General features: G+C 66.9%; 44 protein-coding genes and 1 pseudogene (2 of these 45 running past the window's edge). 28 read left to right on the top strand and 17 right to left on the bottom strand.

The window, feature by feature from the left end; all coding sequences use genetic code 11:
• Positions 1-130: the 5' portion of a DUF6474 family protein gene (locus C3B44_RS11105; protein WP_412841945.1), read on the bottom strand. It extends 551 nt beyond the left edge of the window; only the first 130 of its 681 coding nucleotides appear in the window; the start codon lies at positions 128-130; the stop codon falls past the left edge of the window.
• Between the two features lie 88 nt (positions 131-218).
• Here C3B44_RS11105 and C3B44_RS11100 point away from each other — a divergent pair, with 88 nt between their 5' ends.
• Positions 219-1,763 (top strand): TM0106 family RecB-like putative nuclease, encoded by a 1,545-nt coding sequence (locus tag C3B44_RS11100; RefSeq protein WP_108432418.1) that lies wholly within the window; start codon positions 219-221, stop codon positions 1,761-1,763.
• Here the strand turns inward: C3B44_RS11100 and C3B44_RS11095 are convergent.
• Both C3B44_RS11095 and C3B44_RS11090 read right to left on the bottom strand, forming a co-directional pair.
• Entirely contained in the window at positions 1,726-2,943 is a 1,218-nt protein-coding gene (locus C3B44_RS11095) for an MFS transporter (RefSeq protein ID WP_108432417.1), read from the bottom strand. The two genes, C3B44_RS11100 and C3B44_RS11095, sit on opposite strands and share 38 nt — an antisense overlap.
• Positions 2,944-3,060: 117 nt before the next feature.
• On the bottom strand, positions 3,061-3,660 hold the full coding sequence (locus tag C3B44_RS11090) for a superoxide dismutase (RefSeq protein WP_108432416.1): 600 nt from the start codon (positions 3,658-3,660) through the stop codon (positions 3,061-3,063).
• A gap of 246 nt (positions 3,661-3,906) precedes the next feature.
• Between C3B44_RS11090 and msrA the strand changes: the two genes are divergently transcribed.
• Together msrA and C3B44_RS11080 are read left to right on the top strand one after the other, a co-directional pair.
• The gene (msrA, locus tag C3B44_RS11085; RefSeq protein WP_108432669.1) at positions 3,907-4,572 is read left to right on the top strand and encodes a peptide-methionine (S)-S-oxide reductase MsrA; all 666 of its coding nucleotides are present in this window, start codon (positions 3,907-3,909) and stop codon (positions 4,570-4,572) included.
• A gap of 50 nt (positions 4,573-4,622) precedes the next feature.
• A complete protein-coding gene (locus C3B44_RS11080; protein ID WP_108432415.1) occupies positions 4,623-6,335 on the top strand; it encodes an alkaline phosphatase D family protein in 1,713 nt (570 codons plus the stop codon).
• Between the two features lie 594 nt (positions 6,336-6,929).
• On the opposite strand, the gene C3B44_RS11075 is transcribed toward C3B44_RS11080, so the two are convergent.
• Together C3B44_RS11075 and C3B44_RS12030 are read right to left on the bottom strand one after the other, a co-directional pair.
• Positions 6,930-7,826, bottom strand: coding sequence for an alpha/beta-hydrolase family protein (locus C3B44_RS11075; RefSeq protein ID WP_235840403.1), 897 nt, complete (start codon positions 7,824-7,826; stop codon positions 6,930-6,932).
• Between the two features lie 172 nt (positions 7,827-7,998).
• Positions 7,999-8,652 (bottom strand): annotated as a pseudogene (locus C3B44_RS12030) (alpha/beta-hydrolase N-terminal domain-containing protein); the annotation flags it as partial.
• A gap of 250 nt (positions 8,653-8,902) precedes the next feature.
• On the opposite strand from C3B44_RS12030, the gene C3B44_RS11065 reads away from it, so the two are divergent.
• The 4 genes from C3B44_RS11065 (at position 8,903) to C3B44_RS11050 (ending at position 13,611) form a co-directional block, all read left to right on the top strand.
• Positions 8,903-9,847 carry an L-lactate dehydrogenase gene (locus C3B44_RS11065; RefSeq protein WP_108432412.1) on the top strand — a complete coding sequence of 315 codons (945 nt, stop codon included), beginning with the start codon at positions 8,903-8,905 and terminating at the stop codon, positions 9,845-9,847.
• 137 nt (positions 9,848-9,984) lie between these two features.
• Positions 9,985-11,922 (top strand): pyruvate kinase, encoded by a 1,938-nt coding sequence (locus C3B44_RS11060; protein WP_108432411.1) that lies wholly within the window; start codon positions 9,985-9,987, stop codon positions 11,920-11,922.
• A gap of 10 nt (positions 11,923-11,932) precedes the next feature.
• Complete coding sequence (locus C3B44_RS11055; protein WP_108432410.1) at positions 11,933-12,673, top strand: glycerophosphodiester phosphodiesterase family protein; 741 nt, start codon at positions 11,933-11,935, stop codon at positions 12,671-12,673.
• Between the two features lie 5 nt (positions 12,674-12,678).
• A complete protein-coding gene (locus C3B44_RS11050) occupies positions 12,679-13,611 on the top strand; it encodes a DUF5926 family protein (RefSeq protein ID WP_108432409.1) in 933 nt (310 codons plus the stop codon).
• A gap of 614 nt (positions 13,612-14,225) precedes the next feature.
• Here the strand turns inward: C3B44_RS11050 and C3B44_RS11045 are convergent.
• The 3 genes from C3B44_RS11045 to C3B44_RS11035 form a co-directional block, all read right to left on the bottom strand.
• On the bottom strand, positions 14,226-15,527 hold the full coding sequence (locus C3B44_RS11045) for an LCP family protein (RefSeq protein ID WP_108432408.1): 1,302 nt from the start codon (positions 15,525-15,527) through the stop codon (positions 14,226-14,228).
• 77 nt (positions 15,528-15,604) lie between these two features.
• A complete protein-coding gene (locus tag C3B44_RS11040) occupies positions 15,605-16,351 on the bottom strand; it encodes a CPBP family intramembrane glutamic endopeptidase (RefSeq protein WP_108432407.1) in 747 nt (248 codons plus the stop codon).
• Positions 16,348-17,499, bottom strand: coding sequence for an amidase (locus tag C3B44_RS11035; RefSeq protein WP_108432406.1), 1,152 nt, complete (start codon positions 17,497-17,499; stop codon positions 16,348-16,350). Before C3B44_RS11035 ends, C3B44_RS11040 begins: the two co-directional genes overlap by 4 nt.
• 44 nt (positions 17,500-17,543) lie before the next feature.
• Between C3B44_RS11035 and pheA the strand changes: the two genes are divergently transcribed.
• The gene (gene pheA, locus C3B44_RS11030) at positions 17,544-18,494 is read left to right on the top strand and encodes a prephenate dehydratase (protein WP_108432405.1); all 951 of its coding nucleotides are present in this window, start codon (positions 17,544-17,546) and stop codon (positions 18,492-18,494) included.
• The gene (locus C3B44_RS11025) at positions 18,491-19,177 is read left to right on the top strand and encodes a histidine phosphatase family protein (protein ID WP_108432404.1); all 687 of its coding nucleotides are present in this window, start codon (positions 18,491-18,493) and stop codon (positions 19,175-19,177) included. The genes pheA and C3B44_RS11025 overlap by 4 nt, the downstream gene beginning before the upstream one ends.
• Here C3B44_RS11025 and C3B44_RS11020 read toward each other — a convergent pair.
• From C3B44_RS11020 to C3B44_RS11010, 3 genes are read right to left on the bottom strand one after another with little or no spacing between them, the layout of a single operon-like run.
• On the bottom strand, positions 19,174-19,521 hold the full coding sequence (locus tag C3B44_RS11020) for a metallopeptidase family protein (protein ID WP_108432403.1): 348 nt from the start codon (positions 19,519-19,521) through the stop codon (positions 19,174-19,176). The two genes, C3B44_RS11025 and C3B44_RS11020, sit on opposite strands and share 4 nt — an antisense overlap.
• Complete coding sequence (locus C3B44_RS11015; RefSeq protein ID WP_108432402.1) at positions 19,521-20,579, bottom strand: septum formation family protein; 1,059 nt, start codon at positions 20,577-20,579, stop codon at positions 19,521-19,523. The genes C3B44_RS11020 and C3B44_RS11015 overlap by 1 nt, the downstream gene beginning before the upstream one ends.
• Before the next feature lie 49 nt (positions 20,580-20,628).
• Positions 20,629-21,393: a GntR family transcriptional regulator gene (locus C3B44_RS11010; protein WP_108432401.1), complete on the bottom strand. Its 765-nt coding sequence runs from the start codon at positions 21,391-21,393 to the stop codon at positions 20,629-20,631.
• 101 nt (positions 21,394-21,494) lie between these two features.
• Between C3B44_RS11010 and serS the strand changes: the two genes are divergently transcribed.
• The 4 genes from serS to glpK are packed head-to-tail and all read left to right on the top strand — an operon-like array spanning position 21,495 to position 26,107.
• The gene (gene serS, locus C3B44_RS11005) at positions 21,495-22,760 is read left to right on the top strand and encodes a serine--tRNA ligase (RefSeq protein WP_108432400.1); all 1,266 of its coding nucleotides are present in this window, start codon (positions 21,495-21,497) and stop codon (positions 22,758-22,760) included.
• Positions 22,761-22,770: 10 nt separating this feature from the next.
• Complete coding sequence (locus tag C3B44_RS11000) at positions 22,771-23,721, top strand: lysophospholipid acyltransferase family protein (RefSeq protein ID WP_412841946.1); 951 nt, start codon at positions 22,771-22,773, stop codon at positions 23,719-23,721.
• Entirely contained in the window at positions 23,718-24,560 is an 843-nt protein-coding gene (locus tag C3B44_RS10995; protein WP_108432399.1) for an HAD family hydrolase, read from the top strand. Before C3B44_RS11000 ends, C3B44_RS10995 begins: the two co-directional genes overlap by 4 nt.
• A gap of 5 nt (positions 24,561-24,565) precedes the next feature.
• The gene (glpK, locus tag C3B44_RS10990) at positions 24,566-26,107 is read left to right on the top strand and encodes a glycerol kinase GlpK (protein WP_235840393.1); all 1,542 of its coding nucleotides are present in this window, start codon (positions 24,566-24,568) and stop codon (positions 26,105-26,107) included.
• Here glpK and C3B44_RS10985 read toward each other — a convergent pair.
• On the bottom strand, positions 26,104-28,206 hold the full coding sequence (locus C3B44_RS10985) for an N-acetylmuramoyl-L-alanine amidase (protein WP_146183455.1): 2,103 nt from the start codon (positions 28,204-28,206) through the stop codon (positions 26,104-26,106). The two genes, glpK and C3B44_RS10985, sit on opposite strands and share 4 nt — an antisense overlap.
• A gap of 226 nt (positions 28,207-28,432) precedes the next feature.
• On the opposite strand from C3B44_RS10985, the gene glf reads away from it, so the two are divergent.
• From glf to C3B44_RS10910, 15 genes are all read left to right on the top strand, one after another.
• Positions 28,433-29,629, top strand: coding sequence for a UDP-galactopyranose mutase (glf, locus tag C3B44_RS10980; protein WP_108432397.1), 1,197 nt, complete (start codon positions 28,433-28,435; stop codon positions 29,627-29,629).
• Between the two features lie 510 nt (positions 29,630-30,139).
• The gene (locus tag C3B44_RS10975; RefSeq protein WP_108432396.1) at positions 30,140-30,430 is read left to right on the top strand and encodes a three-helix bundle dimerization domain-containing protein; all 291 of its coding nucleotides are present in this window, start codon (positions 30,140-30,142) and stop codon (positions 30,428-30,430) included.
• Positions 30,427-30,765: an arsenate reductase/protein-tyrosine-phosphatase family protein gene (locus tag C3B44_RS10970; protein WP_235840394.1), complete on the top strand. Its 339-nt coding sequence runs from the start codon at positions 30,427-30,429 to the stop codon at positions 30,763-30,765. Before C3B44_RS10975 ends, C3B44_RS10970 begins: the two co-directional genes overlap by 4 nt.
• Before the next feature lie 485 nt (positions 30,766-31,250).
• Positions 31,251-31,895: a three-helix bundle dimerization domain-containing protein gene (locus C3B44_RS10965; protein WP_108432394.1), complete on the top strand. Its 645-nt coding sequence runs from the start codon at positions 31,251-31,253 to the stop codon at positions 31,893-31,895.
• A gap of 200 nt (positions 31,896-32,095) precedes the next feature.
• Positions 32,096-34,069, top strand: coding sequence for a glycosyltransferase (locus C3B44_RS10960; protein ID WP_235840395.1), 1,974 nt, complete (start codon positions 32,096-32,098; stop codon positions 34,067-34,069).
• Positions 34,059-34,601 (top strand): phosphatase PAP2 family protein, encoded by a 543-nt coding sequence (locus C3B44_RS10955; protein WP_108432393.1) that lies wholly within the window; start codon positions 34,059-34,061, stop codon positions 34,599-34,601. Before C3B44_RS10960 ends, C3B44_RS10955 begins: the two co-directional genes overlap by 11 nt.
• 38 nt (positions 34,602-34,639) lie before the next feature.
• Positions 34,640-35,641: a decaprenyl-phosphate phosphoribosyltransferase gene (locus C3B44_RS10950; RefSeq protein WP_412841947.1), complete on the top strand. Its 1,002-nt coding sequence runs from the start codon at positions 34,640-34,642 to the stop codon at positions 35,639-35,641.
• 60 nt (positions 35,642-35,701) lie between these two features.
• Positions 35,702-37,699 carry an arabinofuranosyltransferase AftB family protein gene (locus C3B44_RS10945; protein ID WP_235840396.1) on the top strand — a complete coding sequence of 666 codons (1,998 nt, stop codon included), beginning with the start codon at positions 35,702-35,704 and terminating at the stop codon, positions 37,697-37,699.
• A gap of 235 nt (positions 37,700-37,934) precedes the next feature.
• Positions 37,935-38,969 (top strand): alpha/beta hydrolase, encoded by a 1,035-nt coding sequence (locus C3B44_RS10940; RefSeq protein ID WP_108432391.1) that lies wholly within the window; start codon positions 37,935-37,937, stop codon positions 38,967-38,969.
• Positions 38,970-39,680: 711 nt separating this feature from the next.
• Complete coding sequence (locus C3B44_RS10935) at positions 39,681-41,666, top strand: alpha/beta hydrolase-fold protein (RefSeq protein WP_108432390.1); 1,986 nt, start codon at positions 39,681-39,683, stop codon at positions 41,664-41,666.
• Entirely contained in the window at positions 41,666-42,205 is a 540-nt protein-coding gene (locus C3B44_RS10930) for a DUF732 domain-containing protein (protein WP_108432389.1), read from the top strand. Before C3B44_RS10935 ends, C3B44_RS10930 begins: the two co-directional genes overlap by 1 nt.
• Before the next feature lie 108 nt (positions 42,206-42,313).
• Positions 42,314-43,267, top strand: coding sequence for a cutinase family protein (locus C3B44_RS10925; protein WP_108432388.1), 954 nt, complete (start codon positions 42,314-42,316; stop codon positions 43,265-43,267).
• 75 nt (positions 43,268-43,342) lie between these two features.
• On the top strand, positions 43,343-45,184 hold the full coding sequence (locus tag C3B44_RS10920) for a FadD32-like long-chain-fatty-acid--AMP ligase (protein WP_108432387.1): 1,842 nt from the start codon (positions 43,343-43,345) through the stop codon (positions 45,182-45,184).
• Between the two features lie 114 nt (positions 45,185-45,298).
• Positions 45,299-50,116 (top strand): polyketide synthase Pks13, encoded by a 4,818-nt coding sequence (pks13, locus tag C3B44_RS10915; protein WP_108432386.1) that lies wholly within the window; start codon positions 45,299-45,301, stop codon positions 50,114-50,116.
• Complete coding sequence (locus C3B44_RS10910) at positions 50,117-51,661, top strand: acyl-CoA carboxylase subunit beta (protein WP_108432385.1); 1,545 nt, start codon at positions 50,117-50,119, stop codon at positions 51,659-51,661.
• An 815-nt stretch (positions 51,662-52,476) separates the two neighbouring features.
• On the opposite strand, the gene C3B44_RS10905 is transcribed toward C3B44_RS10910, so the two are convergent.
• The 5 genes from C3B44_RS10905 to trmB form a co-directional block, all read right to left on the bottom strand.
• The gene (locus C3B44_RS10905; RefSeq protein WP_108432384.1) at positions 52,477-52,866 is read right to left on the bottom strand and encodes a DUF3054 domain-containing protein; all 390 of its coding nucleotides are present in this window, start codon (positions 52,864-52,866) and stop codon (positions 52,477-52,479) included.
• 5 nt (positions 52,867-52,871) lie between these two features.
• Positions 52,872-53,921, bottom strand: a complete 1,050-nt coding sequence (locus C3B44_RS10900; protein WP_108432383.1) for a lysylphosphatidylglycerol synthase transmembrane domain-containing protein — start codon at positions 53,919-53,921, stop codon at positions 52,872-52,874.
• Positions 53,918-56,197 carry an MMPL family transporter gene (locus C3B44_RS10895; protein ID WP_108432382.1) on the bottom strand — a complete coding sequence of 760 codons (2,280 nt, stop codon included), beginning with the start codon at positions 56,195-56,197 and terminating at the stop codon, positions 53,918-53,920. Before C3B44_RS10895 ends, C3B44_RS10900 begins: the two co-directional genes overlap by 4 nt.
• A 25-nt stretch (positions 56,198-56,222) precedes the next feature.
• Positions 56,223-56,903, bottom strand: coding sequence for an NYN domain-containing protein (locus C3B44_RS10890; RefSeq protein ID WP_108432381.1), 681 nt, complete (start codon positions 56,901-56,903; stop codon positions 56,223-56,225).
• Between the two features lie 84 nt (positions 56,904-56,987).
• Positions 56,988-57,671, bottom strand: the 3' portion of a protein-coding gene (trmB, locus tag C3B44_RS10885; RefSeq protein WP_108432380.1) for a tRNA (guanosine(46)-N7)-methyltransferase TrmB. Its footprint extends 126 nt past the window's final position; 684 of the gene's 810 nt are visible here — the last part of the coding sequence; its start codon lies off the right edge, out of view — the gene reads right to left on this strand; it ends in the stop codon at positions 56,988-56,990.

Genomic DNA, 57,671 nt, shown 5'->3' with positions numbered 1-57,671 from the left:
CCTGCCGGGCCTTCGTCTGCGCGGCCTTGATCTCGGCCTTGGCTTGCGAGCGCCGCTTCCTCAGCTTCTTCAGCACACCCATGGTCGTTGCTACCTCCGCGTTCATCGTGGTCGTCGTGGGGCTAAACATTAATGCGTTAATATCCGGGTACAACTGTACCCGTGTGTCCCGTCGCCGTGGCGGGACAAGCCGTACGTCGTGAACCCAGGAGACGCTCATGGCCGCAGACCGCACCTCCGCGGTCACCCCGTCGGACCTGGTGGGATGCCGTTTCCGTTATCCGCAGCGCCGCGCGCACCCGGAGATCGAGCCGCTGGATTCGGATAAGGCGAGGCGGGCGCGTCTGCACCTAGCGCGCGCGGAGGTCCTCGCGCTCTTGCCGGTGCGCCCCGCGTTGGGCGATGGCCGGCGGCGCGCGTTTTCGCGCATCGACCTCGACGCCGATGCCGAGGACGCCGACCTCGCCACGTTGGAAGCCCTCGCCGCCGAGCCCACGATCCTCACCGGCGCTGTGCTCACCGGGCGGGATAACGGCACCGACTGGCGGGTGCGCATGGACGCCCTCATCCGCACCGGCGAGGGCACCTACCGCCCGGTGTTGGTCTCCAATCACCGGGTCGCGCGTCCGCATGAGACGCGCACGACGCCGATGATCCCCACGCACCGCCTGGGCCTCGGCAAACCCGTCGAGGCCGGCTATCGGCTGCGCCACCATGTCTCGGACAGCCATCGCCTCGCCATGGCGGCCCGCGCGCTGGTGCGCATGGAGCTCGCGGACGCGAAAGGCGCACTCATTGGGCAGGATCGGAGGCGTGCTTTTGTCGTCGATACGCGAGCGTTGCAGCCCGCACTTGACGACACCCTCGCCGCCGGCTGGTCCACCCGGCCCCGGAGGCTGAAGGAGTGCGCGGGGTGCCGGTTTTGGGACCTGTGCCGTCCGCTGCTGGAAGAGGCCGACGATATCAGCCTCGTTCTGCCGGGCGATCGTGCGCGGACGTTCCGGGAGCGCGGGATTGAGACCGTCGGCGCGCTTATCGACGCCCGCCTCGGCGAACCCAGCGCCCTCGCCGCGGCCTGGCGCGCCGGGGTCCCGGTGTTGCGGCGCACGGAGCACGTCATGGGCCCGCGGGCGGACGTGGAGATCGACGTCGATATGGAGGCCTACCTCGACCAGGGGGCGTACTTGTGGGGTGCGTTCGACGGTGAGGACTACCACGGCTTCGTGACGTGGTCGGAGGTCGGCGGTGCCGCGGAGGCCGAGAACTTCGCAAAGTTTTGGGACTGGCTGATGCAGCGCAGGGCCCAGGCTCACCGCGCCCACCAGAGCTTCGCGGCGTATTGCTATAGCGCGCACGGCGAAAACCACTGGCTGCGGGCGTCCGCGCGCAGGTTCGCGGGCAGGTATAAGGGGGTGCCCTCGCTGGCGGAGGTCGAGGAGTTCATCGCGTCAGATGAGTGGGTGGATGTGTTCAGTTGGGTGCGTCGGCAGTTGGTGGGCACGGCGGGTATCGGGTTGAAGGTCGTGGCCCCGCAGGCGGGCTATCACTGGTCGGATGACGATGTCGACGGCGAGGAGTCCGTCAACGCACGGCGCATCGCGGTCGCCGGCGGCGCGGAGGGAGAGCGGGCGCGCGCCGAGCTTCTGCGCTATAATGCCGACGACACCCGCGCCACCGCCCGCGTGCGCCACTGGCTGCGCGAGGGCGCGCAGAACGTGCCCGTGCTCAGTGTCCCGGGGAGCGCTGGACCTGCAGGGCGATAGCCGTGCCGACCACGACGAGGAGGACCACCGCGGCCGTCGTGATGAAGCCGGGCCAGTGGAAGGCGGTGAACACCAGCCCGGCTATGCCGCCGATAACCGAGGAGCCCAGGTAGTAGCACATGAGATACATGCTGGAGGCCTCGGCGCGGTGCTGCGTGGCGATGACCCCGATCCGCCCGGAGGCCGTCGAGTGCATCGCGAAGAACGACGCGGTGAAGATGAGCAGCCCGACGAGCGTGAGTACCAGGTTCGGGATGGCTAAAAGCCACAGTCCGCACCACATGAACACCGCGCCGGCGGACATGATGAGGCCGCGGCCGTACTTGTCGGACAGCGCCCCCGCGCGTGCCGACGACCACGTCCCCGACAAATACATCAGAAACACCAGCCCGACGAGGCCGGGGGAGAGGTCGAAGGCGTCGATCATGCGGAAGCCGATGAAGTTGTAGACCGAGACGAAAACGCCCATGCCGACGAACGCGATGCTAAACAGCGCCGCCAGGTGCGGGTGGCGCCAGTGGCTGAGCACCGCGCGGGCCTCGGAGGAAAAAGAGATCCTTTTGGGGCGGAAGCGGCGCTGCTTAGGCAAAAGGATCGTCATGACGATGGCGCCGACGAAGGTGAGCGCGGTGAGCGCGAAGAGCGCGGGCCGCCAGTCGGTGACCTCCAAGAGGCCGGCGGGTAAGAGGCGACCGGAGAGCCCGCCGACGGTCGTGCCCGCCACGTAGAGGCCCATGGCGCGGCCCAAGTCGTCCTGGTGGAGCTCCTCGGAGAGCCAGGCCATGGCGACGGCGGGCACCCCGGCGGCGATGATGCCCTGGACGAAGCGCAGGGCGATGAGCCACTCCGCGTTCGGGGCGAGCGGCAGGATCAGCCCGAGCAGCGTGGCGCCGAGCGCGCAGGCGATCAACACGGGGGAGCGCCCGAGCTTCTCGGAGAGGATCGACGTCGGCACGATGAACAGCGCCACCGCGCCCGTGGTGGCCGAGACGGTCAGCGCCGCCGTCGTCGGGGAGATGTTGAGCTCGCCGGTCAGCACCGGCAGCATCGCCTGGGTGGCGTACATCGTCGCAAAGACGGCGAGCCCCGCGATGAGCATGGCCGTGGCGGCGCGCTTGTAGGCAGGCTCGCCGCGGCGGAGGCCGGCGGGGCGATCGTCGGGAAGTTCAGTGGCAGACATGGTGTCTTCTATTGTGCGTGAGCGGGTAGACACCGGGGGTGGGACAGGCCTCAGATACACAAAACCACCGCCAGAGGAATGCTCCTCCGGCGGTGGCGTGGGCTATGCCGAAAGCTCTTACTTGGCGTCGGCGTAGCGGGCGGCAACGTCGTCCCAGTTCACGACGTTCCAGAAGGCCTTGACGTAGTCACCCTTGACGTTCTTGTACTGGAGGTAGTAGGCGTGCTCCCACATATCCAGCATGAGCAGCGGGGTGAAGTCGACGGAGACGTTGCCCTGCTGGTCGGTCAGCTGCTGGATGATCAGCTTGCCAGCGATGTGGTCGTAGCCCAGGACGGCCCAGCCGGAACCCTGGATAGAGGTGGCGACACCGCCGAAGTGGGCCTTGAACTTCTCGAAGTCACCGAAGTCGCGGTTGATGGCCTCGGCCAGCTCGCCGGTCGGCTCGCCGCCACCGTTCGGGGACAGGTTCTTCCAGAAGATGGAGTGGTTGGTGTGGCCACCCAAGTTGAAGGCCAGGTTCTTGGACAGGGCGCGCAGCTTGTCCGGGTTAGCCTCGCCGTTGCGCTCCTCCTCGAGGGCCTCGAGGGCCGCGTTGGCGCCCTTGACGTAGGTGTTGTGGTGCTTGGAGTGGTGCAGCTCCATGATCTCGCCGGAGATGTGCGGCTCAAGAGCGTTGTAATCGTAATCGAGCTCAGGCAGTTCGTAGGTAGCCATTATCTTCCGAAGTCCTTTCGTTTGTCTCGGTTGTTCTATTGCTGGCCCGCGGTCTCCCGCTGCCGTGTGAACCCCACTATAAGGATGTGCGGGGTTTTCGCAATGAAAATGTATCGAAATAGAATGTTCAATCTGTTGAACTTATTAATTGCCAGGTCATCGGCAGGAAAGTGAGGGAATCTAATTCGCGTCCCTGTCGTTGTAGGAAGAGGAACACCTTCGGCGAGACCAATAGAGGTGACGCTCATGCGTTGGATGTTTATGCCCACCCCGGAACTGCTGCCTGCCGAGAAGACCCTCGCCGGCAGCGACGAACCGGTCAACCCGCAGCCCGCGCCGCACGCCGAGTTGGGCACCCCGATCACCGGGCCTTGGAAGGAAGGCCAGAAGTCGGTGCTCGTGGGTATCGGCTGCTTCTGGGGCCCGGAGCGCATGTTCTGGGAGATGGACGGGGTTGAGTCCACCTCCGTCGGATACGCCGGCGGCGCCACGAAGAACCCCAGCTACGGCGAGGTGTGCACGGGGCGCACCAACCACGTTGAGGTCGTCGAGGTGGTCTACGACCCCGAGCGCATCAGCCTGCGTGAGATCGTCGCCGTCGGCCTCGAGGACCACGACCCGACCCAGGGCTACCGGCAGGGCAATGACGTCGGCACCCAGTATCGTTCCGCCTTCTACACGGTGGGCGAGGACGCCGACGCAGACCTAGAGTTGATCCGCGAGATGGTCGCCGACTACGGAACCCGCCTCGCCGAACAGGGCTATGGCGAGGTCACCACCGAGATGAAGCGCCTGGTCGATACCGACGCCGGCGAGTACTACCTCGCCGAGGACGAGCACCAGCAGTACCTACACAAGGTGCCCAACGGCTACTGCCCGTCGCACGCCACCGGGGTGGCCTGCGCGCGGTAGGTGTGCGCACTAACAAGAGAAATAGACGCGAAGATGGCAGGCTGGAGGATATGGGCAACCCACGGACTTGGAGGCTGAGCAGACGGCACCTGCTCGTCACCGGTCTCGCCGTGGGTGGTGCTACCGCCCTGCCCGCCTCCCAGGACGCGGTGCGCGCTCGCAGCCTGCAGGCCTACGTCGACGGCAGCGACCACGACCCGCTGGGGCGCACCATGGGCGCCTATCCCACGGAGATCCACCACGCCTTCATGCACGGCGTGGCCTCCGGCGACCCGCTGCCCGGAACCGTCATCCTGTGGACGCGCGTCACCCCCTCGCCGCAGGCCGTGCCGGGCTCCGGCCTCGGCGCCGACACCACCCTGCGCTGGGACGTCGCCAGCGATGAGGATTTCATGAACATCGTGCGCAGCGGCGAGGTCGTCGCCACCAGCGCTACCGACCACACCGTGCACGTCGATCCTCACGAGCTCAAGCCGGCGACCACCTACTACTACCGCTTCGAAGTGATCGACGGTCCCATGGTCGGCCAGGTCTCCCCGGCGGGTAGGGCCCGCACCGCGCCGGCCGACAACGCGGATCTGGAATCCGTGCAGATGGCCGTATGTTCGTGCGCGAACTACGAGTCCGGCTACTTCCGCGCCTACGGCGACATCGCCGAGCGCGCCCAGGCCGGCGAGATCGACCTGGTGGTCCACTTGGGCGACTACATCTACGAGTACGCCTCCGGGGACAACCCCGGAAAAAGTGGGGTGACCCGCGCGTTTGAGCCCACGTGGGAGCTTGAGAGCATCGGCGATTATCGGGCGCGCTACGGACACTACCGTCGAGATCCGGAGCTCCAGGCCGCGCACGCCGCCGCCACCTGGGTGGTCACCTGGGACGACCACGAGTTCGCCGACAACTGGAACGCGCACGACGCCAAGCAGCACACCCTGTTCCAGGGGCCGTGGGAGAAGCGTCGCGACGGCGCCATGCGCGCCTACTTCGACTGGCTGCCCGTGCGCGGCGAGGCGCCGGCCGATGGCGGGCGGCTGTATCGCTCCCTGCGTTTCGGCACGCTCGCTGAGCTGCACATGCTCGATTTGCGCTCCTACCGCTCGGGCCCCGGCCTGCGGCCCGTGGCGGGCGAGGGCCAGCACACCATCATGGGCCAGGAGCAGTTCGCGTGGCTCAGCCGGAAGCTGTCGACGACGGACGCCCGCTGGGCGCTCATCGGCAACTCGGTGATGTTCTCCCCGGTCAAACTCGTGGGCCTGGATCCGAAGGTGCGCCCGGTGATTGCTCCGCTCTTGGGTGGCGACGTCGTCGCGGAGCTGGGGCCGCACATGAACCCGGACCAGTGGGATGGCTACCCGGCGGACCGGGAGCGGCTGCTCGACCAGCTTGCCGACGAGCGCCCCGACGCCTCCACCATCTTCCTCACCGGCGATATCCACTCCGAGTGGGCCGGCGTTATCAACCACCGCGGCCGAGTCCTCGGCGCTGAGCTGGTGACTACGTCGGTCTCCGCGACGAACATGGACGACCGGATGGGCCTAGCCCGCGGCAACCCGGTCTCCCGCCTCGCAGAGCAGCACCTCTTGGGCCGCAACCCACACTTCCGGCACATTAACCTCGACGACCACGGCTACATGCTCGTGAAGGTTACGAAGGACGAGGTCACCGCCCGCTTCTTGCGTGTCGACGACGTCGAGGCCCCCGGCGCCGCCATCCACGAAGGCTACGCGTTGCGCTTTGCCGACGGCCGCCTCGAAGAGCTCTAGCCCGGGGTGAGCGTCGGTCTGCTTGGGCTGTGATGCTGTAGCGCGTTATGCGGCGGGCGGGCTGTTCGTAGGTGTGCCGCCATGTGCGTGCATGGTGTGTTTGCGCTGGTCGAAAGGACATTCTCCGAAACGAGTCCCGCGAGGTCGACACCAGTACTCCTTTAGGGGTGATTGTTTTCGACCAGCGGTAGCGCGGCATGCGAACGTGGGGACCTGATTCTGCCATCGGCGTTCGAACACAAATACTTAAAGGAAGAACCTTGTAGGGGTCCAAATCAGTCCATTTTCTCGCACAAAACCTTGAAGGACGCACCCTTCAAGCATCTTCCTTCAAGCTTTTGCGCAGTAACAACGCTAAACCGCACGGAAGAGCGAACTTCCAAAACGCCAGGCACCCCAGCGGCCATAAAACGGTATCGCATTCGCACTCCTGGTCGAAAGAAGTCGCCCCTAAACGAGTCCCACGCGGTCGAAACCAGCACTGCTTTAGGTGCAACTCCTTTCGACCAGCGCTATCGCACCATAGGCCAGACAAGCCAAAAGGGGGTAAACGGCCAGCTCGGCAGGCCATCCGCAACCACCGTGCATAGTGCGTTAGCGGTCGATGTGGTCGTCGTAAATCCAGGCCTCGGCGGCGTCGAGGAACTCTTCCGTGACCTCGAAGGCGACCACGTCGTCGAGCACGGCCGCCCAGTACGAGAGCATCTCCCGGTGGTAGTTGTGTCCGTGCCCGCCGGGGACGTCCAGCGAGGTCAGCTGGTCGAGGCCGACCTGCCAGCCGGTGATGAAAGGCACCCAGCGCATCCCCTCGAAAACGTCGAGGTGCTGCGCGGCTGGGGCCGGCACCCCGCGGGAGCCCGGCTCGCTGAGCCACTCCGGGCGGCGGTAGAAGATCCGCGGGTGCCAGTAGACGATCGGATCCGAGGCGTGCTGGGCGAATACCACCCGCGGTGTGGCCCAGGGCTCGGGGTAATCCTCTCCGCGGAAGTCGTGGTCGAGGTGCTCGGGCGTGGCGACGAAGCGGACGTGGCGGCCGCCGTCGACAAGAGGCAGGCGGTGGGGGCTTCCCGCATCCCGGTGGACGGTGAGCGCGCGGTGCATGCCGGTGAAACCGGGCACGCCGGAGAAGACGGCGCCGTCGCAGCGGGCGAGGAGGTCGGCGATGTGGTCGAAGGACTCGGCGATGCCGTAGCCACCGAGGGATTCGCCGGAGACGAAGAACTTCGGGCGGGCGTCATCGTCGAGGCGGGCGAGGCGCTCTTCGATGGCCTGGATGAGCAGCATGGAGGATTCGATGGGGCTGTCGCGATCCGAGAGGTAGGACACGGCCGACGGCAGGTAGGAGTACTGCATGGCCACGAGTGCGCAGTCGCCACCGGTGAGGAATTCGACGGCGTCGACGGAGAAGTCGCTGAGCCAGCCGGTGCCGGCGGAGGTCATCATCACGATCGCGGAGCGCTCGAACGCGCCGGTGCGCTCGAGCTCGACGATGGCGAGCTCGGCGGCCTCGTCGAGGGTGCGGCCCTCGACGTAGCCGATGAAGACGCGGATGGGTTCGGAGGCGTCGGAAAGCCCCCGTGACCTCGGCGATATCCCGGGCGCGCGGGCCGCTGGACAACAGTGCCCGGCCCTGGGAGCCGACGAGGTGCCAGCGCTCGTGGGAGCGGGCGCTGCCGGTGCGCTCGAACTCGGTGGGCTGTGCGGCTTCCGGGACGACCGCCTCGTTGAGGCGCCGGGCGCTGCGGGCGGCGCGGTTGAAGAAGCGGCGCACCAACACCCGATCGGAGGCGAGGGTGATCAGGCCGACGAACGCGAGCGTCGCCAGCGGCCAGCTGACCACCGGCGGCAGCCAGCGGCGCAGCTCCCGGTTGAGCCTGTCGACGCTCGACTGCGAGGCCTCCGCCAGAAGCAACAACAGCCCGTAGCCTAAGGTGCCGACGAGCGAGCCCCGCACCGCCGCGCGCCGCCCCCGCCCGGCCGGGGCAGAGACGAGGGCCGCCTGCCGATCCTGGCGGTACAACGAGGTCAGGAAGACCACGGAGGTGATGCCGGCCATCGCTACGTGGGTGATCCGGTTCGTGCGCCGCCGCAGGCGCGCCGGGAGGTGCAGGTCGCCGACGCGGGCGCTGTGGCGGATGCCGAAGGCTAGACCGGTGGCGGCGGCGTGGCCGACCGCCTGACAGCAGGCGACGTTCGCGGCCGTCACCCACCAGGGCCGCGGCAGCAGGGACGGCGAGATCGCCCACCACGTCGCGGCCTCGGCCCCGAGCAGCCCGGCGCCCAAGTTCTTCGGCAGCCGGCGGGTGGGCGCGGACATCACCGTCATGCGTATCCCCGGTAGCAACTCGAGGTAGACCTCGAGCGCGATGAGGCCGGACTTCGCCGTACTACGCAAAGAGCGCACCAGGCAACGGCGCAGTCCTTGGAAGATCATGGCGATATTGTGGCACCGATCAAAACACCACGCATGGCGAGCCAACCTGCGGCACACTAGGTTTCGTACCCCTTACAAGGGATATGTCCGTAACCAGCGCCCCGGTGAAGGGGCGGAAGGATAGTGAAGAGCAATGCAGACCGCCGTCGGAAACAAGGTCGTGCTCATCGGCGCGGGTGACGTGGGAGTCGCCTATGCCTATGCCCTGGTCAACCAGGGAACGGTAGACCACCTCGCCATCATCGACATCGACGCTGACAAACTCGAGGGCAACGTCATGGACCTCAACCACGGCGTCGTCTGGGCGCCGTCACGCACCCGGGTGACCGTGGGCAGCTACGAGGATTGCGCGGACGCCGCCCTCGTCGTCATCTGTGCCGGCTCCGCGCAGCGCCCCGGCGAGACCCGCCTGGATTTGGTGGGCCGCAACATGGCGATCATGAAGTCGATCACCGAACAGGTCATGGCCACGGGTTTCGACGGCCTGTTCCTCGTCGCCTCCAACCCCGTCGACATCCTCACCTACGGCGTGTGGAAGTATTCCGGGTTGGCGTCGCACCGGGTGATCGGCACCGGCACAGTGCTGGATACCGCGCGCTACCGTTACATGCTGGGCGAGCTGTTCCAGGTCGCGCCGACGAGCGTGCACGCCTACATCATCGGCGAACACGGCGACACCGGCCTGCCGGTGATCTCCTCGGGCATGGCCGCCGGGGTGTCGCTGCGTTCGCGCGCGGAGGCCGACGAGACCTTCGCCACCCGCATCAACGAGATCTTCGAAAGGACGCGGGATGCGGCGTATCACATCATCGATAAGAAGGGCTCGACCTCCTACGGCATCGGTATGGGCATGGCGCGCATCACGCGCGCGATCATGAAGAACCAGGAGGTCGTGGTCGCGGTATCCGCGCTGCTGCAGGGCGAATATGGACGCGAGGACATCTACATCGGCACCCCGGCGGTGATCAACCGCACCGGCATCGCCCGCGTCGTCGAGCTCGATCTGCAGGAAAAGGAACAGGAGCAGTTCGATAACTCGGTGCAGACTCTGGACGCGATCCTCCGCGAGTTTTTCTAGCTGTTCTTCATCCGTTTACCCGCTTCCGGCCCTTCGTTTACCGAGAGGGTGCACAATACCGGCCGGAAGGGACTCGGTCGGGCCGGTTGCTGCGATGACCTTGCTCCGACAACCTAAGAAGAAAGGCGGTGTCACGCATGGCGTCTCGCATGGACGAGAACCTGCGCGCGATACTCGAGCAGATCGATACGCTGCTGGAGGACCTCGAGACCGGGGAGCGGGAAAACACCGAGGCGATCGAGCGCGTCCACCCGGATCACCGCGAGGGCGCGCGCAACCTCGTGCACTACGCCACGCTGCGCAGCCGCGACATGCGCCCGCTGCAGGCGAATCTCGCCTCCCTCGGCGCCACCCGTCTGACCACCACCGAGCCCGCGGTCAAGGCCCGGCTGCAAGCCGCCCGCAACGTCGTCTCCGCCTACCTGGGCGAGGAGCTGAAGTTCGGCGGCGATGACGTCTTCGACGCCTTCTCTTTCGCCGACGACCTGCTGGAGGGACACGCGGATTCCCTGCTCGGGCCCAACGCCCCGGATACGCATTCGCGCATCATGGTCACGCTGCCGACCGAGGCGGCCGACGACCCGCAGCTCGTGCTGGGCTTCGCCGAGGCCGGCATGGAGATCGCGCGCATCAACTGCGCCAAGGACACCGAGGCCGAGTGGCTGCGCATGATCGACAACGTCCACGCCGCCGCCGAGCGCGTCGGCCGCGAGATCCGTATCGCCATGGACTTAGCCGGCCCGAAGCTGCGCACCGGCGAGATCGCGCCGGGCCCGGCCATCGATCGGGCGCGCGTGACCCGCACTGACGTCGGTGAGATGATCACCCCTGCCAAGCTGTGGTTCATCCCGCGCGGCGCGGTGGCTGACGGTGCGGACTGGCCGGAGCCGCCGGAGCTGCCGGGTAGGCCCACCCTCTCCGTGCTTGTCGACGACACCTGGGCCGCAAGCCTCGCCGAGGGCGCGAAGGTGCGGTTCGTCGACACCCGCGACGCCAAGCGCGAGTTCGAGGTGGAGGCGATCCACGAGGTCGACGGGGTGCGCTGCGCCCTGGCGCTGGGCCAGCAGAACGCGTATTTGTCGAACTCCACGCTCATCGAATACGACTGGGTGAAAACCCGGGTCGGCGGCATCAAACCCTCGGAGCAGGAGCTGCGCTTCGAGGCCGGCGACGAGATGATCCTCACCACCGAGCAGATCCCCACCGACCCCCGCGCCGCCGGCACGCCGGTGGTGGCGTGCACGCTGGTCGAGGCGGCGGCGGCGATCAACGTCGGCGAGCGCGTGCTTTTCGACGACGGCACCATCGAAGCCGTCTGCCGCGGAACCGACACCGACGACGCCGGCCACCACCGCGCCCACTTGGAGGTCACCCGCACCAAGCCGGGCGGTTCGAAGCTCAAGGCGTCGAAGGGCATCAACCTCCCGGAGACCGACCTGCCGCTGCCGTCTCTGACCGACGAGGACATCGCGGCCTTCGAGTTCGTCGCCCGCCACGGCGACATCGCGAACGTCTCGTTCATCCGCAACGCCGAGGACGTCGCCTTCGTCTTGGACACGCTGGAGAAGATCGCGGACACGCTCGCTAGGGAAGAAGGTCCTGAGTCCGCCGAGCGTGCCCGGGATCTGGGCATCGTGTTGAAGATCGAGACGATCCCGGCCTACGAGCAGCTGGCCGCCGTGCTGCTCGAGGGCATGCGGCATCGCCGCTTGGGGCTGATGATCGCGCGCGGCGATCTGGCCGTCGAGTTCGGCTTTGAGCGCCTCGCCGAGGTGCCGCGGCTGATCATGAACATGGCCGAGGCCGCCCACGTGCCGACGATCATGGCCACCCAGGTCCTGGAGAACCTGGCGAAAAACGGCCTGCCCTCGCGCGCGGAGATCACCGACGCGGCCTACGCCTTACGCGCCGAGGCGGTCATGCTCAACAAGGGCCCGCACATCACGGAGGCGATCGCGATCCTCAATTCGCTGTCGAGCAAGTTGGGGGCGTCGCAACGCAAAAACCGGATGCAGCTGCGGCGCATCAAGTCGTGGCAAGCGCCGGCCGACGATGCAGTCAACGAGGAAGAGTAGCTAGGCAAAGATGAAGATTGTCGCTCACCGGGGGCTGGCACCCGGGTATCAGGAACTGACCCGCGCGGCCTACGAGTACACCCTCGGGCTGCCGATCCACGGCGTCGAGTGCGACGTGCGGCTGTGCCGCTCCGGGGAGTTGGTCCTGCACCACGACCGCCGCATCGGGCGGACCAACGTCGGCGGTGAGCACTTCACCAAGATCTCCGAGCTCACCCTCGACGAGCTGCGCCGCGAAAACTTCGGCACACCAGCTAATCCGCAGACGATCCTCACCCTGCCGGAGCTTCTCGAGATGATCGTCGACGCCGGCGACAAGCACCTCTACCTCGAGATCAAGCACCCCTCCCGCTACGGGCGCATGCAGGAAGAACGCATCCGCCAGGACCTCATCTACGCTGGGTTGCTTCACGACGAGCGCATCCACGTCATCTCCTTCTCCCACACCTCGATGCGGCGGATGGCGGAGCTGATACCCGACATCGACCGCATCTACCTGCGTCGTCACTGGGAGTTGCGCTACAACCCGAAAGACCTCATGCTCTCCTCGCCGACCGGCTTGGGACTCTCGGTGGGCACCGCGAAACTGCGCCCCGATCTCGTCGGCGCGCAGGAGCTGCCGACCTACCTGTGGACCACCAACAGCTCCGCCGACATGAAGTTCGGCCAGAAGGTCGGCGCCGATATCGTGGCCACCGATTATCCAGAGAAGGCCCTGGCCACCTACGGTCAGCTCGCTTCGGTAGATTAGGCCCCATGGCCAAGAAGAACCGTAAGAAGCAGAAGGACGAGAACCTGCCGGAGGGCATGAGCCGTCGGCAGGCGAAGATCGCCGCCCGGCAGGCCGAGCGCGCCGCCCTCGAAAAGGAATCCCGCCCGTTCGCCGGGCTCGCCTGCGAGGCCGAGCTCGTCGCCCTGCAGGAGTTTGTCCCCTCCGCCACGGCGAAGCTCCCCGTCAAGGGTGCCGAGCGCGACGTCTACCTCGGCACCGTGCTGCCCGGCGCCGGCGCTGCCCTGGTGCGCGACGAGGAGTACGGCGGCGAGGCGCTCGTCGGACTGCAGGTGCAGAAGCGCTCCCACAACCCAGGCCGCGACCTCGCCTACGCCCTGAACTGGGCGATCACCGCTGAGCCGGGCGAGACGATCGAATCCACCGTCGCCGACGGCAACCAGCCGGAGCTTCAGTCGCTCATCGACTCTTCCACCACCCTCACCATCGACGTCCACGATGACTTCTCCTGGTGGACCCCGGACAATGCCCCGGTGGCGCCGGAGGTGCAGCAGGCCGTCCAGCGCGCGAACGACTCGATCGCCTTCACGCGCCGGGTCACCGCCGACGTCCCGGGCTCCGCGTGGTGGACCAACCCCGGCGGCGGCAAGGCATACCTGCGCTGGATCCGCGTCGACGAGGACGAAAACGCGCTGCTGGCGGCGCTGGCCCGCGTTGCTGCCCGCGGGGATCTGCACCTCGGGGAGAACACCAAGTTCGCCGGCGTGTTCCGTACCCACGGTCTCGTCGTTCCCGTCTTTGACCTGCACGACACCGACAAGCCCTCCGACGCCTACGACGAAGAACTCGTCCGCGTCAACGACGCCCTCAGCGCCGAAATCACCAACGACGTCCAGCTCACCGCCGACGAGCGCAAGCAGCTGCAGAACATCAAGTCCCGCCAGGTCACGATTCGGTAGGCGTTTGGCTTTTTTGGGGGTTCGGGGTTCGAGGTTCGGGGGTGTGCTGGTTGGAGTATGAGGCGGTAACGCTTGTCGAAAGCAGTCGGTCGAAACGAGGCGTCCTTTTGACCTCGCGGGACTCGTTTATGTGCTACTCCTTTCGGTGAAGCGATATCGCGGCATGCGTTCGGGCTGGCCTGACCTGCCTGGTTGACCTGGATGGCATTGCTGAGCGATGCCGCGATGGCGCTTGAAGGCCATCCGGCATGACCCGCCGATAAGGCGGTAACGCTTGTCGAAAGCAGTCGCACCTAAAGGAGTGCTGGTTTCGACCGCGCGGGACTCCTTTCTGTACTACTCCTTTCGACCGGGCGCGCGAACTCGGTACTGCTGTATGGCCGCAAGGGGGCCAGGGCTCGTCGGTTTGCAAAACCGATCTCGGCCGGACCGATCCGCATACCGCGCTATCGCTGGTCGAAAGCGGTCGGTCGAAACGAGGCACCCTTTCGACCGCGCGGGACTCGTTTCTGGGCGACTCCTTTCGGTGAAGCGATATCGCGGCATGTAGATGTGGCCGCACAGAGCGCTCCAGAGCGCTTCTAAACGCTCCCGTACAGCAGCCAGCCACGCCCCTACCGCATCGAGGCGAACATCTCCTCGGCGGCGGTCTCGTCCCAGATCACGACGTTGCCGACCGACGTGTCCTGGAACCCGGCGATGGGCACGGTTTCGGTGGTCGTGCCAGTGCCCATCGCCAGCGCCAGGCGGGCGAGGTGCCAGACGTGGTCGCCTTCGCCGACGGTGAAGGTGCCGGATCCGTGGTAGACCAGCGGGATCGCGTCGAAGGGGTTGAGCAGGGTCGCCGGGCTGGTGGCCTCACCGAGGAGGGCGGCGAAGAACTCGCGTTGGCGCGCCACGCGGTCGAGGTCGCCTTGGGAGGTGGCGCGGGTGCGCACGTATCCCAGAGCGGTCGGGCCGTCCATGGTTTGGCAGCCGGCCTGCAGGTCGATGTTGGCGAGCGGGTCGGTGATCGGTTCGTCGACGCAGATCTCGACACCACCGACGGCGTCGACCAGATTCGCCAGCCCGCCCATGCCGATCTCAGCGTAGTGATCGATGTTCAGGCCCGTGTTTTGCTCGACCGTGGTGGCCAGCAGCTTCGGCCCGCCGAAGGTGAACGCGGCGTTGATCTTGTTCTCGCCGTAGCCGGGGATGTTGACGAGCGAGTCACGCGGCAGCGAAACCAGCCGCGACTCCCCGGTTCCGAACGGGATGTGCAGGAGCATGATCGTGTCGGTACGCCCGATGTCGACCTCGCCGCCCGTGCCGAGCTCTGCCTGCTGTTCCTCCGTGAGGCCTTGGCGGGAGTCGGAACCGACGAGCAGCCAGTTCGTGCCCGCGGTCGATTCGATAGCGGGTTCGGGGGAGGCGTCGATGCGGGTGAGGCGGGCGTCGGCAAGCAAGACCGCCACCAGCGTCACCACCAGCAGCGTGGCGACGACCAGCCCACCACAACCCAGGCAGCCCGGACCGCGCCGGCGTCGGCGCGGGGCGCGGCGGCGCGGTCCGGAGGCACCCCCGACGCGCGGCTTGGGTGGGCGCGGCGGCTGTTGCGGGGAGCGCGGCGGGCGTCGGCGCGGCGGCTGTTGCGGGGAGCGCGGCGGGCGTCGGCGCGGCGGCGGTGGGTGCTGGATGGGGCGTCCGGGGCGCTGCTCGGCGGCGGGTTCGCGACGCGGCCGCCGGAGCGGGCGCTGGTCACTCGGGCGCTGCCGGGCGCGGACGGGGCGGCCGTAACGGTCGATCAGTGGGTTGCCGTTGCGGTCGAGGACGTAGTCGCCGGCCTCGTCGCGAGGACCACCGGAGCGGTTGACTTGCGGGCGTACCCGGCGGCGTTCGTGCCGGCCCGGGTCCCGGGGCTCCTGGTGATCAGTCATGCGTACGAGCCTAACCCGCGGGCGGCTACGAGGGGAACCGCGCTGCGTGTGTGCGCTGAGAGGTTGCTTCTAAACGCTTAGGTGCCGCCCGGAGTCGGCAGTAGCCACCCCAGGTGGGGTGCGAGGAGGGCGTAGCCGACGAAGGCGATGGCGTCGATAAGAAAGTGGGCGATGATCAGCGGGGTGATCCGCCCGGTGCGGGCGAAAAACCACCCGTAGACCACGCCCATGACGATGTTGCCGAGCCCGGCCGAAATCCCCTGGTAGAGGTGGTAAGAGCCACGCAGCAGGGCGGAGGCCGCCAGCGCCCCGGCCAAGGGGATGCGCAGCTGGCGCAGGCGCGTCATCAGCCAGGCGACCACGACGATCTCCTCGCCGAACGCGTTCGCCGCCGACCAGGTCAACAGCAGCGGGATTTCGGTGAAGGCGTTATCAAAGCCCGTCGGCACCACCACCTTCGAGAGGCCTAGCTGCACCGCGGTGACATAGAGCGCGAGCCCGGGGATGCCGATGATCGCGGCGAGAAGCGCACCCCACCCCAGATCCGAGGCCCGCGGATCGGTCAGGCGCCGGCCGTCATAAGCCAGAAGCAGCAGGGCGAGTGCTCCCCAGGCGAAAAGGACGAGGGCGGAGCTGAGTTGGAGGGCGACGTCGAGAAGCGGCAGCGGTGACTGCGACTGGTTGAGGGTGACCTGTTGCTCGTTGAGGGAGGTGGGGGCGAGCAGGTCGTCGATAAGCCGCAGGATCGCCCGCAGCCCCGAGGTGCCGAAGGTGACCGCCGTGACCACGAGGATCTCGGCCCAGAGGCGGCGGTTATTCGTCACTGCGGCAGTTCTGCGGCCAGAGCCAACAGTTGGGCGTCGGTGAGGGTGAGGCTGGCCAAGTGCACGCTCGCCGGCTGCGGGCGGTTCGGCACCGGCCAGGGCAGCGCGATCGCGCACGAGCCGGACATGTTGAACAACGAGGTCCACGGGGTCCAGCGGGTCTGGGCGGCGAAGTTCTCCTCCGGGGAAAGGGAGCTAAACGTGCCGGTTTCCGGGGGATCGCCGGCCAGTGTGGGGGTGAGCAGGACGTCGACGTCGTAGTGGCGCGCCATCCGGGCCTTGAGCACGCGGGCATAGGTCTGGGACTCCGCGTATCGACGAGCGCTCACCTTCGCCCCGCGCTCGCGCAGCCACGCGGCTATGTAGTCGGCCTCCTCCAGGCTGGTGAGCCCGTAGCTGAATAAGTCGATGAAGCGCTCGAAGGTCTCGGTGGCCTCCGGCCAGGTGGAGACCTCGACGACCTCGTGGCCGGCGGCTGCGAGGTGCTCGGCCGCCTCGCGAGTGGCCTTCTCCCACTCGGGCTGGACGTCGGTCTCCGCGAGGATCGGCTCGGTGAGCAGGCCGACGCGCACGCGGCGATCGAGGCGCGGCGTGATCTCGTGCAGCAGGGCCTGGTCGTCGATGCTGGTGGTCATAAAGCCGTGGACGGCGATCGTGTGCGCCGAAGGCTTGAAGCCGACGAGCCCGCACGCCGCGGCCGGCACGCGGATCGAGCCGCCGCCGTCGGAGGCGTGGGCTGCGCGGACCAGCCCGCGGGCCACCATCGCGGCCGCCCCGCCCGAAGAACCGCCCGGGGTGTGTCCCGGCCAGATGGGGTTATCGACGTGCGGCAGATCCCTCGGCTCCGCATCCACCGTCAGTCCCAGCTCCGAGGTGCTCGACTTGCCGGGGATCACCGCGCCGCGGGCCTCGTAGGCGGCGATGAAAGGATGCGTTTCCGTCGCGATGTGCATCCGCCGAGCCGAACCGAAGGTGGTGGGCATGCCGGCGACGTCGTAGAGATCCTTCGCCGGGATCACCCAGCCGTCAAGATCCCCGGAGCCGGTGGCCGGGCGGGTGAGGTGCAGGTGGCTAAATCCGTGTTCGCTGGGGGTGAGCCCGGCGATCTTCTCGGCGAGCTCGCGGGCGGCGGGGATGATCTCAGTCATGGGAAACACTGTAGGCGCTCGCGCGCTCCGATATTCTGGGGCCCATGTCCGAGCAAGCACCCACCCCACCCACTGTCGCGTACCTAGGGCCCGCGGGAACGTTCACCGAGCAGGCCTTACGCGGTTTCGCCGCCGCCGGGGTCTTCGGCACCGAGGACCCGGAGACGCTCCCGGTGGCCTCGCCGGCGGCGGCTCTCGACGCGGTGCGCGAGAACGCGGCGCGCTGGGCGGTCGTGGCCATCGAAAACTCCGTCGACGGCGCCGTGACCGGCACCTACGACGCGCTCGTCGAGGGAGACAAGGACGTCCAGATCTTCCACGAGTACGAAATCGAGATCGCGTTTGCCATCATGGTGCGCCCCGGCACCCGCCTCGAGGACGTGCGCACGTTCGCCACCCATCCGGTCGCGCACCAGCAGGTCCGCCGGTGGCAGGCGCGCCACCTGCCGGAGGCCGAGTTCATCCCCGCCTCCTCGAACGCGGCGGCCGCGGAGATGGTCGCTGCGGGCACGGTGGATGCCGCGGCCGCCCCGGCCCGGGCCGCCGAGCTCCTCGGGCTGGAGACGCTCGCCGAGAGTGTCGCCGATGAGAAGGGGGCGCGGACGCGGTTTGTGGTCGTCGGCAAGCGAGACGTCCCCACCGCCCGCACCGGCAACGACACCACCCTCGTGGTGTTTACCCTGCCGCATCGCCCGGGCACGCTCGTCGAGGCCCTGCAGGATTTCGCGCTGCGCGGCGTCGATATGTCGCGCATCGCCTCGCGGCCCAACCGCGCCAACTACGGCGAGTACCTGTTCTACGTGGACGTCGTCGGGCATATCAGCGACCCGCCGGTCGCTGAGGCGTTGCGCGCGCTGTGGATGCGCACCGACGCGCTGTATTTCCTGGGCTCGTGGCCTTCGGTGCGCGATGATCGGCGCAAGGCGGTGGATCTCGATAGGCTGCACCAGGCCGACGAGTGGGTCAACGCCGCGAGAAAGGGACATCTTCCGTGACCGCCGAGGGACGCATCATCCTAGTTCGCCATGGGCAGACGTATTCGAACGTCGAGAGGCTGCTCGATACCCGCCCGCCGGGCGCCGAGCTGACGGACCTCGGCCGTGAGCAGGCCCGCGCGGTGGGCCAAGAGCTCGCCGAATACTGCGGAGTCACACGCGGTAGCCTCGGGCGCATCGCCGAGGTGCTCTGCGGGATCTCGCTGCGCACCCGCCAAACCGCCGCGCTTGCCGCTAGCGCCCTCACAGACGCCGCCGGGCTCCCCGCGGATCGCCTCAAGGTCCGCACGGTCACCGGCATCCACGAGATCGCCGCCGGGGAGATGGAGATGCGTAACGACGCCGCCGCCCACCTCGCCTACGCCGAGGCGATGTCCGGCTGGCTGCACGGGGCTCCCGCGGCCCGGATGCGCGGCGAGCGCGGCGAGACCCTCGGCGAGATTCTCGCCCGCTACCGCCCAGTGCTCGACGAGCTCACCAGCGTGCTGGCAGACGGTAAAGACTGCATCATCTTTTCCCACGGGGCGGTGATTCGGACCGTCGCCACGCATGCCACCGGCGTGGATCCGGACTTTGCCCTGGCGAACTACGTGCCGAACTGCCGTTTCGTGGTGCTGGCGCCGCGCGGGCGGGCCTTCGGCGAGTGGGAGCTGGTGCGCTGGGCGGACGCCGCGCTGCCCTAGCCCCAGCCGAGCTCGTGGAGGCGGTCTTCTTCGATGCCGAAGTAGTGGCCGATCTCGTGGAAGAGGGTCACGCGCACCTCGTGGGCGAGCTCCTCATAGGTGGTGGCGAGCTGCTCGAGGGCCTCTTTATATAAGAAGATCGCATCCGGCAAGTACCCGGTGTGATCGAAGGTCCGCTCGGTCAGCGGCACGCCCTCGTAGAGCCCGAGGGTGGAAGGCTCCTCCTCGTGGTAGGGGCGCACGAGGACCACGACGTTGCCCATGCGCTCCACGACGTGGGCGGGCACGGTATCGAGGGCGTCGTTGACCAAGCTGTCGAACTCCTCGTCGCTGACGCGATACATTAGTGGACCTGCGGCTGGTCGCTGTCTCCGGTCTCTGCTTCGGCGGGGCCTTGCTCCATCGAGGCCTCGCCGGAGGGCTCCTCGGCCGGGGCGGCCTCGTCGACCTGGAAGTTCTCCGGGTCGGCGGCCGAGCCGGTCAGAACGGAGAAGCCGCCCTCTTCGTGCGCGTGGACGAGGTAGCAGTTCGTCGAGCGCGACCCGCCGGCCCACGACGCCGGCGGCACCGGGATCCAGTACGGGGTGAGCTCCATCTCGCGCAGCTTATCGCCGCCGCCCACGTAGTCCTCGCCCGCGGCGGTGCAGGCCTCGAGCAGGTGCTCGTCTTGCTTCTCGACGTCCGGCACCTCGTTTTCGAACACCGGGTTCAAATCGACGGTCTCGGTGACCTCGAGCTGGTGCGGCTCCGAGCACTCGACGGCGCTGAGCTGGTCGGCGGAGTCGATGGCCACGCAGTCGCCCGGCTCGAAGGTGCGGGCCTGGTCCTGCTGGGCGACATAACCGCTGGTGGCCAGCACGTTGCCCTCTCCGTCGGTGGACTGCAGCCCGCACAACAGGGTGCGATCGCCTTCGGCCCACTTGTCTTCCGGCGGCAGGATCGAGGCGATGGTGTAGCGGCCGGCGGGGTCGAACTGGCCGTCGAGGTAGCGCAGGGTGGGCGCCTCGCACAGCTCCTCGCGCAGCTGGGCCTGGCGGGTGATGCCGGGGCGCTCGGCGTCGGCACCGAACTCGCTGGTGGGGTAGGTGGCGAGATCCTCGCGGGTGGAGACCTCGAAGCGGTGCTCGCCTTCGCAGTCGGCGCGTTCGAACTGTTCGATCTCGCCGTCGGCGTTGAGCGACCACGTCAGGCACGTGCCGGCATCCGCGGTGGTGAAGGGCGCGGCGGTGGTCGTCGGGCTGGCTTCCTCGGTGGCGGAGGCACCCTCGGCGGTGGCGCCGTTTCCCTGCGACTGGGAGGCTAGTCCGTAGCTGCCGACGGCGACGGCGCCGACCAGTGCCGCCACCAGGGAGGTGCGGATGGCGGCCGCCGAGCGCCAAGAATTCGATCCGGGGGAAGTCATAATGCATCCATTGTGCACTCCCACGCCGGGCAAGTCACGTTAGGAAATGTCAGGAACCGGCCTGCGAGCTCCTCTCGATATGCGAGGACAACTGGTAGCGGTCGGTGCGATACACCGAGGAGCACCACTCGACCGGGGTGCGCTGAGAGCGGGAGTGCCGCACGATGGACAGCAGGGGGGTGCCGGGTTCGACGTCGAGAAGCGGGGACTGGCGCATGCTCGCGGCGACGGCGGTGACCGACTGATCGGCGTCGGTCACGGGGTGGCCGAAGGCCTCGTCCAGGATGGCGTAGACGGAGTTATAGACGTCGCGCTCGAGGAGGTCCGGGGCGATGGCGGCGTTATACCAGCCGTCGTCGATGGCATAGGGGATGTCGTCGCCGAGGCGCAGCCGCCGCAGGTGGATCTGGACGGTGCCGCGCTCCGCGCCGAAGAACTCGTTGACCTCGTCGGGGGCGGCGGTGCGCTCGGAGAGCAGGATCCGGGAGGTGGCGGTGACGTCCTGGGCGCTCATCTCCGCGGAAAAGGACGCCAAGTGCAGGTGCGAGACTAGCGTGTTCGGGGCGACGAACGTGCCCTTGCCGCGCACGCGCCGCAGCTTGCCGGCGGCGACGAGGTCCCCGATCGCGCGGCGCACCGTGATGCGCGAGACGCCGTAGTACTCCTCGATCACCCGCTCGCCGGGCAGCATGTCGCCGGGCTGCAGCGTGGTGGTGGCCATCTGCTCGAGCAGGTCGCGGAGTTGGGCGTGCTTGGGCACGGGGCCGTCGACGATTTCTAGCGCGGGCAGAGCCGAAACATCGTGCGGAGACATGTGACCTATTCTAGTCGCCTGGTTATGACCGGTCTAGGGGAAGCGGTGACGTTTCGCCCGCACAGATGCGCCTGGCGGCAGTCACGCTAGAATTAGCTGGTGTGATTGATCTGAAGCTTCTCCGCGACAACCCCGACCTCGTCCGCACCTCGCAGCAGACCCGCGGCGCTGATCCGAGCCTCGTCGATAAGCTGCTCGAGGCGGACGCCCGCCGCCGCGAGGCGATCCAGAACGCCGACGCCTTACGCAGTGAGCAGAAGGCCTTCGGCAAGAAGATCGGCCAGGCTAGCCCCGAGGAACGCCCTCAGCTTTTGGAAGGCTCCAACGAGCTCAAGGCACGCGTCAAGGAAGCCGAGGAGGCCCAGAAGGCCGCGGAGCAGGACGTCAACGACCTGCAGTTCAGGATCGACAACGTCGTGGAGGGCGCGCCGGCCGGCGGGGAGGACGACTTCGTGGTCCTCGAGGAGATCGGCGAGATCCCGCAGTTCGACTTCACCCCGCAGGACCACCCGGATCTGGGCGAGTCGCTGGGGCTGATCGACATGGCCCGCGGCGCCAAGGTCGGCGGCGCCCGCTTCTACTACCTCACCGGCGACGGCGCCTTCCTGCAGCTCTCGCTCATGCTGCTCGCCGCGCAGAAGGCCCGCGAGGCCGGCTTCAAGCTCATGATCCCGCCGGTGCTCGTGCGCCCGGAGATCATGGCCGGCACGGGCTTCCTCGGAGAGCACGCCGACGAGGTCTACTACCTCCAAAACGATGACCTGTACCTGGTGGGCACCTCTGAGGTCGCCTTGGCCGGCTACCACAAGGATGAGATCATCGACCTGAAAGACGGTCCACTCAAGTATGCGGGCTGGTCGAGCTGCTTCCGTCGAGAAGCGGGATCCTACGGCAAGGACACCCGCGGCATCATCCGCGTCCACCAGTTCGACAAGCTGGAGATGTTCGTCTACTGCGACCCGGCCGAGGCCGCTGAGCAGCACCAGGCGCTGCTCAACATGGAACGCGAGATGCTCGCCGCCATCGACGTGCCCTATCGCATCATCGACATCGCCGGCGGGGACTTAGGCTCCTCGGCCGCCCGCAAGTTCGACACCGAGGCGTGGATTCCCACCCAAAACACCTACCGGGAGCTGACCAGCACCTCGAACTGCACCACCTACCAGGGCCGGCGCCTCAACACCCGTTTCCGGGACGCGGAGAACAAGTCGCAGGTCGTCGCCACCCTCAACGGCACCCTGGCCACCACCCGCTGGCTGGCGGCGATTTTGGAGAACCACCAGCAAGCCGACGGCTCCGTGGTGGTGCCGGAGGCGCTGCGGCCGCTCGTCGGCAAGGATGTCCTCGTCCCGGGCACCGCGAAGTAACCGGCGCGCCATGAGCGAGACGCCCGCCGATTACCACTACGAGATGGTCGGCCAGTTCCGCGTACCGGCCGGCCTGCCCGAGGTGCCTGAGCACCCGCGCGAGCCCCGCGAGTTCCCCTACGGGCGCATCATTCTGCCCGCCATCCGGAAGATCCTGCGGCTGCAAGGCATGCGGATCACCTGCGTCGGCGCCGAGAACCTGCCGACGACCGGCGGCGCGCTGATCGCCTCGAACCACACGAACTACCTCGACATGTGCTGGGTGGGCGTGCCGGCCCAGCTGCGTGGCAAGCGGCTCGTGCGCTACATGACGAAGAAAGAGGTCTTCGACATCCCCGTCGTCGGCGCGATCATGCGGGCGATGAAGCAGGTGCCCGTCGATCGCTTCGCCGGCCGCTCGTCGATCGCCGAGGCCGTGCGCTACCTGCGCGCCGGGCATCTGGTGGGGGTCTTCCCCGAGGCCACGATCTCGCGCTCCTTCGAGCTCAAGGGCTTCAAAACGGGTGCCGTGCGCATCGCCGCCGAGGCGCACACCCCGCTGATCCCCCTGGTCTCCTGGGGCGGGCAGCGCACCTGGACCAAGGGCGGGAAGAAGCACCTCGGCCGCCACCACTTCCCGGTACGGGTGCACGTGGGCGCGCCCGTCGACACCAGCGGCACACCCGAGGAGGCCACCGCCCGGCTCAAGGCGGCGATGCAGGAGCTTCTCGACGACGCCCGCCACGCCTACGAGGCCGAGTACGGGCCTTATGAAGGCGGGGAGAGCTGGCGGCCGGCCGCGCTCGGCGGCGGGGCCCTGACGCTCGCTCAGGCCGACGAGCTCGATGCGCAGTACCGGGCGGAGAAGAAACGCCGCCACGACGAGAAACAGGCGGCGGCGGAGAAGAAGGCCGCCCAGAAAGCCGCGCGGAAGGCCCGCGGCTTGTGGGGCCGTGTGACAAGGAAGCTGAGCAGGTCATGACATCCGACTGGTCACCGCGCCTCATCGTCAGCGACATCGACGGCACGCTCATCGATTCCCGCGACCGCGTCCCCCAGCGGGTGCGCGCGGTGATCGGCCGGGCCGTCGCGGCGGGCGCTGAGGTCGCGCTGGCCACCGGGCGCCCGCACCGCTGGATCCACATGGTGCTCGAGCAGCTGCCGGTCCGCCCGGTGTGCGTGACCTCGAATGGGGCGGTGCTTTACGACGCGGGCCGCGACGAAGTCATCGCCACCCACACCATCTCGCCGGACACGATGGCCCGGGTGCTGGCGGCGGCGCGCCGGGCATTGGAGGACGTCGGCGGGGTCAGCGTCGCCGCCGAGCGCGGGGGCAAAAACTCCCGCGACATCGCGGAAGAGATCTTCGTCGTCGGGCCCGGCTACCTGCACACCTGGTCCGAGCAGGGCTTCGGCGAGGCCGCCGAGGACGAGGTGATCTCCGTGCCCGCGGTGAAAATGATCCTGCGCAACGACTTCTTAAGCGCCCCGGAGATGCACGCGCGCATCGCCCCGCTTATCGACGACGCCGAAGCGCACCTCACCTATTCCATGAACGAGGGCCTCATCGAGGTCGCCGCACCGGGGGTGACCAAAGCCTACGGGGTGCACACGCTGACCCAGCTGCACGGCATCGATCAGCGTGACACCGTCGCGTTCGGCGATATGCCCAACGACATCGAGATGCTGCGCTTCGCCGGCTATGGCGTGGCGATGCGCAACGCGCACCCCGGCGTGATCGCGGCGGCGGACGTGGTCACCAGCAGTAACGACGAAGGGGGAGTCGCCGACGTGTTGGAGCAGTGGTTTCCGGCACAATAACCCGTGTGACTTTTCAGCAGGACAGTGACTCTCTGAGTGAATCCCCCGGCCCGCGCCTGATCGCCGCCGTCGATCAGGGCACGACCTCGACGAGGTGTGTCCTTCTCGATCGTCGGGGGAAGGTGCTGACCTCCGCGCAGTTCGAACACGAGCAGATCCTGCCCGCGGAGGGGCTCGTCGAGCACGACGCCCTGGAGATCTGGGCGAACGTGCGCCGCGCCGTCTCGGCCAGCATGGCGGAGATCGACGCGGCCGCCGAGGACATCGCCGCCCTGGGCTTAAGCAACCAGCGCGAGACCGCCATCGTCTGGGAGAAGGCGACCGGGAGGCCGATCTACAACGCGATCGTGTGGCAGGACACCCGCACCGCCCACATCGGCGGTGAGGACCCGGCCCGGTGGCTGAAGCAGACCGGCCTTTTGGCGAACTCCTATCCGGCGGCGCCGAAGATCGCCTGGATCCTCGATCACGTCGACGGCGCCCGCGAGCGCGCCGAGCGCGGCGAGCTGCTCGCCGGCACCATGGACAGCTGGCTGATCTGGAACTTCACCGGCGGCGCCCACGGAGATCACGGCCGCCCAGCCGCGCACGTCACCGACATCACCAACGCCTCGCGCACCCTGCTCATGGACCTGGAGACCGGCCAGTGGGATACGCAGCTGTGCGAGCAGTTCCGCGTGCCCATGAACATCCTGCCCGAGATCCGCCCGTCCATCGGGGAGATCGCGCACGTGCGTGAACGCGGCGGGCTGTCCAAGGTGCCGATCACCGCCGTTTTAGGAGACCAGCACGCCGCCCTGTTCGGCCAGGGCTGTTTCCACCCGGGAGATGCGAAGAACACCTACGGAACCGGGCTGTTTTTGTTGATGAACACCGGCGACGTCCCGCAGTTTTCCCACCACGGGCTTTTGACCACCGTCGCCTGGCAGATCGCCGGCGAGCGCCCCGTCTACGCTTTGGAGGGCTCGGTGGCGGTCGGCGGCTCGCTCATCCAGTGGTTGCGCGATCAGATGGGCATCATCGACACGGCCGCCCACAGTGAGGTGCTCGCCCGGCAGGTCACCGACTCCGCGGGCGTGGTCATCGTGCCTGCGTTTTCCGGGCTGTTCGCGCCGCGCTGGCGCAGCGACGCCCGCGGCGTCATCGTCGGGCTGACCCGCTTCACCGACCGCCGCCACATCGCCCGCGCCGCCTTGGAGGCGACCTGCCTGCAGACGAAGGAGGTCGTCGACGCCATGGTGCGCGACTCCTCGGTGGAGCTGAACACCTTGCGTGTTGACGGCGGCATGGTCTCCAACGACCTGCTCATGCAGCTGCAGGCCGACATCCTCGGCACCTCCGTCGAACGCCCGGTGACGATCGAAACCACGGCTCTCGGCGCCGGGTTCGCCGCCGGCTTAGGCGCCGGGCTCTTTCGCGACACCGAGGAGATCGCCGGGCTCGTCGACATCGAGGCGAGCTTCAACGCGCAGATGCCCGCGCAGAAGCGCGGGCATCTCATCGAGCAGTGGAACGCCGCCGTCGAACGTTCCTACGGGCTCGCCTAGTTGGTGGTGATGGTCAGGTGGTTGGTCTCCGGGTCGTAGGAGATCGAACCGCCCTCGAACTCGACGGAGGTCTTCTCGGTGCCGTCGGAGGACAGCTGGCTGGAGGTCGGCATGCCCAGCGGGCCGGCGTCGAAGCCCTGGCCTGCCCAGGCGTCGGCGATCGCGCCCCACAGCGCCTGGGTGCCGGTGTCGTCGTCGGAGACGATGATACCGTTATCGAAGAGCGCGAACGACGAGTTCTCGCCGTTGCCCTGCGCGGTGGTCTCCCCACTGCGGGATTCCCCGAGCACCGGGCCGAGCGCGGAGTAGACCGCCTTCCAGGTCCTCTCGATCTCGGAGTCGCCGCTTAAGGAGACGACGCCGTCGATAATCGGCGGCAGGTCGGAGATCTTCAGTCCCTCGAAGATCTCGATGTCGCCTACCGACGAGCTGCTACCCGGGGTCGCGCCCTGCGCGGCCGCGGCGGCGAGCACGACACCGGCGATGGAGCCGGCGATGGCCAAGATGGCGCCGATGTCGCCGTTCAGCGCGTTCGCGATCAGATCCAGCGGGGTGGTCTGCTCGTTGCTGGCCGAGGCGGTCGTGGTCGTGGGCTCGGAGGTGGTCTGATCGCGATCCTGCGCGGTGGTTTCGGTGGTCGACGTGGTCGACGTGTTCTGGCCGCTGCCGGTGGTGCCCTGCTTGATCTCGTCGTAGCGCTGCTTGGCCACCGAGCGGATCGTATCCATCTGCGCGTACAGGTACTGGCCCGGGCACGCGTTGTAGTGGAAGTCGCGGTGGGCGTTGATGTTCGGGAACATGCCGCCCTGGCCGCGGCTGTAGCGTGAGCCGTTGAAGTCGAACTCTGCGTAGTGGCGGTCCTGGCCCGTCGGGTCGAAGCCAGAGATGGCGGCCTTCCAGCCGGCGAGCTTGCCGAGCGAGTTCAGGGCTTCCTGGGAGGGCTGGGCGGTCTCGTAGTTGCCCAAAACGGACACGCCCCAGGTGTTGCCGTTGAAGCCGCCGACGTGCGCGCCCTGTACGGCGCGGTCCAGGCCACCGGCGCGGCCCTCGTAGATCTGGCCGTACTTATCGACGAGCGCGTTGTACCCAATATCGCCCCAGCCCAGGGTCTGGCCGTGGTAGGTCTGGATGCCGCGGACGATGCCCGGGGCCGCCTGGGCACTGTAGTTGTTGGAGCCGGCGGTGTGGTGCACGGTCACCGCGGACACCGGCTCGTTGTAGTAGACGTTGCGCAGGTTTTCGTTGGCGCTCCAGCCCGCGCGGGAGACGACGTTCGGCATGCCGTCGGTGGTGCTGGCCAGATCGATGCCCTCGTTGATGCCGGCCTCGAGGTCCGGGTCGATGAGCACGGTCTCGATCTCGCTGGCCTTAATCGGGCCGTTGTCCTCGACCGTGGTTTCCTGCTCGGCGTCGGCGACCGGCTGGATGTCGCCGTAGTCCGACGGCAGGTCCGGCAGCTGGCCCTGTTCGGTGGCCTCGGTGGGCTCGGTCGCGGGGTAGTCCAGGTTGTCGCCCATGGTGGAGTCGATGCCGGCGCCCGCGACGGGGGCCTCCTCCGGGACGTTGGCGAGGGAGGCCTCGTCGGCGGCGGTGTTCTCCTCGTCGGTGATGCCGAGGTCGACGCCGGCGACCGAGACCTGCACGCGGTTGGTCGGTTCGACGTAGATGAGGTCGGTGCCCATCTTGCCGTCGACCGGCACTTCCTCCATCGGGGCGGCGGCGTACCAGGGGCCCCACTCGCCGTCGTCGTTCTCGGCGCGGACGTAGGTGGCGAAGTCGGCGTTCTCCCGCTCCCAGGTCAGGGCGAACATGGAGAACTCCTCGTCGGAGGTGAACTCCTTGACCGTCTTCGGGCCGGGCACACCGCCCTGGGAGGCGATGGCGGCGTCGTCGACCAGGACGTTGTCGCCGTCGGCGAAGCTCAGGCTGGCCTGGTTCACCTCGACGGAAGAACCGCCCTCGGACTGGGCCTGGTAGATGGTGTTGCCGCCGAAGGCCATGGTGGCAACGAGGGCGACGATGGCCGTCACGGCGATCGTCGGATGTCCTCGCAGTGCTCCCATCGGTCCCTGCGGGGCGATGCGGCGTCGTTGCTCCACGTGAATGCTCCTCATTTGACAGGCGTTAAAAATGATATTTCTGCAACGCTAGGGATAGTAGTACACGTATGAGGTATATGGTAATCCAATTAACGAAAGGTTCATCTGGGGCTAGATAGATTTAAGTTGTGTAAGTGACATAATGTGTCGCCGGTGTGCCGTATCTGCGCCGGTGGGGCCGTGTGTCCCCGGGTCGGGGAGGGCGACGTCGATTAGCCTGGGCTTCATGACTTATGACCTCTTCGTCGTTGGATCTGGACTCTTCGGGCTCACCGTGGCGGAACGCGCCGCAACCCAGCTGGATAAGAAGGTGCTCATCATTGAGCGCCGCGAACACTTAGGCGGCAACGCCTACTCGGAGGCCGAGCCCGAGACCGGCATCGAGATCCACAAGTACGGGGCCCACCTGTTCCACACCTCGAACGAGCGGGTCTGGAAGTACGTCAACCAGTTCACCGACTTCACCGACTATCAGCACCGCGTGTTCGCCATGCACGACGGCACCGCCTACCAGTTCCCGATGGGACTCGGCCTGATCAACCAGTTCTTCGGGCGCTACTACTCCCCGGATGAGGCCCGCGCGCTGATCCAGCAGCAGACCGACGGCCTCGACCCGAAGGACGCCGACAACCTCGAGGAGAAGGCCATCTCCCTGATCGGCCGCCCGCTCTACGAGGCGTTCATCCGCGACTACACCGCCAAGCAGTGGCAGACCGACCCGAAGAATCTGCCCGCCGGCAACATCACCCGCCTGCCCGTGCGCTACACCTTCAACAACCGCTACTTCAACGACACCTTCGAAGGCCTGCCCGTCGACGGCTACGCCGCCTGGCTCAACAACATGGCCGACCACGAGAACATCGAGGTCCGCCTCGATACCGACTGGTTCGACGTCCGCGAAGAGCTGCGTGCTGCCAGCCCCGAGGCCCCGGTTGTCTACACGGGCCCGCTCGATCGCTACTTCGACTACTCCGAAGGCACCCTCGGCTGGCGCACCCTGGACTTCGAGCTCGAGGTCTTAGACACCGGAGACTTCCAGGGCACCCCGGTGATGAACTACAACGACGCCGACGTCGACTACACCCGCATCCACGAGTTCCGCCACTTCCACCCCGAGCGGGCCGACCGCTACCCCAAGGACAAGACGGTCATCATGAAGGAGTACTCGCGCTTCGCGGAAAAGGAAGGCGACGAGCCCTATTACCCGATCAACACCCCGGAAGACCGCGAGATGCTCGAAGCTTATCGACGCCTCGCCGCCGCCGAATCCGAAAACCACCGTGTCCTCTTCGGCGGGCGCCTGGGCACCTATCAGTACCTGGACATGCACATGGCGATAGCCAGCGCACTCATGATGTTCGACAACCACCTCGCCCCGTTCTTCAACGACGGCACGCCGCTGAGCCAGTCGCGCGGGCACTAGGGTTTTTCGCTCTTAGTAGCTTGCTTTTCGGTGCGTTTTGAGTTTGCTGCTGCACAAACCCTTGAACGAAGATGCTTGAGGGGAGCGTCCTTCAAGGGTTTGCGTGTTCGCGCCGCGGAACCGACCGCGACCGGGGTTGAGTCCCGGCATCCGCATGCCGTGCTAGCGCTGGTCGAAATCACCCTCATAGAAAGGGCTCTCGCGAGGTCGAGATCAGCACTCCTTTAGGGGAGGCTGCTTTCGACCAGGCGAGCGCGCGGGCGCTTGAAGCGGATGTGATGGGCTCCATACGGGACTGTTGGGGAAGGTGTGACTGGTGGTGCGACTGACTGTCAGTGCCTGACGTGCCGCACACCGATCCCGTATACCGTGCTAGCGCTGGTCGAAATCAACCCTCATAGAACAGGCCCTTGAAGCCTTTGTGCGTAGACCCCGCGGAACCGGGCGGCGCCATCGCTGATTGTGGCTATGATGGGGGTCACACATGGAATCGATCAGGGGGTATAACTCATGACCGTCCCGGAATCCAATGAAGTGAAGTTCAAAGCCCTGCGCGATGACCTGCATCGCCGCTATGACCACGTGGTCGACTCCGCCGAGGTGGATCGCGTACTCGATGAGCTCATCGACGACCACGCCAGCAAAGCCAACGTCCAGACCTTCGTTCCGATCATCGTCGAACGCGATGCCGCCGAAGCCCTCGAGGATCGAGGCTGCGCGATGAGGAGCGGAGCAACCGCCGTCGCAAGATCCTCTTCGTCTGCGAGCACAACACCGGTCGTTCGCAGATCGCCTCGGTGATCGCGCGCCACCACGCCGAAGACCGGGCGCTGATCCGCTCGGTCGGGCCTGATCCGCAGCCGATCGGCAACGCGGAGATCGTCAACCAGCTCAACGAGCGTGGTTACGATACCTCGCTGGTCTACCCGAAGGAGCTAACCTCGCGCACGATCTACGAATCCGACTACGTCGTGCTTATCGGCGGCGACGAGTTGGATGGCTTCCGCGACAACGCCGCGGAGGAGTGGCACATCGACGACCCCGAGACGATGGATGCTGACGGCGTCAGCAAGGTGATCGACGACATCGACGCCCGCGTGCGCAACCTCCTCGAGCAGGAAGGCGTCCTCGACTAGCGTCCGCGGGACCCTTAAAAACCCGTCTGGAGAACCCCTCCGGGCGGGTTTTCTGATGCCCCAAAAACGACCCTAAGGTTACCGCAAGGTTAACAACCGGGGCGCTTTAGGTGAACGGCATCGTCGCAGTTGAGGGCGTTTTTCGCACCTAATCCGCCTGAAGAAAGTTTATAAGCGCAGGTCAGGGCTTGACCTTCGCTGCCGTGTCCAGTAAGTTAAATTTACGTGAACGGCGAACGGCCGTACTGTTAACCGAATGGGTTAGCGGCCGCGACAGTCGCAGAAAGGAGTGTCTGGACGTGAGCACAGATGATCCGCTGGCGTCGACACGCTCCGTGTCTCGCCACGACAACTGATCCTCACCCTAAAAAGGATCCCGTCCGTGCCCCGGCGCCTCGCCGGGACAGCGCAAAACAACATCAAGCATCACGAGCACGGACCACGACTGACTTTTCAACACACTGCATTAATCAAGGAGTCAAATCATGAGCACCATGGATACTGATCAGGTTCTCGCAACCATCCGCAACGACCTGCACCGTCACTACAGCCACGACCTCGACAACGCGGAGATCGACCGCATCTTCGACGAGATCGTCTCCGAGCACGAGGCCCGTGCCACCCAGACCCGCTTCCTGCCGGTGCTGGTGGAGCGCGACGCCGTCGAGAAGATCGAGAACATCGTCTTCACCGAGCCGCTGCGCACCGCCCAGTCCCGCCGCGACGTCCTCTTCGTCAACCGGGACAACGGCACCATGGCCGAGGTGGCGGCCGCGCTGCTCGAGGTCCGCGTCGGCGATCGCCTGCGCGCCGCTGCCGCCGGCACTCACCCGGAGAACTCCTCCGACGAGAAGCTTTTGGCCGAGGCCCGCAAGCGCGAGCTGGACAAGAACCGCAAGCGTCGTCCGACCTCGCACCGCGTGCTCGATACCCCGGAGATGACCATCTACCTCAACAGCGATGAGACCCGCGACATGGGTGGTCGCCGCCACTTGGTCTGGGACCTCCCGTCGACCGACGGCATGAACGAGGCCCAGATCGCGGAGCTGGTCGATGAGCTCGACAAGCGCATCAACGGTCTCATCGAGCTGCTGGATGTCGCCCCGGCTGAGCCGGCGCTGGCTTCCTAGAAGCACAGCCCGAACTACGCATGACCCCGCCTGCCCGGCAGGCGGGGTTTTGCTCTGTTCTATAGCCCCGCCGGCGCGGGTGCATTCTAGGTGGCGTAATTCTCTCGCGTCGCGACGCGTGGCAGGCGGGCGTTGGTGCCCGTGGCCGTTACTGTTGTGACTAATCGAGTGTCCGCTGAAGAAAGAAGTTTCGAAGCATCGTGAACACACCGAATCCCACTGTCGCGACCGATCGCATCCTCTCCCGTATCCTGCTGCCCCGCCAGGGCGAGCCGCAGGACGTGCGGATGCTCTACCTCGTCGAAAACGAGGACAACAAGGAGCGCCTGCACTGGGATAACCGTTTCTCCGTGCGGGTCCCCGGCGGCGCCGAGGCCTCGTTCGAGACCTACTTCAATGCCTTCCCCGCCTCCTACTGGCGTCGCTGGTCCCAGCTGGATTCGGTCCAGTTGACGATGCGTATCGACGGCACCGCCTCGATCTCGATCTATCGCTCGAAGTCGAACGGCACCCGCGTGGCCATCGACACCCACCTGGTCACCGACGAGCGCGTCACCTTCGACCTGGCGCTGAAGAACTTCGAAGACGGCGGCTGGCTCTGGTTCGACGTCACGGCCGAGACGGACACCACGATCTCCGAGGCCGCGTGGGTCGCCCCGGTCGACGCCGGCGAGCAGCAGCTTCCCGACGGCCGCACCATCCCCGCCTCCGAGCGCCGCGTCAGCGTCGGCATCCCCACGTTCAACCGCCCGGCCGATGCGGTCGCCGCCCTCGAGGCGCTTACCGAGGACCCGGTCATCGACGACATGATCGACGCCGTGCTCATGCCCGATCAGGGCACCCAGCACCCGGCGGATGAGCCGGGGTACGAGGCGGCCGTCGAGAAGGTCGGCGGGCGTTTCCACGAGTTCCGCCAGGGTAACCTCGGCGGCTCGGGAGGCTACTCGCGCATCATGTACGAGGCCTTGGGCGACGGCGCCGCCGGCGCGGCCGAGAGCCCGTTCGTGTTGTACATGGACGACGACATCGCCATCGAACCTGATTCCATCCTGCGCGCCGTGCAGGCGGCTCGTTATGCGGCCAGCCCGATCATCGTCGGCGGCCAAATGCTCAACCTGCAGGAACGTTCGCAGCTGCGGACGATGGGCGAGGCCGTCGGCACGCATGATTTCATGTGGACCGCTGCCGCACACAGCGTCTATGACCACGACTTCGCCCACTACCCGCTCGGTTTCTTGGGCCATGACCGCGACCGCAAGAACCCCGACGCCTATAACTCGCGGGCGCTGCACCGGCGCATCGACGTCGACTACAACGGCTGGTGGATGTGCCTGTTCCCGCGCGTGGTCGCCCAAGAGATCGGGCAGCCGCTGCCGCTGTTCATCAAGTGGGATGACGCCGAATACTCCTTACGCGCCGCCGCCCATGGCTTTGCGACGGTCACGTGGCCCGGTGCCGCCATCTGGCACATGGCCTGGGCCGACAAGGACGACGCGATCGACTGGCAGGCCTACTTCCACCTGCGCAACCGGCTCATCGTCGCCGCGCTGCACCACGACGGCGACGCCGAAGGCATCGTGCGCTCCATGCGGAAGTCCACCTTCAAGCACATCGCGTGCATGGAGTACTCGACGCTCGCGATCCAGATCGAAGCGATGCGCGACTTCCTCGCCGGCCCGGATCAGCTCTTCGAGATCCTCGACACCGCCCTGCCGCGCATCCAGAACGTGCGCAAGAAGTACTCGGATGCGGTGGTGATCGACTCCGCCGCCGAGCTGCCGGCCGCCACCGGCGCGCCGGGCGTGCCGCTCAAAGACGTCGGCGGGCGCCTGGCCAAGATCAAGAAGATCCCCTGGCTCCTCAAGGGCGTTAAGCACCTGCTGAGCAGCGAAGACCCGCGCCACCACGCAGCCCCGCAGCTCAACCTCACCGCCGAGGAGGCGCGCTGGTTTACGCTGTCTCGGGTGGATTCGGCGACCGTGTCCACCGCGGGCGGCACCGGGGTGGCCTTCCGCAAGCGCGACCGGGCGCTGGCCCAGGAGCTGGTCGAGGAGACCCGCCGGGTGCACAAAGAGATCGTCGAGTGCTTCGACGAGATGAAAAACACCTACCGCGCCGCTTTTGCGGACCTGACCTCGCGGGAGAGCTGGAAGCAGGTCTTCGATGCCCAGTAACGCCATAAGCGAGTCGATCTCGCGCCTGGAGGCCGCGGAGGCCGACGTACTCGTCGTCCTCCAGCGCGCCATCGGCGATAACCCGCAGATCTACGCCGGCGCCCGGGGCCTGTCGCATCTCGGCGAGCACGCCCTCGGTTGGTTGCTTCTAGCGGGGGGAGGGTTTGTCGTCGATAAGCGCCGCCGGAGGCAGTGGTTCGCCGTGGGCACCGCGGCCTTCTGCTCGCACGCGGCTTCCGTGGTGATCAAGCGGGTGGTGCGCCGGCGCCGGCCGGACGACGAGCGCATCACCGTGGGCGTGGGCACGCCATCGAAGCTGTCGTTTCCTTCGTCACACGCGACGTCGACGACGGCGACGATGGTGGCGCTGGCGGACATGACCGGCAATAAACTGCCGCTTGTCGGTATCCCGGTGATGATGATCTCGCGTATGGTTCTCGGCGTGCACTACCCGACGGACACTCTCGCCGGTGCCGCGATCGGGGCGACCACCGCCCGGGCATGCATGGAGACGGAAAGGAGCACCCGGTGAACCAGCCGCATCACCCCTCGGACGCCGACCACGCCGAAATCGGCCACCCCCGCACCTATCCGGCGGAGGGCACCCCGGGAATCTTCCACTCGGAGCCGCACACCGAGGCCATCGACAACACGCGCAAGCGCCAGGCCCCGAAGAACCTTCCCGACGCGATGCTCAAGTCGCTGCGGCCGAAGCAGTGGGTCAAAAACGTCCTCGTCGTCGCCGCGCCGCTCGCCGCCGGCTTCGAGGCGTTCACGCTGCGCACGCTTATCGACGTCATCCTCGCCTTCGTCGTCTTCTGCCTCGCGGCGAGCTCCATCTACTTGGTCAACGACGCCAAGGACGTCGACAGCGACCGCGAACATCCCACCAAGCGCTTCCGCCCGATCGCGTCGGGCATGCTGCCGATCAACCTGGCGTATGCGATGGCGGTCATCCTCATCGTCGCCTCGGTGGGCCTGTCGCTGCTCGCCACCGAGGGCACGGGCCTGGCGATCGTCGCGGTCGTCTACATCGGCCTGCAGCTGGGCTACTGCTTCGGCTGGAAGCATATCCCGGTGATCGACATCGCGCTGGTCTCCTCGGGTTTCATGCTGCGCGCCATGGCCGGCGGTGTCGCCGCCGGCATCGTCTTGAGCCAGTGGTTCCTTCTGGTTGCCGCCTTCGGCTCGCTGTTCATGGCCGCCGGCAAGCGCTACGCCGAGCTGCTGCTCTCCGAGCGCACGGGCGCGAAGATCCGCAAGTCCCTGCGCGGCTACACCCAGACCTACCTGCGCTTCGTGTGGACGGTCGCGGCTGCCGCCGTCGTCATGTCCTACGCCCTGTGGGGTTTCGAGCTGTCCAACTCCGTCGCCGACGCCGCCGCGATCTGGTACCAGGTCTCGATGGTCCCGTTCATCATCGCCATCCTGCGCTTCGCCTCCGCGGTCGACCGCGGCGACGGCGGTGCGCCCGACGAACTCGCCCTCCAGGACCGCGTCCTGCTCGTGCTCGCGCTGCTGTGGCTGGCCTGCATCGTCATGGGCGTCTACGTGGTCCCGGCGCTGTCCTAGGCGGCTGTACTAGAAACTTGTCTTTTCTCGGGTCGCGTAAAGACTGGTAGTTTCTTTCTCATGACCACGGCACTACGCGCTGAGGTGGACGACCCCGGGGAGCACGACCACCTGCGAGGCGATGCCGCCAGGCTGCTCACCCCGGTCACTGTTGCCGCCTCGGTAGTGGCTATCGGGCTGATCGCCGCCATCGGCGGCTGGATGCGGCGCTGGATGAGCGACGACGGGCTTATCGTCCTTCGCACCGTCCGCAACCTCCTGGCCGGCAACGGCCCGGTGTTCAACGCCGGCGAGCGCGTCGAGGCGAACACCTCCACGCTCTGGCAATACCTGATCACGCTCGGCTCGCTTATCAGCGATGCCCGCCTAGAGACGATCGCCCTGTGGCTCGCGCTCATACTCACGGTGCTGGCCGGGGTGATTGCCGCGGTGGGCGCTGCCTGGTTCCACGGCCTGCGCTCAGGGCTTGTCTACCTGCCGCTGGGCGGTCTCATCTACTTCGCGCTGCCGCCGGCGCGCGACTTCGCCACCTCCGGACTCGAGTGGGGCTTATCGATCTTCTGGCTTGCCGTATGGTGGGTGCTTCTGGTCTGGTGGGTGACCTACGCGCACGAGGCTTCGCGCTCGGAGGCGGGACGCCACCGCCTGCCGAGCGGACCGCCGCGAGACTGGCCCACCTACATACTCGCCTTCTGGTGTGGGCTGTCCTGGCTGGTCCGCCCCGAGCTGGCCCTCTACGGCGGGGTGACGGGCATCGTGCTGCTTGTGGCGGTGCGCCGCCCACACCAGATCGCCGGCATCCTCGCCGCCGCGCTGCCGGTGCCGCTGGGATACCAGATCTTCCGCATGGGCTACTACGGGCTGCTCACCCCGCACACGGCGGTGGCCAAGTCCGCCTCGGATGCGCAGTGGGAGGCTGGTTTTGAGTACCTGCACGATCTTAACTCTCCTTATCTTCTGGTGATTCCGATAGTCGCCGCGCTCGTCGCGGCGGCGGCGCTGCTTCTGCGCGCCGCGGGGGGGCGCGGGGAGCGCGACGTTGTTGCTGACGGTGTTGCTGAGTCGGCCACCGCGCCGGGCTGGCGTGGTGTGCTGCGCACCCGTGCCGGGATCGCCGCGCTCGTGCCGGCGGTTGCGGTGTTGCATATCGCGTATGTGCTGCGTGTCGGCGGCGACTTCATGCACGCGCGCATGTGGCTGCTGCCGCTGTTCGCCATCCTCATGCCGGTGATGGTGGTCCCGGTCGTGGACTACTACCGCGGCCGGACCACCGACGTGCTGGCTCTGCTCGCGGCGGCCGTCGTGGTGGTGTGGGCCTGGATCGTCATGAGCCGGGGCACCGACCACGTCGACTGGCAGGACTTCGAGGCCGGCGGAAAAGAGATCGTCGACGAGCGCGAGTTCTGGACCTACCACACCGGCCGCGAGCGCGGGAACCCGCCGCTGGTGGCGGCCGACTTCACCGACGTGCCGGAGTTCGGCACCTGGCCGCAGGGCATCGAGGAGATGCTCGACGACAACGCCGCGGTCATGATGCCCTACGCCATCGATGGGAAGAAGGAGACCGGCTGGTACGTCATCGACCGCGCCGCCGGCGATACGGAAAGCGAGCACCTGCCGCCGAGCGCCTATCACCTCAACCTCGGCATGACCAGCGCCAACGCCCCGCTCAACGTCCGGGTGCTGGACACGGTCGGCTTGGCGACGCCGCTGGCCGCCCGCCAACCCCGCGACGAAGACGGCCGGATCGGCCACGACAAGACCCTGCCGTGGGCCTGGCAGGTCGCCGACACCGACGCCGATGTCACCGACATCCCGGGCTGGATCGATGTCGACGACACACTTGCCGCCCGCGCCGCCCTGCGCACCCCCGAGATCTCCGAATTGCTCGCGAGCTACCGCGAGCCGATGAGCGCGCAGCGCTTCTTCAGCAACATCGCTTGGGCGTTCGGTAGCGGCCGGAGCCTGGAGGTTCCCGAGGATGGCTGCGAGCTTCTCGACGACCACACGATCGCCCGCCTCGAGCGCCAAGCCGCCGAGATAGTTTCTCAAGGGTAATTTTTCGGACCAAGCTGCCGGGTGTCGATGGGCGGGTTACGCTAACCCAGGCGGCGCCCCGGGGGGTGTTAGTACGGGCTAGGAAAATCCTCAGCCGTACGTTATGCTTTTGAGGCATTACCGCGCAGGCACGTAACGCACAGTGGCGGTGCCGCGATTACACAGGTTGATGCAAGAAAGTCGACACCGCAGGCCCAGCGGGCGGTGCGGAATCGATCACAAAGCTAGGAGAAGCATGTCTACCATCACCGCTGGCGCGCAACGCGTCGCCCGCATGGCATTGGCGCTGGTTACTGCGGTTACCCTCGCTGTGACCCTGATGCTGGTCCCCAACAACTCTGCGCAGGCACAGGATAACCGTGGCTGGCTGCGCCCGGATGCCACCGGCACCTGCGAGTGGGATCCGAACGTCCAATACTGGGTCCAGCGTTGTGACGTCTGGTCGGCGTCCATGGGCCGCAGCATCCCGGTCCAGATCGTGCCGGCTGCCCGCGGCGGTAACGCCGCGCTGTACCTGCTCGACGGCCTGCGTGCCACCGAGCGCACCAACGCGTGGGTGAACGACACCAACGCCGCGCGCACCTACGAGAACACCAACATCACCCTCGTGATGCCGGTCGGCGGTACCGCGTCCTTCTACGCGGACTGGGCGGGTCCGGCCACCTATGACCTGCAGAACCCGGTCAAGTACCAGTGGGAGACCTTCCTAACCAGTGAGCTGCCGGACTACCTGCAGCGTTACTTCGGCGTCGCCCCGAACAACAACTCCGTCGCCGGCCTGTCCATGGGCGGCACCGCGGCGATCAACCTGGCGTCGCGCCACCCGGACCAGTTCCGTCAGGCCCTGTCCTTCTCCGGCTACCTGACCATGACCCTGCCGGGTGCGCAGACCCTGCTGCGCGTCGCACTTCTCGACGCCGGCGGCTTCAACGTCAACGCCATGTACGGCTCGATGCTCAACCCGCGCCGCTTCGAGAACGACCCGTTCCTCAACATGGGCGGCCTGCGCGGCACGGATGTCTACGTCTCCGCGGCCTCCGGCATCCCGTCCCCGGCGGATCAGAACATCGCGCCGCAGCACGTGGCCTCCGGCGCTGCGCTGGAGATGATCTCTAACCTCTCCACCCGCCTCTACGCCGGCAAGGCTCGCTTCGAGGGCATCAACCTCACCGAGAACTACCCGCCGACCGGCCTGCACAACTGGAACCAGTTCGGCTACCAGCTCGACATCACTAAGGGTCGCGTCCTGGACGTCATGAACGCTTACTAGTGGCTTGGTGCCGGTTTCGGCTCCGCTGGTTGCAGGCCCGCCTCCTGGGAAAACGCCTGGGAGAGCGGGGCGTTTGGCGTTTTTCGGAGTGTTTGGGTTTGAATGCGCATGTTGCGCTACCGCTGGTCGAAAGGAGGGGTATAGAAAGGACTGTTCCTTTCGACCTCGGGAGACTCGTTTCTGGGCGCCTCCTTTCGACCAGCGTTAGCGCTGCATAAGTCTTGGGGTGTACGTGCTCTCGGTGGCCCGCTTCCCGCCACTCGCCCGGGGTTGCGCGTGTAAACGCTTAAAGGGAGATGCTTGAGGGGCGCGCCCTTTAAGCATTTGCGCGCAAAAATGGCCTGATTTGGCGTCCTTCAAGGTTCTTCCTTCAAGCATTTGTGCGAGGCCGAACGAAAACGCCTACCTGAGCAAACCTGAACAAACCCCAACGCCCCCACCCCCTGTCGCGCTGGTGTGTCGCATCGCCTAAAGTCTCAAGGTGAACTTAAACTTGATGGTGCTTGCGGTGGAGCTGAGAATTTCTGCTCCACCGAACGCAGCATCTCGGACAACCGTCACGGGCTACGTCGCCACCCCGGCAGGCACCGGGAAGGCTACCGGCAGAGGGGAACTGCCGGTCTCCTTCCCCGCAGGGGTCATGCGGCGTGTCAGGCGGACCCTCGTCCGCCGGCATTACCCACCCCAGAGAATGTCAAGGAATCCAGATACATGCGCGACACCGCTAACCGTTCCCCGCGGCGCAACCGCCGCCTGCGTCACCCCGCCCTCCTCGCTATCCCGACTGCGGCCGCGGTCGGACTCGCTGTCATCCCGGCCGTCAACGCACAGAACTCCTCTGATCTGTCGTCGAGCTTGAGCTCCCAGTTCGGTGGTGGCCCCGGTTCCGGCTTCAGCGACACCGCCCGCCCAGAGGGCAACCCCGCTCGCACCCCGCGCGAGACGACGTACCCGGTCGTCGAGAATCTGCCGGCAGGTGTCGAGGTCAACCGCGTCGAGTGGCTGAGCAACCGCCACATCGCGATCTTCATGAGCTCCGCCGCCATGCCGGACGAGGAGATCCAGGTCCAGATGCTGCTGGCTCGCGACTGGCACGCGAACCCGGAGAAGACCTTCCCGGAGGTCTGGGCGCTCGACGGCCTGCGCGCGCGTGACGACGAAAACGGCTGGACCCTCGAGACCAACATCATCGAGCAGTACGCCGACCGCAACGTCAACGTCGTCCTGCCGGTGGGCGGCGAGTCCTCCTTCTACGCGGACTGGCTGGAGCCGGACCCGAATAACGGTGTCCACTACATGTGGGAGACGTTCCTCACCCAGGAGCTGATCCCGGTGCTGGATAACGCGTTCCGTTCGAACCAGAAGCGCGCGATCGTCGGCCTGTCGATGGGCGGCACCGCCGCGGTCAACCTGGCTGAGCGCAACCCGCACCTGTTCGACTTCGTCGGTTCTTTCTCCGGCTACCTGGACACCACCAGCTCGGGCATGCCTGAGGCCATTACCGCCGCCATGCTGGATGCCGGCGGCTACAGCTCGACTGCGATGTGGGGCCCGCTGTACTCTCAGGGCTGGATTGATCACGACCCGAAGCTCGGCATCGAGGCTTTGGAGGACATGACCGTCTACGTCTCCTCCGGCAGCGGCGCCGATGACTACGGCCAGGAGAACTCCGTGGCCAACGGCCCGGCGAACCCGGCCGGCGTCGGCCTGGAGATCCTGTCGCGCCTGACCACCCAGACCTTCGTGGATCGGGCGGCGAACACGAACACGGACGTCATCACGCGTTTCCGTCCCTCGGGCGTGCACTCGTGGGAGTACTGGCAGTTCGAGATGCAGGAGGCCTGGCCGATCATCGCCGAGGCCCTGGACATTCCGGAAGAAGACCGCGGCGCCGACTGCCAGCCGGTCGGGGCCATCGCGAGCGTGACCGCGGACGGCCAGATCGGCTCCTGCGTCAACAACGAATACCCCGTCGGCGAAAACGGCGAGGGCCGTGCCCAGGACTTCCGCTCCGGCACCGCCTACTGGTCCCCGCAGACCGACGTCCACGCCCTGTTCGGCGCCATCAACGCGCGCTACGCGGAGTTCGGCGGCCCGAACGGCTGGCTCGGCTTCCCGAAGACCGGCGAGCGCTCGACCCCGGACGGCCGCGGCCGCTACGTGCACTTCGAGAACGGTTCCATCTACTGGACCCCGCAGACCGGCGCGTACGCCATCCAGAAGGACATGTTCGACTACTGGGGCTCTCAGGGCTGGGAGAACTCGCACATCAAGTACCCCGTCGCGGAGGCGAAGGCCATCAATGGTGGTTGGGTCCAGGAGTTCGAAAACGGCTGGCTCACCGAGTCGCCGGACGGCACCCAGCGCTTCATCGTCCACGGCGCGATCGCGGATAAGTACGGCGAGATCGACACCGCTAACTCGGAGCTCGGCTTCCCGACCTCCAACGAGCGCTCTATCCGGGGTGGTGCCTTCCAGGAGTTCGAAAACGGCAACATCTACTGGTCGCCGGCCACCGGCGCGCACGCCATCCTCTACGGCGACATCTTCGACGCCTGGGGCCAGGAAGGCTGGGAGCAGGGACGCTACGGCTTCCCGACGGCCGACACCGAGACCATCCCGGCCGGCGGGCTGCGTCAGGAGTTCCAGAACGGCACCTTGGAGCAGATTAACGGCCTAGTGAGGGAGGCCAACTGATGAAGCGTTTGACCAACCGCGCGCACGCGACGGTGGGCATCGCCGTCATCCTCGCCGGTTCGCTGGGGCTGGCCGCCTGCGGCGAGTCGACCGTGACCAGCGACGACATCGCCGCCGAGAGCTCGTCCGTGGAGCCGCTGGAGCGGGATACGGAGTCGAGCGAAAACGCCGACAAAGACAAAGACAAGGACAAAGAAACCTCCGAGTCCACCACGGCCAAAAGCGACAGCAACAGCGAGCCCCAGGCGCAGGACCAGGCCGCCCGGGAGATCGACGAGATCCCGGAGTCGGAAGCTCCTGCCACGAGCCCGGAGGACGAGGACTATCTGAGCGCCTTGGGCGAGGAGGATATCGACGTCAACGGCCTGGAGGATCAGCTGATCAGCACCGCCTGGACCGTGTGCGCCGACGACCCCGTCGCCAACGCCACCTCGGGTGCGGTGGGCGGCCAGCTCGTCGAGCAGGGCCGCACCGAGCTCTCGTCGGAGGAGGCCACCCGCGTGGTCGAGGAACACGCCCGCGAAATCTACTGCCCATAGACCGCCCGTGGCCAGGAAGCCCGAAGTGAATCATAAGCCCGGTGGCATCGCTACCGGGTAACTTTTCCTCTTTGGATTCTGCTGCCTGCTTTTGATCCGAGGTGAACAATGAGAAAGGCCCTGACCGTCATCGCCGTGGTGCTGGTGATCATCCTCATCGGTGGCGGCGTCGTCCAGTGGCTGCGTACCTCCGACCAGGCGCCTATCGACGACCCGTTCGCCGGCGGGCCCACTGCCGAGCGCGCCCCGGGCACCACTCCGGCCCCGTCCTCGGAGCCGGAGTGGTGCCCGGCCGTCCAGGTGATCTCGGCGCCGGGTACGTGGGAGTCGGCACCGGACGACGACCCGTTCAACCCGCAGGCCAACCCGAATTCCTTCATGCTCTCGATCACGCAGCCTCTGCAGGAGGCGTACCCGATCGAGCAGGTGCGGGTCTGGACGGTGCCCTATACCGCCCAGTTCCGCAACATCCAGGCCGATCACGAGATGAGCTATGACGACTCCCGGGAGGAAGGCACCCGGAAGGTGAAAGACGAGCTGCGTTTCGTCGGCGAGACCTGCCCGTCGACCGAGTTCCTTCTGACTGGCTTCTCCCAGGGCGCGGTGATCTTGGGCGACGTAGTCAGCGAGATCGGCCAGGATAAGGGACCGGTCAGCGCCGATCGCATCCGCGGTGCCGCGCTCATCGCGGACGGCCGTCGGGAAAACGGCGTCGGGCAGAACCCGGGCGTCGAGCTTTCCGGCGTCGGCGGGGAGATCGCGTTGCAGCCGGTCAACGGGCTGATTCAGTTCGTCACCCCGGGCGCGACCATGCGCGGCGCCCGCTCGGGTGGCTTCGGGGCCCTCGACAACAGGGTCCAGCAGATCTGCTCTCCCGATGATGCGATCTGCGACGCCCCGCAGGACATCGGCAACGGCATCGAGCGGGCCCGCGATCTCATCGAGGCCCACGGTGTCCACGCCATGTACGCCCACAACGACGCCGTCATCCCCAGCACCACCGCGGATGCGTGGGTCGTGGACTGGGCACACAATCTTATTAACAATCCTCCCGAGCGTTAGACCCGCGGCGTAACGAACGAGTAGTTTCCGGGTACTAAAGTAAACGGGAAAGAATGAGACGAACGACGGAGAACCATGAACCTAGAGAAGGCTATCGGCCAGTTTTTCACCCCGGACGGTGACCTCGCCCTCGCCCCGCAGCTCACGCTCGCGGGCTTGGCGGAGCTCATGTACCAAGGCGACTTCAACACTGGCGGTGGGGACCGCCACTGCCTGCGCTTCTGGGACTTCTCCGAGTCCCGCGAAGGCACTACCCGCGACTTCACTCGCCAGGAGATCAACACCCGCATCAAGGCGGTCGCGGCGCGCCTGCAGCAGGTCGCGAAGATCAACGACCGGGTGGCCATCCTGGCCGGCAACTCGCCGGAGTACGTCTTCGCGTTCATCGGCGCCCTGTACGCCGGCATGGTGCCGGTCCCGCTGTATGACCCGCGCGAGCCCGGCCACGCCGATCACCTCAAGGCCGTGCTGGCGGATTCGGATGCCCGCATCGTGCTGACCAACCGCGTGTCCGGCCCGAGCGTGCGCGAGCACTTCTCGGAGATCCCCTCGCGCAAGCGTCCCCGCATCCTCGCGGTCGATTCCCTGCCGGATTCTCTGGCGGGCAGCTACGTCAACCCTTCCTCGACGCTCGAGGGCCAGCAGATGGTGGCCATGTCCACCACCATGCCCATCGATACCACCGCGTTTTTGCAGTACACCTCGGGTTCCACCCGCACCCCGGCCGGCGTCGAGTTGACCAACCGCTCGATTCTGACCAACGTGTTGCAGATCTACAAGGCCGCCGAGCTGAAGATGCCGCTGCGCCTGGTCACCTGGCTGCCGCTGCACCACGACATGGGCATTATCCTCGCGGTCTTCGTCACCCTGCTGGGCCTGCCGATGGAGATGATGAGCCCGCGCGACTTCATCCAGCAGCCGAAGCGCTGGGTGGATCAGCTCGCTCGGCGTGGCGACGACGACGTCTCCACCTACGCCGTGGTCCCGAACTTCGCCCTGGAGCTCGCGGTGCGCTACGGCAAGCCGGAGGCGGAGCAGGACTTCTCCAACGTGGACGGCATCATCATCGGCTCGGAGCCGGTGAGCGAGTCGGCCGTCGAGAATTTCGCCGCCGTGTTCACCGAGCAGGACCTGCCGCGTACCGCCCTGCGCCCGTCCTATGGCCTGGCCGAGGCGTCGCTGCTGGTCACCACCCCGCAGACCGACTCGCGGCCGCTGTTTAACTACTTCGACCGCGAGGCGCTCGCCGCCGGCCGCGCGGAGCCGGTCGAGCGGGGATCGGAGGCCGCCGTGGCCTTCGCGTCGAACGGCCAGGTGGTCCGCCCCCAGGCGCTCGCCATCGTCGACCCGGAGACTGGCGAGGAGTTAGCCGACGGCGTCGTCGGCGAGATCTGGACCCACGGCGCGAACATGGCCGCAGGCTACCGCGATCGCCCCGAGGACACCGAGGAGACCTTCAACCGCACACTCAAGGGACGCCTGTCCGAGAACTCGCGCGCCGAGGGCTTCCCGGACGAGGGCTGGTTGGCTACCGGTGATTTGGGCACGATCGTCGACGACGAGACCTACATCACCGGCCGCCTGAAGGACCTCGTGGTCATCGCGGGCCGCAACCACTACCCGCAGGACATCGAGTACACCGTCCAGGCCTCCAGCGAGCACGTCCGCTCCGACTCCGTGGCGGCGTTCGCGGTGGCCGGGGACGACGGCGAGCAGCTCGTCATCCTCGCCGAGCGCACCGAAGGCGCGGGGGAGGACGGCGACGCCGAGGCGATCACCGCGATCCGCTCCGCGGTGGCCTCCCGCCACGGCGTGACCCCGGGCGATATCCGCATCCTCGCGCCGCATGAGATTGCGCGCTCGTCGTCCGGAAAGATCGCGCGCCGAGTCAACCAGAAGGCCTACGAGCAGCAGTAGCCCGGGCGTTGCCGCCCGTGAGATTCCCACCTCGCGTTAACAAGGTGGAACAATAGCGGGATACATAGTGGTAAACCGTGTGAACCCGTGTAAAGCAAGGAAGTGGAACCGATAATGACCGTACGCCCCGGTGCTGAATCCGCCGCTGAAGACTCGTCGCCTATGACGGAGGAGAAGCTCAGTGAGTGGTTGCGCCGCTGGGTGGCGGAACGCGTGGAGCTGGAGATCGATGAGATCAGCGTCGATACGCCGATGGAGCGCTTCGGCCTCTCGTCGCGCGACGCGGTGATCCTCTCCGGCGAGCTGGAGAACCTACTCGGCGAGCAGCTCGACGCCACCATCGCCTACGAATACCCGACCATCGCGGCGCTCGCGGAGCGCCTCGTCAACGGCGCCCCGAAGCCGCAGAAGACCGCGCAGGATTATGCGCCGCGCACCAGCTCGCAGACACCGGGGGAGCGCGACATCGCGATCGTCGGCATGTCGGGGCGTTTCCCGGGTGGCGAGGACGTCGATAGTTACTGGCAGATGCTGCTCGAGGGGCACACCGCCACCTCCGAGCGCCCGCTGGGTAGGTGGACGGAATACGGCGCCGACCCGGTGGTCAGCGAGAAGCTCGAGCTGGTCAACACCGACGGCGGCTACCTCGAGGACATCGCCACCTTCGACAACGAGTTCTTCGGCCTGTCCCCGCTCGAGGCGGAGAACATGGACCCGCAGCAGCGCATCATGCTGGAAGAGACCTGGCACGCGCTCGAGGACGCCGGCATTCCGGCCAATAGCCTGCGCGGGGCGTCGGTCGGCGTGTGGGTCGGTTCCTCGAACAATGACTACGGCATGCTCGTGACCGCCGACCCAGCCGAGGCGCACCCTTATGCGCTGACCGGTACGGCCAGCTCAATCATCCCGAACCGCATTTCCTATGCTTTCGATTTCCGGGGCCCGTCGATAAGCGTCGATACCGCGTGCTCTTCCTCGCTGGTCGCCGTGCACGAGGCCGTGCGCTCGCTGCGCGATTATTCCTCGGACGTCGCCATCGCCGGCGGCGTGAACATCCTGGCCTCCCCGTTCGTCTCGACGGCGTTCGCCGAGCTCGGCGTCATCAGCCCAACCAGCGCGATCCACGCGTTTTCTGATGACGCCGACGGCTTCGTTCGCGCCGAGGCGGCCGGCGCGCTCATCCTCAAGCGGGTCGACGACGCGCTTCACGACGGCGACGAGATCCTCGCCGTCATCAAGGGTTCCGCGGTGAACTCCGATGGCCACTCCAACGGCCTGACCGCCCCGAACCCGGACGCGCAGGCCGACGTGCTGCGCCGCGCCTACGCCGATGCGGGCATCGACCCGCAGGACGTCGACTATGTCGAGGCCCACGGCACCGGTACGATCCTAGGCGATCCCATCGAGGCCACCGCCCTCGGAGAGGTCCTCGGCGCCGGCCGCCCCGCGGCCCGGCCCACTCTGCTCGGCTCGGTGAAGTCGAACATCGGGCACGCGGAGTCCGCCGCCGGCACCGCCGCGATGATCAAGGTGATCCAGGCGCTGCGCCACGACACGATCCCGCCGACCGCGAACTTCGACGAGCCGAACCGCTACATCGACTTCGACGCCGAGCACCTCGAGGTCGTCGAAGACCCGCGCGAGTGGCCCGCCTACTCCGGGCGCCGCATCGCCGGCGTCTCTGGCTTCGGCTTCGGCGGCACGAACGCGCACGTCGTCGTCGCCGACTTCGTGGCCTCCGACTATGACGCCGACACCGTGCCCGAGCGCGCCTCCCAGCTTGTCGACGATGCCACCCCGCATCTGGCCGCCCTGCCGGTCAGTGGGCTGCTGCCGTCGCGACGCCGGGAGGCCGCCGCGCAGCTCGCGGACTTCCTCGACGGCCGCGCCGACACTGAGCTCGTGCCCCTGGCCCGCTCGCTCGCGGGGCGCAACCACGGGCGTTCGCGCGCCGTCGTCACCGCGGGGACCGTCGCGGAGGCGGTGAAGCTTCTGCGCCACGTCGCCGACGGCAAGGTCGTGCGCGGCATCACGGCCGCCGACGCCCCGAGCACGACGGGCCCGGTCTTCGTCTACTCTGGTTTCGGCTCGCAGCACCGCAAGATGGGCAAGCGGCTCATGGAGATCTCGCCGCTGTTCGCCGAGCGCATCCGTAAGCTCGACGAGTATGTCGACTTCGAGGCCGGCTGGTCGATGGTGGACATCATCGAAGACGACAGCCAGACCTATAACACCGAAACTGCCCAGGTGACCATCACCGCCATCCAGATCGCGGTGACCGACCTGCTGGCGGCGGCCGGCGTGCGCCCGGCCGGGGTGATGGGCATGTCGATGGGCGAGATCGCCGCCGCCTACGCCGCCGGCGGTTTGGGCGAGCGCGACGCGATGCTCATCGCCTGCCACCGGGCCCGCCTGATGGGCGAGGGCGAGGAGATGCTCGCGGGCACGGAGGACGAGGGCGCGATGGCCGTCGTCGAGTTCACCCGCGAACAGCTCGCGGAGTTCAACGAGGCGCACCCGGAGCTCGATGACATCGAGCCCGCCGTCTACGCCGGCCCGGGCATGACGACGGTCGGCGGGCGCGTGGGCGGCGTCGACACGCTGGTCGCCGAGCTGGAGGAGCAGGGTAAGTTCGCCCGCAAGCTCAAGGTTCGCGGCGCCGGGCACACCTCCGCGCTCGATCCGATCATGGCGGAGCTGGCCGCGGAGATCGCGCAGATCGAGCCGGCGCCGCTGAAGGTCCCGCTGTATTCCTCCGTCGATCGCAGTGAGGTCTACTCGGCGGGTGCCACGGTGCATACCGACGAGTACTTCCTGCGCATGACCCGTCAGCCCGTCTGGTTCGAGGACGCCACCGCGCAGGCGCTGGCCGCAGGACACGAGATGCTCGTGGAGATCAGCCCGAACCCGGTGGCGCTGATGGGCATGATGAATACGGCCTTTAGCGTGGGCAAGCCCGATGCGCAGCTGCTTTATGCCCTGAAGCGCAAGGAGTCGGAGGCCGCGTCGCTGATCACCCTGGCCGCCCAGCTCTACGCCAGCGGCCAGGACGTGGACTTCGGGTTCTTCTACGGCGACGGCGAGCGTCTCGACGCCCCGCGCACCGCCTTCCGGCCCAACCGCTTCTGGACGGCCGCGCGCCCCTCCTCCGGCGGGGCCACCGGCCTGCCGGGTGCGCGGGCGACGCTGCCGGGCAAGACCGTCGCGTTCACCACGACCGCCGAGCAGGTGCCCAGCACCATCGCGCTCATGGAGTCTGCGGCCGCGGCCGTCCACGACGGCGCGCAGCTCGTCGCCCACGAAGAGGACCAGGCGCTGCCGCCCGCCGGCGAGATCACCACCCTGGTGCGCCGCGGGCCCGGCGGCCTGAGCATCGAGGTCCACGCCGTCGACGGCGAGGTCACCCGGCCGGTCGCCGAAGGCTTTGCGACGACCATGAACCTCTCCGCACCCACCCCACTGGCCGGTGTCCACGATCCCGGCCAGCAGGCCCCGGCGGCTGCTGCCCAGCCCGCCGCGACCGGTGCCGGTGAGGAGAGCGATAGCGTGCGCTGGGACCCGGACGGCTCCGAGAGCGTCGAGGAGCGCCTGCGCGCGATCGTGTCCGAGTCGATGGGCTATGACGTCGACGATCTGCCCGGCGAGCTGCCGCTGATCGATCTCGGCCTCGATTCGCTGATGGGCATGCGCATCAAAAACCGGGTGGAGAATGACTTCCAGATCCCGCCGCTCAACGTCCAGGCGCTGCGCGACGCTTCGGTCGCCGATGTCGTGGCGATGGTTGAAGAGGCGGTGGGTAAGCGCCGCGGAGGCGAGGCCGTCGATAAGCCGGCACCGGCTGCGAAGGAACCGGTCCAGGGGGTGGGCGTGGCCCCGCGCGACGCCTCGGAGCGGATGGTCTTCGGCACGTGGGCGAAGGTCACCGGCGCCGCCGCGAACGGTGTGACCAGCCCGCTTCCCGAACTCAGCGACGCCCAGGCCGAACAGATCGCCGAGCGCCTCAGTGAGCGCTCCGGCATCACCGTCACCGCCGCGCAGGTGCGTGGTGCCGAGACCCTCGAGCCGCTGGCCAACCAGGTCCGCGAGGGCCTGGAGACGGAGGTCGAGGGCAACGTGCGCGTACTGCGCGAGCGCCCAGCCGGCTCCGAGAAACCCGCGGTGATCACCTTCCACCCGGCCGGTGGCACGAACGTCGTCTACCAGCCGCTGACCCGACGCCTGCCGGAAGATGTACCCGTCTACGGCATCGAGCGCATCGAGGGCGAGCTGCCCGAGCGCGTCGAGGCCTACCTCGAGGACATCCGCCGCGTCGCGGACGGGCGCCCCGTCGTGCTCACCGGCTGGTCCTTTGGCGGCGCGCTCGCCTACGAGGCCGCCTACCAGCTGCGGGATTCTGACGTCGAGGTCGCGCTCATCGCCCTGCTGGATACCACCCAGCCCTCCGAGCCGATCCCCGACACCATGGAGGAGACGAAGGCGCGTTGGGAGCGCTACTCGGCGTTCGCGAAGAAAACCTACGGCCTCGACTTCCCGGTGCCCTACGACCTGCTGGAGCAGATGGGGGAGGAGGCGATGCTCGGGATGCTCGAGCAGTTCCTCGCCACCACCGACGCCTCCGAGCACGGCCTGTCCGCCGGCGTGCTGGAGCACCAGCGGGCGTCGTTCGTCGATAATCAGATCCTCGCGCACCTCGACTTCGCTCGCTGGGCCGAGGTGAACGTGCCGGTGCTGCTGTTCCGTTCGGAGAAGATGCACGACGGCGCCATCGAGCTCGAACCGCGCTATGCCCACATCGACCCCGACGGTGGGTGGGGCGCTATCGTTGAAGATCTCGAGATTGTGCAGCTGCCGGGCGATCATCTGGCGGTGCCGGATGAGCCGGCGATTGAGATCGTCGCTAAGCACCTCATCGCGCGTATGGAGGGAAACTGAGTGTCTACTACGGCCGAAAAGCTCGCTGACCTGCGAGAGCGTCTGGAGAAGGCGCAGGATCCGGGAAGCGAGAACGCCCGGAAGAAGCGCGACGACGCCGGCCGCTCCACCCCGCGCGAGCGCATCAACCGGTTGCTTGACGACGACACCTTCACCGAAGTCGGCGCCCTCGGCAAAGCCCCGGGCGATGACGCGGTGTACTCCGACGGTGTGGTCACGGGCTACGGGCGTATCGACGGCCGCCCCGTCTGCGTCTACGCCCACGACAAGACGGTCTACGGCGGTTCGGTGGGCGTGACCTTCGGCAAGAAGGTCGTGGAGATCATGGAGATGGCGATCCGCATCGGCTGCCCGGTCATCGGCATCCAGGACTCCGGCGGCGCCCGCATCCAGGACGCCGTGACCAGCCTCGCGATGTACTCGGAGATCTCGCGCCGCCAGATGCCGCTGAGCGGGCGCAGCCCCCAGATCTCGATCATGATGGGCAAATCCGCCGGCGGCGCCGTCTACGCGCCGGTGACCACGGACTTCGTCATCGCCGTGGACAAGGAAGCGGAGATGTACGTCACCGGCCCGGCCGTCATCCGCGAGGTCACCGGCGAAGACGTCACCTCCGCCGAGCTCGGCGGCGCGCGCCAGCAGGAGCGCAACGGCAACGTCCAGGCCGTGGTCGAGGACGAGGAGGAAGCCTTCGATCTCGTCCGCGATCTGCTCGGCCACCTGCCGCTGACCTGCTTCGACGACGCGCCGGTGGTGGGCGCGCCCGCCGACGAGGACGTCAGTTTCGACGCCGAGCTCGACGACTTCATGCCCGACGACACCAACGCCGGCTACGACATGCTCGACCTCCTCCCGCTGCTCGGCGACGACGAGGACCTCATCGAGCTCCAGGAAAACTACGCCCCGAACATCATCACGGCGCTCGGGCGTATCGACGGCCGCGCCGTCGGCTTCGTCGCCAACAACCCGATCCACCTCGCCGGGTGTATCGACGCCGACGCCGCCGACAAGGCCGCCCGCTTCATCCGCATCTGCGACGCCTACAACATCCCGCTCGTCTTCGTCGTGGACACCCCCGGCTACCTGCCGGGTGTCGAGCAAGAAAAGGCCGGCCTCATCCACCGCGGCGCCAAGCTCGCGTTCGCGGCTGTCGAGGCCACCGTGCCGAAGGTCACGCTCATCGTCCGCAAGGCCTACGGCGGCGCCTACGCCGTCATGGGCTCGAAGAATCTCGCCGGCGACCTCAACTTCGCCTGGCCGACGGCCCAGATCGCCGTCATGGGTGCCGCGGCCGCCGTGGTCATGATCCAGGGCAAGCAGCTCGCCCAGATCGAAGACCCCGACCAGCGCGCCTACATGAAGAAGGTCTTCATGGACTTCTACGACGAGAACATGACCAGCCCCTACGTCGCCGCCGAGCGCGGCTACCTCGACGCCATGATCGAGCCCAACCAGTCCCGCATCATGCTGCGCCAGGCCCTGCGCCAGCTGCGTACGAAGCACGTCGAGGACCTCGAGAAGAAGCACAACATTATGCCGATGTGATGGGTGTGGTTTCGGTGGTTGCGGTGCGGGTTTGTTAACGCGCCGGTATCGTTTCGCGATAACCTCTAATGACACTCCGGCCCACCACCCGGCCGGGCCCCGTTTCAGAAAGGAACCCCCTTCATGCTCAGCTCTGCCCTCGACATCATCGGTGAGATCGTCAACTACGTCGTCATGCTTGTCACCTACATCCCGGCCGGCATGCTCCCGCCGCTCTGATGCGTCTGCCCTAGGCGTTTCTGACTGCTGACCCGGTGTCCCGCTCGATGCGGGCACCGGGTTTTGGCGTTTGTGGTTTGGTTTGGGTGCTGTTCTGGGTGTTTTGTGGGGTGTTTTGCCGGCGTTTTGTCGGGTGTTTTGTCGGCGTTTCCGGGTGATTTCCTCGTGTTGCGTTAGCGCTGGTCGAACTCACCCCTATAGAAAGGAGTCTCGCGCGGTCGAAAGGGGACTCCTTTAGGGGTGCCTCCTTTCGACCAGCGATAATGCGTTATGGATGGAAAGGTGCGGGCAGGCTGTGCGGGTTTGCCGGGGAGGCTGTTGGGACGGATGGGTCTGGTGTGGCCAGGCGTCGGGTGGTTCGCCTCGCGCCTCGGCCGGGGTCTCGTGTTGCGTTAGCGCTGGTCGAATTCACCCCTATAGAAAGGAGTCTCGCGCGGTCGAAAGGGGGACTCCTTTAGGGGCACCTCCTTTCGATCAGCGATAACGCGTTATGTCAAGCAAGCCGCCAGCAATCCATCAGAGCCCGCCCGAGAGACCGTTGATACGGATGGGGCCCAAGTGACCACGCCAAGTGACCACCCAACAACGCAAGAAACCTACGCCACCCGCGCCCGAGAACGCCCCCGCTTCACCACCAAAGCGTGAATCCCGCGCCATCCGAGCATCAGCAGCGCGGACATGATCGATGCGACCGTGATGAAGGACCAGTGCGGGAAGGAAGTGTTGCGGATTCCCCAGATCGCCAGGCCCACGATAACCGTCACCAGCCAGACCAGCCAGCCGCCGGAACGAACCCGAACACCCGAGCGCCCGGCCGCGCTGACCACGATCCAGCCGAGAACGACGCCGATGACGAAGGGCCACAGAGTCGACAAGATGCCGAGGAAGGTCAGCGGCATGTCCTCGGATTGGTGGGCGATCCGCGCGAGAACAGCGAAAACAGTGATAGCGATGAGATCCAGCACTACGGCGTTAACACGTGACATGGTTTTTATTCTATTCGCTCGCGCAACTGCGCCGGACCGGAGAACCCGTCGCGGGCGTAGTAGAGGAAGTAGATAGCCCAGCCGATGGCGGTGATCAGGGCGAAGGAGATCGCTCGGTAGATGATGGCGGTGCCGGTGGCGTCGACGGCGGTCATCCCGGTCGCCACGAGTGTGGCGATGATCGCCGCCTCCACCGTCCCCAGCCCGGACGGCGTGACCTGCGCGGATCCGGCGAGTTTCGCGGTGATGTAGGCCAGCAGCACGCCCATGAGCGTGGTTTGGTTGACCCCGGACTGTAGCCCGGGCAGCTCGCCGGTGACGGCCCAGACGGAGAACCAGACGACGGCGGCGTCGGTAAGCCGGTTGAGCAGCGAGTAGGCGCTGGCCAGGGTGAACCCCCCGACCCCGAGGCGCACGGTCGACAAGACGCCGAGTTGCTTATCGACGCCCTCAAGCCCCGCCGACGCCTCCCGCCGCAACATACGGTTGGCGCGGGGGAGCAGCGCGTGTGCCCACCGGCACAGGATGTCGGGCCTTAGGGAGATCCAGTAGATGAAGGCGGTGGCCGCGATCGTGATGCCCAGCGTGGCCAGCAGCGACCATAGGCCCAGGTCAGCGCCTAAGAGTACGGCGGCGATGCCGATGACGGCGAGCCACATCGTCGAGATCACCGAAGAGATGACGACGAACCACGCGCACACCACCGCCGGCGCGCCCCAGCGCCGCTGGACCTGGAACGTCAACACGGCGGAGAACGCCGGGCCCGCGGGCAGGGTGGTGGACCAGGCGTTGGAGGCCAGCGTGAGGGCGGTGCTCTGGCCGAGGCCGATGTGCACCTGGCCGGCGCGCAGCAGGATCTGCATGACGGCGCCCATCGCCGCCAGCGAGATCACCGCCGCGATGGTGGCGAGGGTGATGGGGACCAGGTGGGCGTCGCGAAGCTCGCGGAACGCCTGGCCGATGAAGGCCAGCTGGTCGCGAAACGCGAACACCACGATGGCCAGCAGGACCAGCGGGATCAGCCAGCGCAGCCAGCGACGCGCCGCAGCACTCACTGGCCAGCGTCTCGGTCGCGTTGGAGGCGGTCCCTGAGCTCCTGGAAGGGGATGAGCTCGTCGTTGTGCCGGGTATCGCGGCTACCGCGAGCGGCCGTGGCCTCCGCAGGTTCCGGGGAGGGGGTGACGACGGGGGCGTGCTCGTCGTCAAGCTGCTCCTCCGAGCCGTGCCCGATGCGGTGGTAGAGCCTCTTGATGGGCCCGGGCGCCCACCAGTTGTCTTCGCGCAGCAGGTGCATGACCGAGGGCACGAGCAGCATGCGGATGACGGTGGCGTCGATCGCGAGGGCGAATATCATGCCGAAGGCGATGTATTTCATCATGACGATGTCGGAAAGCGCGAAGGCGGCGGCCACGACGATCATGATGAGCGCGGCAGCGGTGATGATCGTGCCGGTGCGCGCGGTGCCGAGCTTGATGGCCTCGTCGGTGGATCTGCCGCGATCGCGGGCCTCCACCATGCGGGAGACGAGGAAGACCTCGTAGTCGGTGGACAGGCCGTAGATGATCGCGACGATGAGCACCACCACCGGGCTCATCAGCGGGCCCGGCGAGAAGCCCAACAGATCGCAGCCGTAGCCCTGGACGAACATGAGGGTGAGGATACCCAGCGTCGCGCCCATGCCGAGGGCGGTCATGATGATCGCCTTCGCCGGCTGCACCATCGAGCCGAACACCAGCATCATGAGGATAAAGGTGGCGACGACCAGGTAGAGCGCCATCCACGGCAGCCTCTCAAAGAGCGCCTCGAGGGACTCGACCTCCATGGCGGGGGTGCCGCCGATGTAGAGGTCCACGCCGGCGGGGGCCTCGATGGCGCGCAGCTGCTCGATGACATCCTGGTTGTCGTCGCGGTCGACGATGCCGGCGGAGAGCACGGTCGTGCCGGCGATGGACTGGCCGGCGGTCATGGGCCCGGTGAGGCCCTCGACCTCGCGGGTTTGCATGACGACGTCCACCAGCTGGCTGTTATCCGCGTTCGTCACCACCAGCTTGATGGGTTCGGTGCGAAACTCCGGAAACTCCTCGTTGAAGGTGTCCTGCGCCTGGCGGGTCTCGTGGGCCGGCGGAAGGTAGGTCTCGTTAATGCCGCCGAAGGAAATGTTGACGATCGGCAGCATGAGCAGCATCAACCCGCCGACGATGAGCACCGTCATCTTCTTCGAGTGCTTCATCGCCCAGGCGGGGATGCGGTACCAGAAGGTGTCTTCGATACGGCGGCCGCGCCGGGAGGTTTTGCGGATCGCGAACTTGTCAATGTTCTTGCCGAGCATCCCGAACAGCGCCGGCAGGATCGTCACCGATAAAAGCGCCGCCAGCCCCACGGCCGCGATCGCGCCGTAGGACACCGACTTCAAAAACGCCTGCGGGAACAGCAACAGGCCAGAGAGTGCCACCATGACCATGAACGCGGAGAAGACCACCGTCTTGCCGGCGGTGGCGGTCGTGATGGCGACGGCGCGGCCGATGGGCTCGTCCTTGTCCATCTCCTCACGGAAGCGGGAGACCATAAACAGCCCGTAGTCGATGGCTAGGCCGAGGCCCAGCAGGGTGACCACGGCCTGGGAGAAGACGTTGACCTGCAAGGTGCCGGCCAGAATCGACAGGATGCCGAGCGCGCCCATGATCGAGAGCACGCCGATGATCAGCGGCATGAACGCAGCCATCACGGAGCCGAAGACCACGAGCAGCAACAGGGCGACAAAAGGCAGGCCGATCTGCTCGGCGCGCGAGATGTCGTCGGACATGCCGTCGTCTAGCGCGTCGGCGACGGCGGTGGCGCCGGCGACCTCGACGGACATGCCGTCGGGAAGCTCGGCAGGCACGAGGAAATCCTCGATGGCGCGGAAGTCCTGGAGGGTCTGCTCGTCGTCGCCTTCGAGGCCGATGGCGGCGAACGCGGTGGTGCCGTCGTCGGTGATCATCTCCGGGCTACGGGTATCGAAGTAGCTGGTGATGTGGGCGATCTGCTCCGGGTGCTCGGCGCCGAGCTGCTCGAGGTGACGATACGCGGCGTCGAACTCCGGGCCTTCCTGGACGCCGCCATCCGAGGAGAACAGCAGGATCACGTCGCCGGAGTTATCCCGGGCGAAGACCTCCTGCTCGATCTGGGCGGCGGTGGTCGACGAGGCGTTCGGGTCCTCCCAGCCTTCTTGGCTGAGGCGGTCCTCGAGACGAATGCCGAAGCCCACAAACAGCGCCACAATCAGGCCGATAAAAATGACGGGAATGATCCGGCGGAACCGGTAAGCGACATAGCCCCACTTCAGGAACACGGCGCGGTGCCTCCTTTTCGTGCTATCAGGAACCCTGGCGGCTGTTGAGCAAGGACGTCAGCGGGCGGAACGGCTGCAGGCAGGCGCCCTCGTCCGGCAGCTTGTCCAGGTTGATACGCGGCAGCGGCTCGCGGAAGACCCCGGGGATCTCCTCGAGGTCGACGAAGTGAATGGCGTCGTCCGACAGGGCCCAGGCGGAGTGCTCGTGGAAGCCGAGGACGGTGACGGGGAGGCCGTCGTCGATAAGCTCATTGATGGTCTCGTGGAAGTTCTGGCCGTCGGCGCTGGCAACGACGAGCCCGCGCAGCGTGCCCTCCGAGCGGCGGCGCTCGATGTGGGCGAGCATGTCCGGATCGACGTCCGAATCCTCGGTGACCTTCGGCTTCGCGAAGACCGCGAAACCCACGTTGCGCAGCGCCTCCACCCACGGGCGGACGACGTCCGCGCCGCCGGGGGAGACGTTGGTGAACACGGTGGCCTCCGGCTCGAGGCGGGTGTGCAGCTCGGCGGAGAGCTGGTTGGCTTCGTTGATGAGCCAGCGACCGATGGCGTCGAAACGCGGGCGATACGCCGCGGTGGGGCGCCCACCGAGGATCGCACCCAGTCCCATGTCGAGGTTCGGGGCGTCCCAGACGAGCAGGAGCCCGTCGGGGCCGGGGGCGGCACCAGGGCTGTAGTGGTGGGTCGACTCGTGGATATCACTCACGATGAACGTCCTTTGTCGATGTCAGAAATATTCTCAAAAAGCGCGGGCCGCGGCCGGTTTCCCGGAAGCGGCACCGTATCGAGTCTACGGCTTTACGACGGTATCCGGGTTCTCGGCCTCCGTACGACGCCACAGATACTCGTGGATCACATGGTCCTTATCGAGGCCCTTGCCCTCGAACTTGGTGATGACCTGCCGGTCTGTCAGAAGCGGGGCTTCCGGCCAGGGCCAGCCTTTGTACTCGAGGAGATCTTCGACGTGGACCAGCTCGTCGATCCACTCCGCGTAGTCCGCGTGATCGGTGGCGACGTGCAGTACCCCACCCGGCTTGAGACGGGAGGCAATGAGCCGCAGCGGGCCGGACTGGATGATGCGACGTTTGTGGTGGCGGGCCTTCGGCCAGGGATCGGGAAAGAAGATACGGACGCCGTCGAGCGTGTTCGGCGCGAACATGCGGGCGAGTACCTCGATGCCGTCGCCGCGGATCATGCGCACGTTATCGATGCCGCCGCGCACGACGGAGCCCAGTAGCTTTGCCAGGCCCGGCTTGTACAGCTCGACGGCGATGACGTTGGTGTTAGCTTCCAGCGGGGCCATCGCCGCGGTCGAGGTGCCGGTGCCGGAGCCGATCTCGACGATGGTGGGGTGATTGCTGCGGCCGAACCACTCGTCGAGGTCGATGACCTCGTCGTGCAGCACGGTGCCCAGTCGCGGCCAGTGTTCGTTGAACAGGGCCTGCTGATTATCGGTCAGCGTGCCGCGGCGGAA

It is taken from the genome of Corynebacterium yudongzhengii (assembly GCF_003065405.1).
In the GTDB taxonomy this organism is placed as follows: Bacteria; Actinomycetota; Actinomycetes; order Mycobacteriales; family Mycobacteriaceae; genus Corynebacterium; species Corynebacterium yudongzhengii.
This window is presented reverse-complemented; position numbering and strand designations above follow the sequence as displayed.

Excerpts from the sequence above, each read along its gene's own strand:
- C3B44_RS11100 (WP_108432418.1), top strand. The coding sequence starts at position 219 with ATGGCCGCAGACCGCACCTCCGCGGTCACCCCGTCGGACCTGGTGGGA.
- C3B44_RS11095 (WP_108432417.1), bottom strand. The coding sequence starts at position 2,943 with ATGTCTGCCACTGAACTTCCCGACGATCGCCCCGCCGGCCTCCGCCGC.
- C3B44_RS11090 (WP_108432416.1), bottom strand. The coding sequence starts at position 3,660 with ATGGCTACCTACGAACTGCCTGAGCTCGATTACGATTACAACGCTCTT.
- msrA (WP_108432669.1), top strand. The coding sequence starts at position 3,907 with ATGCGTTGGATGTTTATGCCCACCCCGGAACTGCTGCCTGCCGAGAAG.
- C3B44_RS11080 (WP_108432415.1), top strand. The coding sequence starts at position 4,623 with ATGGGCAACCCACGGACTTGGAGGCTGAGCAGACGGCACCTGCTCGTC.
- C3B44_RS11065 (WP_108432412.1), top strand. The coding sequence starts at position 8,903 with ATGCAGACCGCCGTCGGAAACAAGGTCGTGCTCATCGGCGCGGGTGAC.
- C3B44_RS11060 (WP_108432411.1), top strand. The coding sequence starts at position 9,985 with ATGGCGTCTCGCATGGACGAGAACCTGCGCGCGATACTCGAGCAGATC.
- C3B44_RS11055 (WP_108432410.1), top strand. The coding sequence starts at position 11,933 with ATGAAGATTGTCGCTCACCGGGGGCTGGCACCCGGGTATCAGGAACTG.
- C3B44_RS11050 (WP_108432409.1), top strand. The coding sequence starts at position 12,679 with ATGGCCAAGAAGAACCGTAAGAAGCAGAAGGACGAGAACCTGCCGGAG.
- C3B44_RS11045 (WP_108432408.1), bottom strand. The coding sequence starts at position 15,527 with ATGACTGATCACCAGGAGCCCCGGGACCCGGGCCGGCACGAACGCCGC.
- C3B44_RS11035 (WP_108432406.1), bottom strand. The coding sequence starts at position 17,499 with ATGACTGAGATCATCCCCGCCGCCCGCGAGCTCGCCGAGAAGATCGCC.
- pheA (WP_108432405.1), top strand. The coding sequence starts at position 17,544 with ATGTCCGAGCAAGCACCCACCCCACCCACTGTCGCGTACCTAGGGCCC.
- C3B44_RS11020 (WP_108432403.1), bottom strand. The coding sequence starts at position 19,521 with ATGTATCGCGTCAGCGACGAGGAGTTCGACAGCTTGGTCAACGACGCC.
- C3B44_RS11015 (WP_108432402.1), bottom strand. The coding sequence starts at position 20,579 with ATGACTTCCCCCGGATCGAATTCTTGGCGCTCGGCGGCCGCCATCCGC.
- C3B44_RS11010 (WP_108432401.1), bottom strand. The coding sequence starts at position 21,393 with ATGTCTCCGCACGATGTTTCGGCTCTGCCCGCGCTAGAAATCGTCGAC.
- C3B44_RS11000 (WP_412841946.1), top strand. The coding sequence starts at position 22,771 with ATGAGCGAGACGCCCGCCGATTACCACTACGAGATGGTCGGCCAGTTC.
- C3B44_RS10995 (WP_108432399.1), top strand. The coding sequence starts at position 23,718 with ATGACATCCGACTGGTCACCGCGCCTCATCGTCAGCGACATCGACGGC.
- glf (WP_108432397.1), top strand. The coding sequence starts at position 28,433 with ATGACTTATGACCTCTTCGTCGTTGGATCTGGACTCTTCGGGCTCACC.
- C3B44_RS10975 (WP_108432396.1), top strand. The coding sequence starts at position 30,140 with ATGACCGTCCCGGAATCCAATGAAGTGAAGTTCAAAGCCCTGCGCGAT.
- C3B44_RS10965 (WP_108432394.1), top strand. The coding sequence starts at position 31,251 with ATGAGCACCATGGATACTGATCAGGTTCTCGCAACCATCCGCAACGAC.
- C3B44_RS10955 (WP_108432393.1), top strand. The coding sequence starts at position 34,059 with ATGCCCAGTAACGCCATAAGCGAGTCGATCTCGCGCCTGGAGGCCGCG.
- C3B44_RS10945 (WP_235840396.1), top strand. The coding sequence starts at position 35,702 with ATGACCACGGCACTACGCGCTGAGGTGGACGACCCCGGGGAGCACGAC.
- C3B44_RS10940 (WP_108432391.1), top strand. The coding sequence starts at position 37,935 with ATGTCTACCATCACCGCTGGCGCGCAACGCGTCGCCCGCATGGCATTG.
- C3B44_RS10935 (WP_108432390.1), top strand. The coding sequence starts at position 39,681 with ATGCGCGACACCGCTAACCGTTCCCCGCGGCGCAACCGCCGCCTGCGT.
- C3B44_RS10930 (WP_108432389.1), top strand. The coding sequence starts at position 41,666 with ATGAAGCGTTTGACCAACCGCGCGCACGCGACGGTGGGCATCGCCGTC.
- C3B44_RS10925 (WP_108432388.1), top strand. The coding sequence starts at position 42,314 with ATGAGAAAGGCCCTGACCGTCATCGCCGTGGTGCTGGTGATCATCCTC.
- C3B44_RS10920 (WP_108432387.1), top strand. The coding sequence starts at position 43,343 with ATGAACCTAGAGAAGGCTATCGGCCAGTTTTTCACCCCGGACGGTGAC.
- pks13 (WP_108432386.1), top strand. The coding sequence starts at position 45,299 with ATGACCGTACGCCCCGGTGCTGAATCCGCCGCTGAAGACTCGTCGCCT.
- C3B44_RS10905 (WP_108432384.1), bottom strand. The coding sequence starts at position 52,866 with ATGTCACGTGTTAACGCCGTAGTGCTGGATCTCATCGCTATCACTGTT.